This window comes from Chryseobacterium scophthalmum (assembly GCF_900143185.1).
In the GTDB taxonomy this organism is placed as follows: domain Bacteria; phylum Bacteroidota; class Bacteroidia; order Flavobacteriales; family Weeksellaceae; genus Chryseobacterium; species Chryseobacterium scophthalmum.
In genome coordinates this window covers 1,498,661-1,556,331 of record NZ_FSRQ01000001.1, presented here as the reverse complement: position 1 = coordinate 1,556,331, position 57,671 = coordinate 1,498,661, and the positions used below count along the sequence as shown (strand labels likewise).

At 33.1% G+C, this 57,671-nt stretch carries 54 protein-coding genes, 2 tRNA genes and 1 pseudogene (1 of these 57 cut by a window edge); 34 read left to right on the top strand and 23 right to left on the bottom strand.

What is annotated here, in order from left to right:
- Nucleotides 1–732 precede the first annotated feature (732 nt).
- The 3 genes and pseudogenes from BUR17_RS20750 to BUR17_RS20565 form a co-directional block, all read left to right on the top strand.
- Nucleotides 733–891, top strand: a complete 159-nt coding sequence (locus BUR17_RS20750) for a hypothetical protein (RefSeq protein WP_159437594.1) — start codon at nt 733–735, stop codon at nt 889–891.
- Nucleotides 888–2,360 carry a recombinase family protein gene (locus BUR17_RS06995; RefSeq protein WP_074229602.1) on the top strand — a complete coding sequence of 491 codons (1,473 nt, stop codon included), beginning with the start codon at nt 888–890 and terminating at the stop codon, nt 2,358–2,360. The genes BUR17_RS20750 and BUR17_RS06995 overlap by 4 nt, the downstream gene beginning before the upstream one ends.
- 325 nt (nt 2,361–2,685) lie before the next feature.
- Nucleotides 2,686–3,675, top strand: a pseudogene (locus BUR17_RS20565) (recombinase family protein); the annotation flags it as partial.
- A gap of 526 nt (nt 3,676–4,201) precedes the next feature.
- Here BUR17_RS20565 and BUR17_RS06975 read toward each other — a convergent pair.
- A tRNA-Pro gene (locus BUR17_RS06975) sits at nt 4,202–4,276 on the bottom strand.
- A gap of 13 nt (nt 4,277–4,289) precedes the next feature.
- Nucleotides 4,290–4,376 (bottom strand) — tRNA-Ser (locus BUR17_RS06970).
- A 136-nt stretch (nt 4,377–4,512) separates the two neighbouring features.
- On the opposite strand from BUR17_RS06970, the gene BUR17_RS06965 reads away from it, so the two are divergent.
- The 4 genes from BUR17_RS06965 (at nt 4,513) to BUR17_RS06950 (ending at nt 9,117) form a co-directional block, all read left to right on the top strand.
- Nucleotides 4,513–5,538, top strand: a complete 1,026-nt coding sequence (locus BUR17_RS06965) for an N-acetylmuramoyl-L-alanine amidase (RefSeq protein WP_074229601.1) — start codon at nt 4,513–4,515, stop codon at nt 5,536–5,538.
- Between the two features lie 68 nt (nt 5,539–5,606).
- A complete protein-coding gene (aspA, locus tag BUR17_RS06960) occupies nt 5,607–7,007 on the top strand; it encodes an aspartate ammonia-lyase (RefSeq protein ID WP_074229600.1) in 1,401 nt (466 codons plus the stop codon).
- An 88-nt stretch (nt 7,008–7,095) separates the two neighbouring features.
- Nucleotides 7,096–7,950 carry a glycosyltransferase gene (locus tag BUR17_RS06955; RefSeq protein ID WP_074229599.1) on the top strand — a complete coding sequence of 285 codons (855 nt, stop codon included), beginning with the start codon at nt 7,096–7,098 and terminating at the stop codon, nt 7,948–7,950.
- A 138-nt stretch (nt 7,951–8,088) separates the two neighbouring features.
- The gene (locus BUR17_RS06950) at nt 8,089–9,117 is read left to right on the top strand and encodes a glycosyltransferase family protein (RefSeq protein WP_074229598.1); all 1,029 of its coding nucleotides are present in this window, start codon (nt 8,089–8,091) and stop codon (nt 9,115–9,117) included.
- On the opposite strand, the gene BUR17_RS06945 is transcribed toward BUR17_RS06950, so the two are convergent.
- The 3 genes from BUR17_RS06945 to BUR17_RS06935 form a co-directional block, all read right to left on the bottom strand.
- Nucleotides 9,110–10,585: a lipopolysaccharide biosynthesis protein gene (locus BUR17_RS06945; protein ID WP_074229597.1), complete on the bottom strand. Its 1,476-nt coding sequence runs from the start codon at nt 10,583–10,585 to the stop codon at nt 9,110–9,112. The two genes, BUR17_RS06950 and BUR17_RS06945, sit on opposite strands and share 8 nt — an antisense overlap.
- A 9-nt stretch (nt 10,586–10,594) precedes the next feature.
- Entirely contained in the window at nt 10,595–11,389 is a 795-nt protein-coding gene (locus BUR17_RS06940; RefSeq protein WP_074229596.1) for an FkbM family methyltransferase, read from the bottom strand.
- Nucleotides 11,390–11,493: 104 nt separating this feature from the next.
- A complete protein-coding gene (locus BUR17_RS06935; protein WP_074229595.1) occupies nt 11,494–12,171 on the bottom strand; it encodes a DUF2461 domain-containing protein in 678 nt (225 codons plus the stop codon).
- Between the two features lie 273 nt (nt 12,172–12,444).
- Between BUR17_RS06935 and BUR17_RS06930 the strand changes: the two genes are divergently transcribed.
- The 8 genes from BUR17_RS06930 to BUR17_RS06895 all read left to right on the top strand — a co-directional run bounded on the left by BUR17_RS06930 (nt 12,445) and on the right by BUR17_RS06895 (nt 20,816).
- Nucleotides 12,445–14,166 (top strand): DEAD/DEAH box helicase, encoded by a 1,722-nt coding sequence (locus tag BUR17_RS06930; RefSeq protein WP_074229594.1) that lies wholly within the window; start codon nt 12,445–12,447, stop codon nt 14,164–14,166.
- Between the two features lie 233 nt (nt 14,167–14,399).
- Complete coding sequence (locus BUR17_RS06925) at nt 14,400–15,038, top strand: DUF47 domain-containing protein (protein WP_074229593.1); 639 nt, start codon at nt 14,400–14,402, stop codon at nt 15,036–15,038.
- Between the two features lie 15 nt (nt 15,039–15,053).
- On the top strand, nt 15,054–16,196 hold the full coding sequence (locus tag BUR17_RS06920; protein WP_074229592.1) for an inorganic phosphate transporter: 1,143 nt from the start codon (nt 15,054–15,056) through the stop codon (nt 16,194–16,196).
- A gap of 102 nt (nt 16,197–16,298) precedes the next feature.
- Nucleotides 16,299–17,270 carry a polyprenyl synthetase family protein gene (locus BUR17_RS06915; RefSeq protein ID WP_074230251.1) on the top strand — a complete coding sequence of 324 codons (972 nt, stop codon included), beginning with the start codon at nt 16,299–16,301 and terminating at the stop codon, nt 17,268–17,270.
- A gap of 87 nt (nt 17,271–17,357) precedes the next feature.
- The gene (locus BUR17_RS06910) at nt 17,358–18,314 is read left to right on the top strand and encodes a GSCFA domain-containing protein (protein WP_074229591.1); all 957 of its coding nucleotides are present in this window, start codon (nt 17,358–17,360) and stop codon (nt 18,312–18,314) included.
- A gap of 32 nt (nt 18,315–18,346) precedes the next feature.
- The gene (locus BUR17_RS06905) at nt 18,347–18,874 is read left to right on the top strand and encodes a DUF4269 domain-containing protein (protein WP_074229590.1); all 528 of its coding nucleotides are present in this window, start codon (nt 18,347–18,349) and stop codon (nt 18,872–18,874) included.
- 5 nt (nt 18,875–18,879) lie between these two features.
- Nucleotides 18,880–19,647 (top strand): TatD family hydrolase, encoded by a 768-nt coding sequence (locus tag BUR17_RS06900; RefSeq protein ID WP_074229589.1) that lies wholly within the window; start codon nt 18,880–18,882, stop codon nt 19,645–19,647.
- 11 nt (nt 19,648–19,658) lie between these two features.
- Nucleotides 19,659–20,816, top strand: coding sequence for a hypothetical protein (locus tag BUR17_RS06895; RefSeq protein WP_159437593.1), 1,158 nt, complete (start codon nt 19,659–19,661; stop codon nt 20,814–20,816).
- 38 nt (nt 20,817–20,854) lie between these two features.
- Here the strand turns inward: BUR17_RS06895 and BUR17_RS06890 are convergent, their stop codons facing one another.
- From BUR17_RS06890 to BUR17_RS06865, 6 genes are all read right to left on the bottom strand, one after another.
- On the bottom strand, nt 20,855–22,123 hold the full coding sequence (locus BUR17_RS06890) for a DEAD/DEAH box helicase (RefSeq protein ID WP_074229587.1): 1,269 nt from the start codon (nt 22,121–22,123) through the stop codon (nt 20,855–20,857).
- A gap of 166 nt (nt 22,124–22,289) precedes the next feature.
- Nucleotides 22,290–22,781, bottom strand: coding sequence for a DUF6438 domain-containing protein (locus tag BUR17_RS06885; RefSeq protein WP_074229586.1), 492 nt, complete (start codon nt 22,779–22,781; stop codon nt 22,290–22,292).
- Between the two features lie 77 nt (nt 22,782–22,858).
- Nucleotides 22,859–23,497: a porin family protein gene (locus tag BUR17_RS06880; protein WP_074229585.1), complete on the bottom strand. Its 639-nt coding sequence runs from the start codon at nt 23,495–23,497 to the stop codon at nt 22,859–22,861.
- An 85-nt stretch (nt 23,498–23,582) separates the two neighbouring features.
- Nucleotides 23,583–24,566, bottom strand: coding sequence for a GTPase ObgE (gene obgE, locus BUR17_RS06875; protein ID WP_074229584.1), 984 nt, complete (start codon nt 24,564–24,566; stop codon nt 23,583–23,585).
- Between the two features lie 81 nt (nt 24,567–24,647).
- On the bottom strand, nt 24,648–25,226 hold the full coding sequence (locus BUR17_RS06870; protein WP_074229583.1) for an adenylate kinase: 579 nt from the start codon (nt 25,224–25,226) through the stop codon (nt 24,648–24,650).
- Between the two features lie 140 nt (nt 25,227–25,366).
- Complete coding sequence (locus BUR17_RS06865) at nt 25,367–25,921, bottom strand: phosphoribosyltransferase (protein WP_074229582.1); 555 nt, start codon at nt 25,919–25,921, stop codon at nt 25,367–25,369.
- Nucleotides 25,922–26,093: 172 nt separating this feature from the next.
- Here BUR17_RS06865 and BUR17_RS06860 point away from each other — a divergent pair, with 172 nt between their 5' ends.
- The 7 genes from BUR17_RS06860 to BUR17_RS06835 all read left to right on the top strand — a co-directional run bounded on the left by BUR17_RS06860 (nt 26,094) and on the right by BUR17_RS06835 (nt 33,198).
- On the top strand, nt 26,094–26,771 hold the full coding sequence (locus BUR17_RS06860) for a response regulator transcription factor (RefSeq protein WP_074229581.1): 678 nt from the start codon (nt 26,094–26,096) through the stop codon (nt 26,769–26,771).
- 180 nt (nt 26,772–26,951) lie between these two features.
- Nucleotides 26,952–28,238, top strand: coding sequence for a sensor histidine kinase (locus BUR17_RS06855; protein ID WP_074229580.1), 1,287 nt, complete (start codon nt 26,952–26,954; stop codon nt 28,236–28,238).
- A gap of 54 nt (nt 28,239–28,292) precedes the next feature.
- Complete coding sequence (locus BUR17_RS06850; protein WP_074229579.1) at nt 28,293–30,275, top strand: LTA synthase family protein; 1,983 nt, start codon at nt 28,293–28,295, stop codon at nt 30,273–30,275.
- A 43-nt stretch (nt 30,276–30,318) separates the two neighbouring features.
- Nucleotides 30,319–30,528, top strand: coding sequence for a hypothetical protein (locus tag BUR17_RS20650; RefSeq protein WP_143747540.1), 210 nt, complete (start codon nt 30,319–30,321; stop codon nt 30,526–30,528).
- 110 nt (nt 30,529–30,638) lie between these two features.
- A complete protein-coding gene (locus tag BUR17_RS06845) occupies nt 30,639–31,337 on the top strand; it encodes a DUF1826 domain-containing protein (protein ID WP_074229578.1) in 699 nt (232 codons plus the stop codon).
- Between the two features lie 293 nt (nt 31,338–31,630).
- Entirely contained in the window at nt 31,631–32,503 is an 873-nt protein-coding gene (sucD, locus tag BUR17_RS06840; RefSeq protein ID WP_074229577.1) for a succinate--CoA ligase subunit alpha, read from the top strand.
- Nucleotides 32,504–32,520: 17 nt separating this feature from the next.
- A complete protein-coding gene (locus BUR17_RS06835) occupies nt 32,521–33,198 on the top strand; it encodes a porin family protein (protein WP_074229576.1) in 678 nt (225 codons plus the stop codon).
- Nucleotides 33,199–33,275: 77 nt separating this feature from the next.
- Here the strand turns inward: BUR17_RS06835 and BUR17_RS06830 are convergent, their stop codons facing one another.
- The 5 genes from BUR17_RS06830 to BUR17_RS06810 all read right to left on the bottom strand — a co-directional run bounded on the left by BUR17_RS06830 (nt 33,276) and on the right by BUR17_RS06810 (nt 37,485).
- The gene (locus tag BUR17_RS06830) at nt 33,276–34,175 is read right to left on the bottom strand and encodes a hypothetical protein (protein ID WP_074229575.1); all 900 of its coding nucleotides are present in this window, start codon (nt 34,173–34,175) and stop codon (nt 33,276–33,278) included.
- Between the two features lie 86 nt (nt 34,176–34,261).
- Nucleotides 34,262–34,798: a helix-turn-helix domain-containing protein gene (locus BUR17_RS06825; RefSeq protein WP_074229574.1), complete on the bottom strand. Its 537-nt coding sequence runs from the start codon at nt 34,796–34,798 to the stop codon at nt 34,262–34,264.
- Nucleotides 34,799–34,801: 3 nt separating this feature from the next.
- On the bottom strand, nt 34,802–36,112 hold the full coding sequence (locus BUR17_RS06820) for an ABC transporter permease (RefSeq protein ID WP_074229573.1): 1,311 nt from the start codon (nt 36,110–36,112) through the stop codon (nt 34,802–34,804).
- Nucleotides 36,113–36,116: 4 nt separating this feature from the next.
- The gene (locus BUR17_RS06815; RefSeq protein WP_074229572.1) at nt 36,117–37,028 is read right to left on the bottom strand and encodes an ABC transporter ATP-binding protein; all 912 of its coding nucleotides are present in this window, start codon (nt 37,026–37,028) and stop codon (nt 36,117–36,119) included.
- A gap of 106 nt (nt 37,029–37,134) precedes the next feature.
- Nucleotides 37,135–37,485, bottom strand: coding sequence for a T9SS type A sorting domain-containing protein (locus BUR17_RS06810; RefSeq protein WP_074229571.1), 351 nt, complete (start codon nt 37,483–37,485; stop codon nt 37,135–37,137).
- Between the two features lie 119 nt (nt 37,486–37,604).
- Between BUR17_RS06810 and hemB the strand changes: the two genes are divergently transcribed.
- Entirely contained in the window at nt 37,605–38,594 is a 990-nt protein-coding gene (gene hemB / locus BUR17_RS06805; protein WP_074229570.1) for a porphobilinogen synthase, read from the top strand.
- A gap of 101 nt (nt 38,595–38,695) precedes the next feature.
- On the opposite strand, the gene BUR17_RS06800 is transcribed toward hemB, so the two are convergent.
- Nucleotides 38,696–39,424: a hypothetical protein gene (locus BUR17_RS06800; RefSeq protein ID WP_074229569.1), complete on the bottom strand. Its 729-nt coding sequence runs from the start codon at nt 39,422–39,424 to the stop codon at nt 38,696–38,698.
- A gap of 238 nt (nt 39,425–39,662) precedes the next feature.
- Between BUR17_RS06800 and BUR17_RS06795 the strand changes: the two genes are divergently transcribed.
- The 5 genes from BUR17_RS06795 to BUR17_RS06775 all read left to right on the top strand — a co-directional run bounded on the left by BUR17_RS06795 (nt 39,663) and on the right by BUR17_RS06775 (nt 43,931).
- Nucleotides 39,663–40,232, top strand: a complete 570-nt coding sequence (locus BUR17_RS06795; protein WP_066680818.1) for a cob(I)yrinic acid a,c-diamide adenosyltransferase — start codon at nt 39,663–39,665, stop codon at nt 40,230–40,232.
- Between the two features lie 84 nt (nt 40,233–40,316).
- Complete coding sequence (locus BUR17_RS06790) at nt 40,317–40,829, top strand: hypothetical protein (RefSeq protein ID WP_074229568.1); 513 nt, start codon at nt 40,317–40,319, stop codon at nt 40,827–40,829.
- 82 nt (nt 40,830–40,911) lie between these two features.
- Nucleotides 40,912–41,556, top strand: a complete 645-nt coding sequence (locus BUR17_RS06785) for a thiamine diphosphokinase (RefSeq protein ID WP_074230250.1) — start codon at nt 40,912–40,914, stop codon at nt 41,554–41,556.
- Entirely contained in the window at nt 41,553–42,428 is an 876-nt protein-coding gene (locus BUR17_RS06780) for a tyrosine-protein phosphatase (RefSeq protein ID WP_074229567.1), read from the top strand. The genes BUR17_RS06785 and BUR17_RS06780 overlap by 4 nt, the downstream gene beginning before the upstream one ends.
- A gap of 108 nt (nt 42,429–42,536) precedes the next feature.
- Nucleotides 42,537–43,931, top strand: coding sequence for a type III PLP-dependent enzyme domain-containing protein (locus BUR17_RS06775; RefSeq protein ID WP_074229566.1), 1,395 nt, complete (start codon nt 42,537–42,539; stop codon nt 43,929–43,931).
- A gap of 154 nt (nt 43,932–44,085) precedes the next feature.
- Here BUR17_RS06775 and BUR17_RS06770 read toward each other — a convergent pair whose 3' ends face one another.
- Entirely contained in the window at nt 44,086–44,745 is a 660-nt protein-coding gene (locus BUR17_RS06770; RefSeq protein WP_074229565.1) for an HAD family hydrolase, read from the bottom strand.
- A 267-nt stretch (nt 44,746–45,012) separates the two neighbouring features.
- Here BUR17_RS06770 and speB point away from each other — a divergent pair, with 267 nt between their 5' ends.
- The 3 genes from speB to BUR17_RS06755 all read left to right on the top strand — a co-directional run bounded on the left by speB (nt 45,013) and on the right by BUR17_RS06755 (nt 47,551).
- Nucleotides 45,013–45,864, top strand: a complete 852-nt coding sequence (speB, locus tag BUR17_RS06765) for an agmatinase (protein ID WP_074229564.1) — start codon at nt 45,013–45,015, stop codon at nt 45,862–45,864.
- Nucleotides 45,865–45,932: 68 nt separating this feature from the next.
- Entirely contained in the window at nt 45,933–46,772 is an 840-nt protein-coding gene (locus BUR17_RS06760) for a bifunctional helix-turn-helix domain-containing protein/methylated-DNA--[protein]-cysteine S-methyltransferase (RefSeq protein WP_074229563.1), read from the top strand.
- Nucleotides 46,773–46,942: 170 nt separating this feature from the next.
- A complete protein-coding gene (locus tag BUR17_RS06755; protein WP_378085998.1) occupies nt 46,943–47,551 on the top strand; it encodes an alpha-ketoglutarate-dependent dioxygenase AlkB family protein in 609 nt (202 codons plus the stop codon).
- Nucleotides 47,552–47,715: 164 nt separating this feature from the next.
- Here the strand turns inward: BUR17_RS06755 and BUR17_RS06750 are convergent, their stop codons facing one another.
- From BUR17_RS06750 to BUR17_RS06735, 4 genes are all read right to left on the bottom strand, one after another.
- Nucleotides 47,716–49,575, bottom strand: coding sequence for a CocE/NonD family hydrolase (locus BUR17_RS06750; RefSeq protein WP_074229561.1), 1,860 nt, complete (start codon nt 49,573–49,575; stop codon nt 47,716–47,718).
- Between the two features lie 101 nt (nt 49,576–49,676).
- A complete protein-coding gene (locus BUR17_RS06745) occupies nt 49,677–52,448 on the bottom strand; it encodes a TonB-dependent receptor (protein WP_074229560.1) in 2,772 nt (923 codons plus the stop codon).
- Between the two features lie 84 nt (nt 52,449–52,532).
- Nucleotides 52,533–52,952, bottom strand: coding sequence for an SH3 domain-containing protein (locus tag BUR17_RS06740; protein ID WP_066679244.1), 420 nt, complete (start codon nt 52,950–52,952; stop codon nt 52,533–52,535).
- Nucleotides 52,953–52,958: 6 nt separating this feature from the next.
- Nucleotides 52,959–53,450 carry a BON domain-containing protein gene (locus BUR17_RS06735; RefSeq protein WP_074229559.1) on the bottom strand — a complete coding sequence of 164 codons (492 nt, stop codon included), beginning with the start codon at nt 53,448–53,450 and terminating at the stop codon, nt 52,959–52,961.
- Nucleotides 53,451–53,663: 213 nt separating this feature from the next.
- Here BUR17_RS06735 and BUR17_RS06730 point away from each other — a divergent pair, with 213 nt between their 5' ends.
- The 3 genes from BUR17_RS06730 (at nt 53,664) to BUR17_RS06715 (ending at nt 56,573) form a co-directional block, all read left to right on the top strand.
- Entirely contained in the window at nt 53,664–54,914 is a 1,251-nt protein-coding gene (locus BUR17_RS06730; protein ID WP_074229558.1) for a dicarboxylate/amino acid:cation symporter, read from the top strand.
- A gap of 469 nt (nt 54,915–55,383) precedes the next feature.
- A complete protein-coding gene (locus BUR17_RS06720) occupies nt 55,384–56,097 on the top strand; it encodes a phytanoyl-CoA dioxygenase family protein (protein ID WP_074229556.1) in 714 nt (237 codons plus the stop codon).
- An 11-nt stretch (nt 56,098–56,108) separates the two neighbouring features.
- Complete coding sequence (locus BUR17_RS06715; protein ID WP_143747538.1) at nt 56,109–56,573, top strand: hypothetical protein; 465 nt, start codon at nt 56,109–56,111, stop codon at nt 56,571–56,573.
- Between the two features lie 159 nt (nt 56,574–56,732).
- On the opposite strand, the gene BUR17_RS06710 is transcribed toward BUR17_RS06715, so the two are convergent.
- On the bottom strand, nt 56,733–57,671 hold the final stretch of the coding sequence (locus BUR17_RS06710) for a GH92 family glycosyl hydrolase (protein ID WP_074229554.1). 1,863 nt of this gene lie beyond the right edge of the window; only the last 939 of its 2,802 coding nucleotides appear in the window; its start codon lies off the right edge, out of view; it ends in the stop codon at nt 56,733–56,735.

The window sequence follows — 57,671 nt, the reverse complement described above, 5'->3', positions numbered from 1 at the left end:
ACATTTTTTTTATTCGTCTAAAGAGCCGGAGTATGCTTTGTTTCGTTTCACGAGCATAAAAAGGTTAGTGTTTAGCAGGAACAAGGTTTTGTCAAAAAAATACGACCTGAATAGGTGGAGATTTTTTTGCAAACCTGAAGGGCATGACCTTGTTCCTGCGTTAAGAACACGGAAATACCTTTGCTCTTGAAATGGAACAAAACCAGCATACCGGTTCTTGAATAAAAACCTATGTGGAAGCCAATGGAAAAGGCATTGAGGAAATGTTTGGTGTGATCAGAATACATGCACCTTCAGTGCAGAATTTTTAAAACCATCCTTCATTATGTAATGGGCTCCGATAGCCCGATAAAGGGTATAGAAAATAACTTAGACATGAAATTGATGGCATTTTCTGTACTCTTTGTAGTAAAAGTCGATTAAAGCTCTTTTATGATGGGGATGAAGCTTGGAAAATGTGTTTTAGAAGACAAGAATAGGTATTAAAAAAGCTAGGAAGTTGGGCCTGGCTTATATGAAAAATCATTAATTAATCTATTTATAAGAACTTAAAGATGTTTTCTGTAATAAGATGTTTGGTGATATTAAAGATAAAAAAATGACCATAATTGAAACCCTCACTAATTGCAATTACGCCAAGAACAACCTTTGAAAGCCAATAGAAGCAACTCAAAGAGTTGTCATGTAAATCTTCGATAGTTTAGCTTTCTATGATTATCAAATTTTTTGGAGATGAAAGAGAGCATTCAAAATACAAAATTGACTCCCGAAAAGCTTGCAAAAGTTTTAAAAAATGGTAAAAATGAATTGGAAAGAGATGAGGCAGCGCAGGTATTGTTTTTTCTAAGAAAGCTGGCTCGTGTTGTTGTTAGAAAATATCTGGAGATATGAATGGTAGTAGAGATCCATTAGCAGATTTATATGTTCGTGTGAGTACAGATGAGCAGGCGGATAAAGGTTACTCGCAACGCAACCAGGAGGAAATGCTGCGTAAATACTGTGATAACCATTCTATAGAAATACGAAATGTAATCTATGAAGATCATTCAGCTAAGTCATTTAATAGACCTGAATGGAAGAAACTGCTTCAAAATTTAAAAAAGAGTAAGAATCAAATTGACCTTATACTTTTTACAAAATGGGATCGATTCAGTAGAAATGCTGGGGATGCTTATCAAATGATAAATCAACTTCGTGATCTCAATGCAGAACCACAAGCAATTGAACAACCGTTAGATCTTTCCATTCCAGAAAATAAAATGATGCTTGCCTTTTATTTGGCCGCTCCAGAAGTTGAAAATGATCGAAGGGCATTGAATGTCTTTTATGGAATGAGACGAGCGAAAAAAGAAGGTCGATATATGGGATTGGCTCCTGTTGGATATTTAAATCGTGTAGATGAAAGTGGCAATAAATATATTGTCCCGAAAGAACCTGATGCGACGATAATTGCGTGGGCATTTGAACAACTAGCAAAAGGAGTATTTAATACAGAACAAATTTGGAAAAAATCAAGAGAAAGAGGATTAAAATGTAGTAAGAATGCATTTTGGCAAGTGATAAGAAACCCTATCTACTGCGGTAAAATCTTCATTCCGGCGTTTAAGGATGAAGAAAGCTGTTTTGTTGAAGGGCAACATGATGCTATTATCACGGACAATATTTTTGAACAGGTACAGGAAGTTTTAGATGGTCGTGGTAGAAAGTACAGACCAAAAATAGAAAGTCGAAATGATTTTCCATTAAGAGGTTTTGTAATCTGTCCTCAATGTGGAAAATTGCTTACCGGTAGCAAATCAAAAGGCAGGCATAAATATTATACTTACTACCATTGTTTTCAAGGATGCTCGTACCGAATTAATACAGAGAAGCTGATGCACTTTTTTGAGTTGGAACTACGCAAATATATCCCTAAAAAAGAAATAATAACCATTTACCATAGTATACTGGTGGAAACTTATTATGAATTGACCAAGGATATACAGATTTCTAAAAAGCAGACGCTAGTACAGATTAAAGAATTTGAAAATAGAATGTCGCATATAAGGGATTTATTGGCGACAGATAAAATAGACGCTTCTGACTATCATGATATAAAAGCGCAATACAAAGGATCAATAGAGCAATTGAATGAAAAATTAGTTATGCTTGGTGAAAAGGTTCCTGATATCAACAAGTTATTACACCAGAGTATAGAGGCTTTTTTACAATTAGACAAGGTATTAAAAGATGGCAATAGCGAAGATTTCAGAGCAATAGTTAATATGCTATTCCCTGAAAAAATTAAACCTTTTGAAAATGGAATAGAGTATTCTAAACTAAACAACATATTAAAATTAAGCTATTATTACAATGATTAAGACTGGTAACTATTTGTAGCTAAAAATAGGGTCAAAAAAGACTAAAAAACTAAATTTTTCTGACAGGATTGTCACAGATTAAACTCCTACAAGCTAGGAGTTTTTTTTGTTCTTTTTTTCTAAAAAACAAGCTAATATTACTGAATTATAAGATTTTATATTATCCAAAGCTGTAAATTAGTGCCATTAAAAGCCAAATACAGCCATCAAGAGACAAGTGGAATAATGGAGATACTTTTTCAAGATAAATCTCTATTACAAATTTAAATTTGAAGGTCACATTGGTTTTCTTCGATAATGTTTAAAGAGTTAATTTCTTGAAAAGATGGCATACATAGCAGACTTATATATTCGTGTAAGTACCGATGAACAAGCGGACAAAGGATATTCACAAAGAAATCAGGAAGAGATGTTGCGAAAATACTGCAACAATCAGTCTATACAGATTCGCAATGTTATTTATGAGGATCACTCAGCGAAATCTTTTAACAGACCGGCATGGAAAAATATTGTATTGACTTTAAAGAAGAAAAAAAACAATGTTAATCTCATACTTTTTACCAAATGGGATCGGTTTAGCCGGAATGCTGGTGATGCTTATCAAATGATTAACGTTCTTCGAGCTTTAGGGGTTGAGCCTCAAGCCATCGAACAGCCGTTGGATCTTTCAATTCCAGAAAACAAAATGATGCTGGCATTTTACCTGGCAGCTCCAGAGGTAGAGAACGATCGTCGTGCCCTAAATGTTTTTTATGGTATGAGACGAGCAAAAAAAGAAGGGCGATATATGGGATTAGCTCCTGTAGCCTACGAGAATAAATCAGAGGAGAACGGAAAAAAATATATTGCACCAAAAGAACCAGATGCAACCACTTTAAAATGGGCATTTCAGGAGATTTCAAAAGGAACATATAATACTGAGCAGGTTTGGAAAATGTCGAAAGAAAAAGGATTAAGATGCAGTAAAAATGCATTTTGGCAAGTAATTAGAAATCCATTGTATTGTGGAAAAATCTTTGTTCCACAATTTAAAGATGAAGAAAGTAAATTTGTAGAAGGCCAACACAAAGCAATAATATCGGAATCTCTTTACTATGAAGTTCAAGAAATATTGGATGGTAGAGGCAGAAACTATCGTCCAAAAATCACCACTCATGATGAGTTTCCGATGAGAGGATTTTTGATATGTCCAGAATGCGAAAAACTCCTTACAGGTAGTAAATCTAAAGGTCGTAATAAATATTACGCTTATTATCATTGTGTAGGTGGATGTACACATCGGGTTAATGCTGAAAAGGTAAATGATTTAATTTTAAAAGAATTAAAAAACTCCATACCAAAAATAGCTGACCCAGCATTTTATCAAGAGATTATTTCTAAGAATTATTTCGAACAGACAAACGAAGTTCATTCAGAAAAAAAACAAATCCTGTTAGAAATTAAGGACTATGAGGAAAGACTATCTCATACGAGAGACCTTTTAGCTACACGTCAAATTGATGCTGATGATTATAGAGTTATGAAATCACAGTATACGTCAAAAATTTCTGTTCTAGAAGCCCAATTGACAAGGATAAACTACGACACCGACGATATTCAGAACACTATAAAACAAGGAATTATAAAGATTAACGAAATAAATGAAGCTCTTAATAATGATTGTTTGGGTGAAGTAAGAAAAGAAATTGGTTCAATTTTTCCTGAAAATATCGTTTTTAGCGATGGACAAGTTCGAACCGCTAGACCTAACGAATTTATACAATACATCAATCTGATTAACAGAAAGTTGAGTGCAAAAAAAAACGGGACAAAAGCAGAAATTTCTGTTTTGTCCCGTGAAGTCGGGGCGGCAGGATTCGAACCTGCGACCTCCTGGTCCCAAACCAGGCGCGATGACCGGACTACGCTACGCCCCGAGAATAATAAGTGCGGAGAGTAAGGGATTCGAACCCTTGGTACCGTTTCCAGTACGCATGTTTAGCAAACATGTCCTTTCGGCCACTCAGGCAACTCTCCTAAATAACGTCTTTTTGAATGATCGCTGCTCCGTTATTGCGAGTGCAAATATAGAACAGATTTCTTTATTTACCAAATAAATTTCAGGAAAAAATTGTGTATTTTTACGCTTATAAATGATTAAAAATTTAAACTAATGCGTAAGACATTATATATCATAAGCTTAAGTACACTTGTTTTTTCATGTACGTCACAAAAAAATATTAAAAAAAATACGTACCGCTCAAAAACTCCAGTCTCACAGCCAAAAACTGTCATTAATTCTACTTCTCAGGAAAAAATTAAACCACAAATAACAAAAGAAAGTGGAGTAGAGTTTTTTACTACCAATATTGCAGATATCACTAAAAATGATAACACGGCAAGTTACGGTTCTATTGTTTCGGCAAAACCTGCAGGATATAAAGTGGTGAAGACCCATTTCCCTGCAATTGCCCAAAATTTCAGACAAAAATATCTGATTCTTCATTACACCGTTTTACCGGATGATAAATCGGTAACAGTTCTTACTCAGCAAGGCGTTAGTGCACATTATCTGGTAAATAATTTAGGTGACAATGAAATCTATCAATTGGTTGACGAAAACAAACGTTCTTATCATGCAGGAGTAAGTGCATGGCGTGCAGATAAAAATCTAAACGACACCTCAATTGGAATTGAGATCGTAAATATGGGATTTACAGCTGATGCAACTGGAGCAAGAACCTTTCAGCCTTTCAGTGACGACCAAATTAAAAAAGTGGCAGCTTTGGCTAAAGATATTGTAACCAGATATAATATTCCTGCAACCAATGTTTTGGCGCATTCAGATATTGCACCGTTAAGAAAACAAGATCCGGGACCACAGTTTCCTTGGAAAAAACTTTACGACCAATATCAGATAGGAATGTGGTATGACGAGGCTGCAAAACAAAATCTTTTGACTTTAGCACAGACTGATGTTTCAACGAGATATAATGATTCTCCGTTTATCTTTTTGGTTCAGACTGCATTACAGAAATTTGGTTACGAAATTTATCCTAACGGAAAGTGGGACGATGCAACGAAAAAAACAATTGAAGCATTGCAATATCACTTCAGACCTCAAAACTACGATGGGATTATGGATGCCGAAACATGGGCAATTCTTCAAGCTTTAAATCAAAAATATCCTACAAAATAAAACTTTAAAGCGCATCTTTACGGTGCGTTTTTTATTAATCAAATAATTAAACTATTAAATAATATTTAATGGAAAATTTCAGACAAGAAAGTGATTTGCTCGGTGAATTAAATGTGCCGTTAAATGCTTATTACGGAGTGCAAACCCAAAGAGCAATAGACAATTTCAAAATTTCAGGACAGCTTTTGTCATCATATCCGGAATTTATCAAAGGTTTGGCGTATGTGAAAAAAGCGGCAGCAAAAACCAATTATGAATTAGGTCTTTTAGATCAGGATTTATATTTTAAAATTGCAGAAACCTGTGACGAGTTAATCGGTGGATTATTTCACAGCGAATTTCCGGTAGATATGATTCAGGGTGGAGCAGGAACTTCTATTAACATGAATGCTAATGAAGTAATTGCGAACCGAGTTTTAGAAAAATTAGGTAAAAACAAAGGTGAGTACGAATTTTGCTCGCCAAACGATCATATCAATCTTTCGCAGTCTACCAATGATGCATATCCTACCGCAATCAAAATGGGATTGTTGCAGATGAACGAAAATTTAGTAAAAAAATTGGTAGGAATCGTGGAAGCTTTCCGTGAAAAAGGAAAAGAGTTTCATGATGTCATTAAAATGGGAAGAACGCAGCTTCAGGACGCTGTTCCGATGACGATGGGGCAGGAGTTTGAAGCATTTGCAGCAACTTTGGAAGAAGATATTTCTAAATTAAATAACAACGCCAATCTTTTTGTTGAAGTCAATATGGGTGCAACGGCAATTGGTACGGGAATCAACGCTCCAATCGGCTATGCAACGCTTTGTGCTAAAAATTTAGCGGAATTAACAGGATATCCGGTGATTTCTGCTCCAGATTTGGTTGAAGCAACTCCAGATACAGGTTCTTATGTGATTTATTCTTCAGCAATGAAGCGTCTTGCGGTGAAACTTTCTAAAATTTGTAATGATTTAAGATTGCTTTCTTCGGGACCTAGAGCCGGATTATCTGAAATTAATCTTCCGCCGATGCAACCTGGTTCATCGATTATGCCTGGAAAAGTAAATCCTGTAATTCCGGAAGTGGTTAATCAGGTTTGTTTTAAAGTAATCGGAAATGATTTAACTGTTACTTTTGCGGCTGAAGCCGGACAATTACAGTTAAACGTAATGGAACCGGTACTTTCGCACGCGATCATGGAAAATATTCACTTCCTGTGCAATGCTCTACAAACGCTTCGTGAAAAATGTGTGATCGGAATTACTGCCAATAAAGATGTTTGTCTGAATATGGTAAAACACAGCATCGGAATTGTTACGGCTTTAAATCCTTACATCGGATACAAACAATCTACAAAAATTGCAAAAGAAGCTTTAGAAACCGGAAAAAGTGTTTATAATTTAGTTCTGGAACAGAATCTACTTTCTCAGGAAAAATTAGATGAAATTCTAGACCCTAAAAACATGCTGAAACCGCACAATAAATAATATTAACGATAATTGATAAATGATAATTGATGCAAGCTAACTGTTGAATTTTATCATTTATCAATTTATTCATCATTGATCATTTACATTGAAATTTTTAATCATAATTCCTGCACACAACGAGGAAAACAATCTCCCGTTTACTTTAGATTCTTTACAACAGCAAAGTTTTAAGGATTTTAAAGTGGTGGTGGTGAATGATGGCTCGACTGATAAAACTTCAGAGGTCATTAAAAAATATACTGACCAGGATTCCAGATTTGAAACTATTAATTTGGAAAAATCGTTGCATCAACCCGGTTCAAAAGTGGTTGCGGCTTTTAAAAATGGTTTACAGACCCAGGATTTGAATCAATTTGATATTATTTGTAAGTTTGATTCAGATATTATTCTGTCTGAAAATTATTTACAAACTGTCGCAGATTCTTTTGTGAAAAACCCTGATTACGGTTTGGTTGGAGGATTATTATATGTTGAAAAAAATGGAGAATGGGTGTATGAAGGAAATTCCAACAAACATCATGTTCGCGGTCCGATGAAGGCGTATCGAAAGGAATGTTTTCTTCAAATGGGAGGTTTGCGTGAAACATTAGGTTGGGATAATATTGATGCAATTCTTCTGCAAAATTTAGGCTGGAAAGAGGTTGTTCTTCCTGATTTACATGTAAAATTAATTAAAGTAAAAGGTGCAGATTATACCATAAAACCAGCTGATTATTATGGACGATATTTTTATTTTTTAGGGCTTAATCGATTCCTGACTTATGTTGCGGCGGCAAAAGAAGCTGCAAAAATAAAATCACCTTCGTTTTTGTTTCAGATTATTGGTTCGTACGAAAAATGCAAATCTCAAAATCTTGAGTTGAAAATTTCAAAAGATGAACAGAAAGTAATTAATCAGCAACGCTGGAATCAGTTTAAAAAGAAATGGTTTAAATTATAAATTATTTAAATTATAAATTATTTTGAATCAATAGGAATGGGCGTTTCATCCTGAGCTTTTCGAAGGAAGCTCGTTAAAAAAAAGAATCATTTCATTGGCTTTAGCCTAAACTTAAAATCTAAATTTTATATTTTTACTTTGAAAAAAATAGCTTACATAGAAATCGATACTCACGCAGAAATTGCGGCCGATTTCATGAATTTGATGAACGATTCAGAAGAATTTTCTGTGGATTATTATTTTTCACAAAGAATTAAAAATCAGATTCAAACGAATGATGAAGCTGTTTTTTTATCGGATAATTCGATGATTTTAGACCAGCTTAAATCTAAGAAATATGACCTCGTTATTATTGGAACGGTTCATCGGTATTTCAATACTTTTTTGAATATCACCAATAAATATAAAACGGCTGTAATTGTTCATAATCTTAATTTTTCAAAGGCTTCCAAATTAGATTTAATCAAAAATGTTTTCAAAGAAGATGTTATTTACCGATTGAAATTATGGTGGAAGGAAGGCCTTTTTAATACATCAAAAGTTTACAAAAAATCAAAGAATCTTTTGGTTTTGGATAAAGAATTTTCTTTGCAGGAATATCAATTTTTACCACTTTTTTACACCAAAGAATTTCCTCAAAATAAGAATGAAAGATTCACTGTTGTAATTCCGGGTGGAGTTTCTCAAAAAAGACGCGATTATCAACATGTTTTAGAGGTAATTCAAAAAACTGAAAGAGCGAAAAACATTGAATTTGTTTTTTTAGGTAAAGCAAAAGGAGATGAGCTTGAAGCGATTGAGAGAATTTCTAATCAATTTAATATTACCTATTTCAAAGAAAGAGTTTCTCAGCAAGATTTTGAAATGTGGATGAAAAAAGCAGACGTTTTGTGGTGTCCGATTCAGCAGCAAACTGAATTTTTCAGCCAAAAAGAAGTGTACGGAAAAACAAAAATGACCGGGAATATTGGTGATGCAATAAAGTTTGGTAAAATCGCAGTTTTCCCCGCAAATTATACTTCAAATCTTGATTTTATTGTTCCTGAAAAAGAAAATGTTATTGAGCAGTTTTACGAATTGCAGAATACTCAATATGATTTTCAGAAAGCATACAGCAAGCAAACAGTTCTCGAAAATTTAGAAAATCTCCTTCACAAGCTTACTTAAATTTCAAAATACTTTTAAAGAATTTCATATTCAGATAATCTTCAATCGGGAATATTTTGGTGAAATGATTTCCAATAAATATAAGCACTAAAACAACTGCCGGTTTATAAATAAGATTGATGAAATTATTATCAAAAACAGGTAAAACAATTGCCACCGTAATCGCTAAAGTACAGATAATTGACACGAAAATCATTTCAATAGAAAAGGGTGAAACCTTAAACACGAAATAATTGAAAATAACTTTAATAAGATTGTAAAGAGTAACCGAAATTGCGGTTGAAAGCGCAATTCCAATCAATGAAAGATCGGTGTGGTTGATGAAATACCAGTTTAAGCTAATCGTTAAACCAGCCAATAAAAGCATTACGATAATATTGAATTTGTAATATCTTGAAAGTGAGATAATATTTCCGTTAAAACCTGTCGCTAAATCCATTAAAACTGCAGAGCCCCAAATCCAGATAACCGGTTCATACATTCTTAATAAATCTCCTTTATTCGGCATGAAATGCGTTAAATAAGGGAATCCTACCATAATACATCCAAATAATACGGCTCCTAAAAAATAAATAGTTAATGATGTTTTCTTATGAAATCTGTCGAGTTCTTTCATATCACCATCGGCTAAATTTTTTCGAATGATGGGCGCAGAAATATTAAATAATCCCAATTGTGGAATGGAAATCAATGAAATAAGTGCCAATAAAATGCTGTAAACCGCGATTTCTTCTTCACCAATAAATTCACCAATCATATAATTGTTAATCGCCATATGATTTCCGAAAGTTCCTAAAAAACCAAAGAAACTATATGCTGCAAACTCTTTATAGAAATTGTCTTTTTTAAAGTAATCTCTGCTGAAATCAAGGTGTATTTTATCAAGCTTGTTGGTGTAATAAATATATCCTGTAAGCATTAAAGCAAACATTCCGAAGAAAAAAGCCAATGCAATCTGCTCTGAAAACTGAAAATAAAAGAACAGACAGAATGATCCTAAGTTGGCTAATTTCGGCAAAAGATTGTCGAAGATATTAGAAACAACAATTCTTTTATAATTGGAAATATACCTGTTGAAAATCGCACATAAAGAAAGCGTTAAAACAAGCGGCAAAATGTATTTTTTGCTTTCCCAGATCTTCATTTTTGTAAATTCAGGGAAAAAGCTTGGGATAAGGAAAAAAACAACCAAAAAGATTAAAAAATTAATAGAAACCAATGCTAGAGAAAGAGACAACATATTTTGATGCTTATCGTCTTCATGAGCCTTTCCAAAAAACTTCACATTCGAATATGAAATTCCCAACACAACAAAAGGAACCAGCATTTCTGCAGCAGACATGATGTATCTTAGTTTCCCGTAAAAAAAGAGGTCGTTGGTAAAAATAAAGATGGAGAACATCCCGATCAACGTCGCGACGTATCCGATAATGGAATACTTAAAACCCTGCCTTGCTACTACACTCATATTTAGATTTTAAACGTTTTTGGATAGGAAAATAATATTGTTGATGTAGTCGGTTTTATTTTTTTCGTCGCTGATGTTTTTTAATAAAATTTCTTCAGTCAGTTTTTCGAGGGTAAATGTTTTTCGGTTTAGATAATGCGCTTCAAAACCCCAGTTTTCAACTTCGGAAATCTCGTTCCAAATGGGTTGATCGTGGTGTCTTTGTTCCATTTCAACCATCAAAGTCGGTTTGAATTTTTGTATGGTATCTTTTCCGCCAAAAAGAGTTTTCATTTCGTTTCCTTCCACATCGATTTTGATGAAATCTATTTTTTTGATGTTTTTAGATTTCGCCCAATCATCCAGTTTTACAACTTCTACGGTTTCTGTATAAGAGTTTTCTTCGTCTTTTTCTTTGTAAGAAGTATTTAAAGTACCTCTTGAGGCAACCATTTTTCCTTTAATGATCGGAACTTTAAATTGTGCCGTTGTATTTTCGTCAGAAAGTGCCACAGAAGAAATATGCATCGTCGGGAAAAGTCTTCTCAGTCTGATGTTGAGTTTTTTATTAGGCTCAAAAGCGTAAATATTTTTGTGATTTAGCTTGTTTTCAAACTGGTAAAGAAAAGTTCCTACATTGGCTCCAATATCGAAAATTACAGCATCGTTTTGTAAATATTCTTTAATCCAAACCAACTCTGGTTCTACATTACGGCCTGAAAAATTTTCTTTGGTGAGATTTTTTAAACTTTTAAAATACCTCTGTTTATAAAAACTTGGACTGATGTATTGTAGTTTTTCTGCGAGTTGCTGGTATAAAGACATTGTATGGAAATTTGACGACCAGCAAAGGTAATGAAAAATGTTAAATTGTTGTTAAAAATATTTAATTGTAATATATTGATTATCAGTGTTTATTTTGCTTTTGTTTAATTTTTAAGATTTGAAATTGAGGTATCTAGAAAATCATTCAAAGGTTTTGCTGCTTCAAATATTTTTGAAATGTTTTTTACGGCATTTTTATCAGAAAGATCTTTGTTGGTGATGTTGTGAACTCCAATGAAACTTTTTAATTTTAAAAATTCTCCCATCGGATCTTCTTTTTCAAAGCCTTGCGGAACGTTCTTGAGTTTGTGTTCCTGATCGAGTCCGCCGTAATATTTTTTGAAATCTTTATCATCGATTGCTTTCAGGAAATCATCTTTAAAAAGAGAGATTTCTTTTCTGATTTCTTTTAAAACAGGTGAGTCTGGTAAATAAATTCCGCTTCCTAAAAAAGATTTCCCGGGTTGTACATGAAGATAAAATCCTGCTTTTGTATTTATTTTTCCCATTCCAAGTGAGGCTCCGAAATAGTTTTTGTAAGGTGTTTTATCTTTTGAAAATCTGGTGTCTCGGTAGATTCTGAGCAAAGATTTTTTGGCATCGAGTTTTAAAATAGTTTCATCAAACTTTCCCATTTCGCTAATCAGCTCTTCAGTGAAATCCTGAAAATCTGATTGTGCTTCAAGAAAAAGATTTTTATTATCATTAAACCATTCTCGGTTGTTGTTTTTATCAATAAGTTTTAAAAAATCAAATACTTTGGATGAAATCTGAGATGCCATATTTTAAATTTTAATCAAATGTAAATAATAATATTCAAAATAAATACCCATAGAATTTTCATTAATTCATAATTATTACTCTACAAAATGTATTATTTGCTAATTGTGATTATTGTTGAAAAATTTTTAAATTAAAAATAAAAAAGATGTAGTTTTTTTGTCTAAATATAAAAATGATTGTGGTTTTCTAAAATAAAATTATCAATTCGTTAATATTGTATAATTCAATATCCAAATAAAAACCGTATCTTTGCAAAAATTTTATAATATTTAATGAATTTATTTACGGAGACCAATTTAAGTCCTGATATCCTTAAGGCCATTGGCGAACTGGGTTACGAAAGCCCGACAGAAATCCAAAAACAGACTATCCCTTTCATTCTTTCAGATATTCGCGATCTAATCGCACTTGCGCAGACAGGGACAGGCAAAACAGCAGCGTTTTCGCTTCCGATTTTGGATATGATTGACGATACGAGTCGCAAAATCCAATTTTTGGTGCTTTGTCCGACACGAGAATTATGTCTTCAGATTACAAAAGACATCAAAAATTATTCAAAGTACATGCAGAACATCAAAACTACAGCAGTTTACGGTGGAAGCAGTATTATGGATCAGATTCGTTCTTTAAAGGAAAAGCCACAAATTATTGTAGGAACTCCTGGAAGAGTAATCGATTTGATTAACAGAAAAGCATTAGACTTTTCAGCAATTCACTGGTTGGTTTTAGACGAAGCAGATGAAATGCTTTCAATGGGTTTCAAAGACGAGTTAGAAACCATTATGAAAGAAACTCCTGAAACAAAACAAACTTTCTTGTTTTCGGCAACAATGAGCAAAGAAGTGGAGCGTATTTCAAAAAATTATTTGACAAAACCTCACCGTATTTCTGTGGGTTCTATTAACGAAGTTAAAAAGAACATTAAGCACGAATATTATGTGGCTGGTTACCGTCAGAAAAAAGAGGCTTTGAAGAGATTGATCGATTCAAACCCAAACCAATACTCAATTATTTTCTGTAGAACAAGAATGGAAACTCAGGAAGTTGCCGATTTCTTGATGCAGAATGGATATGCAGCAGATGCTCTTCATGGTGATCTTTCTCAAGCGCAGAGAGATACGGTAATGAAGAAATTCAGACTGAAAAATATCGATATTTTGGTGGCGACTGATGTTGCAGCTAGAGGATTGGATGTAGATTCTTTAACTCACGTTGTACATTATTCTTTACCAGATGATCCTGAAGTATTCGTTCACAGAAGTGGTAGAACGGGTAGAGCAGGAAAAGACGGTATCTCTATTTCTTTAATTAAACCTGAAGAAAGCAGAAAACTGAAGCAGATTAAATCTGTTACAAAGATTGAGATCGTTGAAGCTAGAATTCCTACAGGTGAAGATATTGTAAAAGCTCAGGTTGCAGGTGTTTTCGAAAACTTATTAGAAGTACACGAAGATTTCTTTGAATTTGATGATTCATTGATTCCTGATCTTTCTGAATTTACAAAAGAACAATTGGTGCACAAATTACTTCAGTTCCAGTTAAAAGATCTTGCTTTGTACTACAAAGACAGACATGATCTTCTGGAGCAGAAAATGAGCAGCAGAGATGATGACAGAGGAGGAAGAGACCGCGATAGAGGAAGAGATCGTGACAGAGGAAGAGACCGTGATAGAGGCCCAAGAGGAGACCGTGACGGAAGAAGCGAGAGAGGAAGAGGTGATCGTGGTGGAAAACCTAGACAAAGAGACGAAAACATGACTAGATTTTTCTTCAATCTTGGTAAAAAAGATCAGTTGAAAAAATTAGATGTTTTAGAAATCATCAACAAGGCTACTTCAAGCAAAGGAAATAAGAGAGCTGAAATTGGTAATATCGAAATTCTTGAAAAATTCTCATTCTTTGAGATTGAAAAATCTTATAAAAATGAGCTTTTAGGAAATATCCAATCAATGAAGTTCAAAGGAAAAGATATGAGAGCTGAAGAAGCTAACTAATCTTATTCTTAACATATAAAAAAAGCCGACATTTTTTGTCGGCTTTTTTGTTTTTGATTTTATTTAAACAAGTGTTTAAAATATTGATTACAAAGCTTATACAAAGATGCTGGTTGATAGTGGTTTTTTATGTAAACAAATATTACTTCAATGTGAACAAAAATTAACGCTGGATGCTTTTTGGTGACATGGTTTTTTAGGAAATTTGCACACGAATTTATAAATACTATAAAATGGGCATTGGTAATATTTTCCACGCTTTTCAACCGAAAGATAAAATCTTCTTTGTACTTTTCGAAAAAGTTACAGATAACCTGGTTGCTATGTCTAACGATTTTAATCACGGAATCAAAGATTTTGATCTGAATGATGATTCTATGCTAAAATTGATGAGCGACTATGAGCACAAAAATGATGAGCTTACTCACGAAATCTTCGTTGAATTGGGGAAAAACTTCATTACACCTTTTGATCGTGAAGATATTCACACATTAGCTACAGGTTTAGATGATATCGCAGATTATATTTATGCTTCTGCTAAATATATCTTCCTTTACAAATCTCCTTTGATGAAGGCTTATGCAGATTTTTCATTATTGATTCACAAAGCTTGTCTTGAGATTCAGAATGCAATGAAAAACCTTAAAGGTTTCAAAAATATGGAGCAGGTGAAAGAAGCTTGTATTAAAGTAAACTCTATAGAAAATATTGCAGATGACCTTCTTTCAAATTCTATGGTAGAATTGTTTGAGACCAATGATGCAATTAATATTATTAAAATTTCATCAGTATTAAATTACCTTGAAGTAGTAACCGATAAAGCAGAAGATGTTGCCAATACAATTGAAAACATCATGATTAAATACGCATAAAACAATATAACAGAAATGGAATTTCCTATTTTACTTACGGTTATTATTGCTTTAGCTTTAATCTTCGATTACATCAACGGTTTTCATGATGCGGCAAACTCTATTGCAACGATTGTTTCTACTAAAGTTCTTACACCGTTTCAGGCGGTACTTTGGGCAGCATTATGGAACTTTGCAGCTTTCTTTTTAGCAGCCTATGTAATTGGTGAGTTTAGAATTGGTAATACGATTGCCAAAACCGTTAATGAAAACTTTATTACGCTCGAAGTAATATTTTCAGGTCTTATTGCAGCAATTGCTTGGAATCTTTTAACATGGTGGTTTGGTATTCCTTCATCATCATCACATACTTTGATTGGTGGGTTTTTGGGAGCGGCTTTAATGCACGCTTTTATGCTAGACTACAGAGAAGTAGTTGCAGCTCATCCAGATTTGGGAACTTTTACAACAGTAAAAGAAGCTTTAATTAAAGTAACCACACAAGATATTGTGAAATTTGATAAAGTAATCCCGATTTTCTTATTCATTTTCATGGCTCCGATATTGGGGATGATTATCTCTATTATCATTACTTTGATTATTGTTCATTTATACAAAAGATCAAATCCTTACAAAGCAGATAAAGCATTTAAGAAATTACAGCTTGTGTCTTCAGCTTTATTCAGTGTAGGTCATGGTTTGAATGATGCTCAGAAAGTAATGGGTATTATTGGTGCAGCATTAATTTATTATCATGTAAATATGCTTCAGGATCCTGTATATTTAAATATTCCTTCTGCGGGACGTTTCGATTATTTTGCACAGCATTATATTTGGGTTCCTTTGGTTTCATTTATCGCTATTGCATTGGGAACAATGAGTGGTGGATGGAAAATCATCAAAACAATGGGGACTAAAATTACAAAAGTAACTCCATTGGAAGGGGTAAGTGCTGAAACAGCAGGAGCAATCACGCTTTTCATCACAGATCAATTAAGTATCCCAGTTTCTACAACACATACAGTAACAGGTTCTATTATTGGGGTTGGACTTACAAAGAGGGTTTCTGCAGTACGTTGGGGAATCACGGTAAGCTTACTTTGGGCTTGGATTTTAACGATTCCTATTTCAGCAATTGTTGCAGGAATTACTTACTTAGCTGTAACGTTTTTAACTTAAGCGAAAAATTTTATCACAATATAAAACTTTGTCCGTTTGGGCAAAGTTTTTTGTTTTACAACCCCTCAGAAAATCGTATTTTTGTTCAAATTAAAATCTTTTATGGAATTCTTAGACACCTACCAACAGATTGTTGCTGATGCTATTACTAAATATACGTTTAAAGACAAACCTACAGAGCTGTATGAGCCGATGAATTATATCATCTCGCACGGTGGAAAACGTCTCCGTCCGATTATGGTTTTAATGGCTTGTGACTTGTTTGGTGGTGATCAGAAAGAAGCAATAAAGCCGGCTTTGGCGATTGAGTTTTTTCATAATTTCACGTTGATTCATGACGATATTATGGATGAAGCTCCGCTAAGAAGGAATAAGCCGACTATTCACACCATTCATGGTCTTAATACAGGAATTCTTTCAGGAGACGGTTTAATGCTTAAAGCCTATAAGTTTTTTGAAGATCTGGAACCTGAAATTTTTAAAGCTTGCGTAAGAATTTTCACGCATACGGGTTTGCTTCTTTGTGAAGGTCAACAATATGATATTAATTTTGAAACTCAGGAAAATGTAACGTTCGAAGATTATATCAGAATGATTACTTACAAGACCGGAGTTTTGAGCGCATCTTCTTTTGAGATTGGAGCAATGATCGCTAAAGCACAGTTTAAAGATGCCAAAGCAATTTTCAATTTCGGAAAACATATCGGTATCGCTTTCCAGATCATGGATGATTATTTGGATGTTTTCGGTGACCAGGCTCAGTTCGGTAAAAAACATGCCGGAGATATTTATGAAAACAAAAAAACAGTACTTTACCTTTTAGCAAGAGAGCACGGAACTGAAGAAGAACGTAAAGAATTAGATTACTGGTATTCTAAAAAGACCGATAACATCGATAAAGTTTACGGTGTTGAAAAGATTTTCAGAAGAACAAGAGTTGACGAAAAAGCATTGCGTTTAATCGAAAAACATAACGAAATCGGACAAAGCTATCTTGCAAAAATAGACGTTCCCGAAGAAAAGAAAAAACCATTCTCTGAATTGGCAAATTACCTGTTGAGAAGAGAGAGTTAAATTAGGTAATAGGTTTTAGGAATTAGGGTTTAGTTTCTGAACTGCCATTTTACTAATTCCTAAAACCTAATTCCTAATCCCTAAAATATGAAATTCCGTACAGAAGTTGACATACAACCATCGCAGCAAAAAATTGAATTTGAAGATAAAATATTTTCAATAGGCTCTTGCTTTGCCACGGAAATGTCAGATTTATTTCAGAAAGGTCAGCTTCAGACGGTTAATAATCCTTTCGGGACGATTTTTAATCCGTTTTCGATTAATAATTCAGTAAAAAGGCTTCACGATTCAGAGTTTTATCACGAAGACGATTTAATTGCGTATAATGACGAATATATTTCTTTGGATCATCACACCAATTTTGATACAAGATACGTTCACCAGACTTTAGATAAAATCAATTCGAAAATAGAAGAGGGAAACCGTTTTCTGCAGGAATCCAATTGGGTGATTATTACTTACGGAACTTCGTTTATTTATGAATTTGAACCTAAAAAAAAGCTGGTTGCGAATTGTCACAAAATCCCACAAAAATTCTTTGAAAAAAGACTTTTAACTTATCAGGAACTTACAGATTCTATTTACGATACAATCATTAATCTTCAGGATATTTGTCCTGAAAATGTCCAAATTTTGTTTAGTGTTTCACCTGTTCGTCATACAAAAGATGGAATGATTGAAAACCAATTAAGCAAATCTAAGTTGATAACGGCGATTCATGAAGTGTGTTCGCAATTTGAAAATAGCCATTATTTACCGATTTATGAAATCTTAATGGATGATTTGAGAGATTATAGGTTTTATAAGGATGATTTGATACATCCTAATTCACAAGCTGTTAATTATATTTTTGAGAAATTTGGTGAAGCTTATTTTTCGAATGAAACTAAAGATTTTATTAAAGAAAATTTTAAAATCAATAAAGCTTTAGAACATCGAACAGATGATGAAAAAGATCCGAAATTTATCGAGTTTAAAGAAAAACTGAATCTGAGAATTGAAGCTCAGAGACAAAAAGTAAAACACGATATATTCAAGGTTTAAAGTTCAATGTTTAATGTTAAAAACCTAATGTAATGATTGATTTTACGAAACTCGATTATCTGAAGATAGGAAATGAAAAGCAAAAAAGAGCTTATGAAGTTCTTACAAAATATAAAATCTTCCAAATCCTGAATTATTATTCGCCAATTTTAGCAGGAACAATTCCTATTGAAATTGATGTTGAAGGAAGCGATTTAGATATTATCTGTGAACTGGATTTTAAGTTTGAGGAAGATTTTTTAGATGATATTGCATTTAGTAAAATGATTCCTTTAGGAGCAGATGTAAAAGTAGAATATCCAGTTATTAATAATGAGAAATCTATTGTTATAAATTTCGTATTAGAAGAATTTCCAATCGAAATTTTTGCACAAAATAAACCGACAATTGAGCAAAATGCTTACCGCCATATGATTGCAGAATATAAAATCTTGCAGGAAAAAGGTGAAGAATTTAAAGAAAAAATAATAGATCTTAAGAAAAAAGGTATAAAAACAGAGCCGGCTTTCGGGATGCTTTTAGGTTTAGAAAATCCTTACGAAGATCTTTTAAAATTTTAAAAATAATGATTGATACACATACGCATTTATATGCCGAAGAATTTGATGAAGACAGAAAAGAAACGATTCAGAGAGCTTTAGATAAAGGAATTACAGAGTTTTATCTTCCGGCTATCGACTCAGAATCGCACGAAAAAATGCTTCAGTTGGAAAGCAAATATCCTGATCAGATTTTTTCGATGATGGGATTGCATCCTTGTTATGTAAAACCAGAGTCTTGGGAAAAAGAACTTGAAATCGTAAAGAATTATCTTGACCAAAGACATTTTCCTGCGATCGGAGAAATTGGTATTGATTTATATTGGGATAAATCGACTTTAGATATTCAGGTAAAAGCTTTTGAACAACAAATTGACTGGGCGATTGAAAAAGATTTGCCCATCGTTATCCACACCAGAGAAAGTTTTGACGATACTTTTGAAGCTTTAGAAAGAAAAAAACATCCAAAACTTCGGGGAATTTTCCATTGTTTTTCAGGGAATCTGGAACAGGCAAAACACGCTTTAGATTTAAACTTTATTTTAGGAATAGGTGGAGTAGTAACCTTTAAAAACGGAAAAATTGACCAGTTTTTAAATGAAATTCCATTAGAAAAAATCGTTCTGGAGACAGATTCCCCTTATCTTGCTCCTGTTCCTTTCAGAGGAAAAAGAAATGAAAGCTCTTATCTTGATCTGGTTGCCGGAAAATTGGTTGATATTTACCAAAAAGATTTTGCAGAGATCGATAGATTGACGAGTGAGAATGCGAAGAGAATGTTTCAAAGAAATTAATTAAACGATTAATGAAGAGTAGTTTGTTTAAATTTTTAGACGATTCAAGAATGATGAAAATAATTATTTTTATCATTTACTTCATTATCAATTTTTTATTTTTAGTAAAATACGGCTCTCGTCAGGAAAAAGTGCCCATTTTATTTTTGGCTGTAATTTTTATTCTTATTCATGGAATATTCTATTTTAGTTATCATTCTATTGTAAATAAATTAAAACTAAGCTCAAAAACTATTTATGTTTTAGTGATTGTTACAGGTATTATCTATCTGTTTTTATCACACCTCACCAAAGATCCTTATGCACTGAAGATTGATCGTTGGCAAACTGTCGAATATTCGCTTGATTACTGGCTTCATGGAAAATATATTTACAGCACCAGAAATTTTATGGGAAATGTTCCTTCTTATTTGCCTGGTCAGCTTTTATTTTTGGTGGGTTTTTATCTTATTGGCAATGTAGGATATTTGCAGGTTGTAAGTTTAGTGCTTTTTAGTTTTGCTGTCATAAAAGAATTTAAAACCAACAAGATCCGTTTATTAGGGATTTTGATGATGTTTTTTTCTCTTTCTTTTATTTATGAAGCGGTCTGTAAAAGCGATTTTATTTCGTCTTTTATCATAGTTTCTTTTTTTATTATTTATTGGAGTAAAAAATATAAAAATAATTATTTTCAGAAACCTTTACTTTTAGGTATTATTTTGGGAGTCTTATGCCTTACAAGAACTGTGGTGATTATTCCTTTAATTCTTTTTTTATGTAAACCATTTTTTATGGCTTCGTGGACAGATAAAATTAAGTTTACTTCAATGTATCTTATCACTATTGCCTTATTGCTCTTATCAATACTTTTGCCGGCTGAAAATCTTGATTACATTTTAGCTTATAATCCTTTAGGAATGCAAGGTCAGTCTAATATTTTTGTAATCTTAATTTTCCTTTTATTATCTGTTCTTTTATCATTTATTGTAAAAGAAATCCGACATATTTTTTATCTGTCAACAATTATTGTGTTTAGTTTAATGTGCAGTCACATTATCGAACAATTGTTAAGACAAACAACTTTTAATTATCTCAATATTACTTATCTCGCAGCAGCTTTACCTTTTTGTATCATAAGCTTTTGCTTTCTGTCACAGAAAGAAATTGCAGATAACAGTCAATTATAGATTCAACAAAAAAGCCTTCCAATCGGAAGGCTTTCATTTTATTTCTTTCTAGAAAAATTATTTTTATTGTTTGGCTTTTTAAACCCGACATCTTTTCTCTGCTGACCAGGATTTGCTGGTTTCGGTCTCGGAGTAAAAGGTTTATTGTTAGAATCTCTTTTCTCAACAACCAAATTATCGGTGTGATAAGGATGATCTTTTACGACAGGAATTTTCATTCCAATCAGTTTCTCAGTATCTTTTAAGTTTAATAAATCTAAACCATCAACAAAAGAAATTGAGCTTCCTTCAGCTCCTGCACGACCTGTTCTTCCGATTCGGTGAACGTAAGTTTCTGCAACGTCTGAAAGCTCGAAGTTGATCACATATTTCAGTTCATCAATATCAATCCCTCTTGCTGCAATGTCTGTAGCTACTAAAATACGTGTTTTTCCTGATTTAAAATTATTTAAAGCATTCTGTCTCGCATTTTGAGATTTATTACCGTGAATCGCTTCTGTCGGGATATTAGCGGCTTGTAGTTTTTTAGCAATTTTATCTGCTCCGTGTTTTGTTCTTGAGAAAACTAAAACAGATTCAGAAATTTTATTTTGTAAAATATGAGAAAGAAGATCCAGCTTTTTATCTTTATCTACAAAATAAATAGATTGTTTAATAGTTTCTGCAGTCGAAGAAATTGGTGTTACAGATACTTTTATAGGAGTATTCAGAATAGAGTCTGCCAATTTCTGAATTTCAGTTGGCATTGTTGCAGAGAAGAAAAGAGTCTGTCTTCTTTGAGGTAAAAGTTTAATAATTCTTTTTACATCGTGTACGAATCCCATATCAAGCATTCTGTCGGCCTCATCCAAAACAAAAATTTCAAGATTTTTAAGAGAAATAATTCCCTGTGCAATAAAATCTAGCAATCTTCCTGGAGTTGCTACCAAAATGTCAACACCTTTTCTTAAAGCTGCTACTTGATTTCCCTGTTTTACACCACCAAAAATTACCAATTGTTTTAATGGTAAATTTTTTCCGTATGCATTGAAGCTTTCTTCAATTTGTATAGCCAATTCTCTCGTTGGAGTAAGAATTAATGCCTTAATATGATTATTTTTCGGTCCTTTTCTTTCTGTAAGGTTTTGCAGAATAGGAATGGCGAAAGCTGCTGTTTTACCTGTTCCTGTCTGTGCTGTACCAAGTACATCTCTGTGTTCTAAAATTGATGGAATCGCTTGTTCCTGAATTGGAGTTGGTTTTTCGTAACCTTGGCTTTGAAGCGCATCTAAGATGGGCTTAATTAGTTTTAAGTCTGTAAATAACAAAATATATATTGCGTATTAAAATAATGCGGTCGAAGCAGTATACTTCATCATTTTTTAGCAGATCTGCCAAAAATTTTAACAGAATTTTTAAGTAATATCAATTACTATTTGGCTGAGAATGCCGCGAAATATGTTGCAAAGATAGTTTAAATAATTTTAAGTGTAATTATTGAACCTTTTTCCACTGTTGATTATGCATTAAATCCTCGAAAAATTGGTAAACTGTAATCAATTTTTCTGTTCCTCGTTTTCCGTAATCTTCGATGTTTTTAGATGATCCGTCATTAAATTTTACTCTAAGATAAGAAGTCGGCATATCTGTAATATTCCGTGAACCGTACTTTTCATTAAGACTTTTTATATCTAAATTATCAAGAAGTGTAACCAGTTTTTTGTAATCAGCCTCTTTAATAGTTGTTTTGAATGTTCCTTCTCTCGGTTTACTAAATTCTCCTTTTGAAAACTCTTTCGAAAAATTAAAGTGTTCTGCTTCCAAAACAGCTGTTCGGTCAGGATTGATGGTCATTTTAAAAATCGGGCAAGAACCAAAACAAGCTCCTGCTTCATATTCTATGGTTGAGTATTTTGACGAAGACATTTTCTGTGAAGAACATGAGAACAAAAAAATGATTGTCAATAAGCTTAATAAATATTTCATTGTTTTTTATTTAATATAAATCTTTCAATAAGTATTCCAAATAAAAAGAGAAACCTTTTGAGTTTCTCTTATGTGTTTTAATTAAATCTATATCCTACACCAGCTTGCAGAAAACCAATTCTTGTTTCAAAACCATTTTTGTGTGTGTCAAAAAAGTTGAAGTTGTATCGCGCGTCAACAAAAATTTTATCTGTTATTTTATATTCTGCACCAAGAAAAGGGAAGAGATTTAGCGTTTTATAGCCAACTAAATCCTGAGAATCTGTGCCATTTACAATTCCATCGGTTTTAACTTTTTCAGAAAGATTAAAACCGAAATTCATTCCTGCAGAAGCAGAAAATTTTGGGATAAAATAATATTTTACTGAAACCGGAACTTGAATCTGAGTAAATTGATAATTAAAATCAACATTTCCCATTTCTACAATTTCGCTGCCAATAAGCTGTACCAAAGGAAGAGAATCTGTACCGCCAATCTGAGTGTATAAAACTTCAGCCTGAATGCCCACCTTTGATGAAAGAGGCTTTTCTGCTACGAAACCTGCATAGAAATAAGATTTTGAATCTAATTTGTCATCAAAAAATTTCATGTTTGATAAGGAATAACCTGCTTTTACGCCAAATTTAAAATCTGCATCAGAGGTAGATTCTTGAGTTTGAGCACTTATAAGTCCCGAAATTGTGACTGAAAGGGCTAAAAAAAAATTCTTAGTCATAATTTTTTAAGTTTAATTTAAAAAAGAAACGGAGAATTGTAAAAGAAATTGTGCTGCAATCAACGATTACAGCACAATATTATTTTTATCCGTGAAGCCTTTTCCAAATAGCATCTTTCAGTTCCGTTAAACCTTCTCCGGTAACACCCGAGAAAAATAATGGTTTTTTGTTTTCCGGAAATTCTGCAGCGATTTCTTTTTTCAGTTCATCATCCAAAAGATCGGCTTTAGAAACAGAGATAATAAAATCTTTATCTAAAAGCTCAGGATTATATTCTTTTAATTCGTTTTCCAAAATTTTAAACTCCTGAAAATGGTGTTCAGAATCTGCAGGAATTAAGAACAATAAGATTGAATTTCTTTCAATATGTCTTAAGAATCTGTGACCAAGACCTTTTCCTTCTGCAGCACCTTCAATAATCCCCGGAATATCTGCCATTACAAAAGATTTGTAATTTCTGTAATCTACAATTCCTAAGTTGGGCGTTAAAGTCGTAAATGCGTAATTGGCAATTTTTGGTTTTGCAGCAGAAACTGAAGCTAACAGTGTAGATTTTCCTGCATTTGGGAAACCTACAAGACCTACATCAGCTAAGATTTTAAGTTCGAAAACGATGTACCCCTCTTGTCCGTCCATTCCTGGTTGAGCAAAACGTGGAGTTTGATTGGTTGATGATTTGAAAAACTCATTTCCTTTTCCACCTTTTCCACCTTCCATCAAGATGATTTCCTGGCCATCTTCCAGAATTTCACCTACAACTTCTCCTTCTTCATTTTTAGCAATAGTCCCGATTGGAACGTTGATGTAAACATCTTCTCCGTATGCTCCTGTTAACTGGTTTTTTGCTCCGTTTTGTCCGCGCTCAGCTTTTACGTGACGGGTGTATCGAAGGGGTAGTAAAGTCCATTCATGGGCATTTCCTTTCATGATGATGTGTCCTCCGCGACCTCCGTCACCTCCATCAGGACCACCTTTAGGAATATATTTTTCACGGCGAAGATGGGCAGAACCCGCACCTCCGTGACCGCTTTTACAATGAATCTTTACGTAATCTACAAAATTTGACATATATTTTTAACTTAGGATTTAGGGCTTAGAGCTTAGGATTTAGCGTAAATAACTATTACCTAACTCCTAAACCCTAATTCCTTATTTTACTTTTTCTACTTCAGCAAAAAGTTTTTCAGAAATCTCGTTGATTTCTCCTACACCGTTGATCTCTACATATTTACCTTGTTGTTTGTAAAGTTCGGCTACTTCTGCTGTTTTTGTGTAGTATTCTTTTATTCTGTTTTCGATAATTTCCACATTGCTGTCATCAGATCTTCCGCTGATTTCGCCTCTTTTCAGTAATCTTTCAACCAAAATAGAGTCTTCAACAACTAAAGAAAGACAAACATCGATATTATCATTCAGTTCTTCTTTTACAATTTTCTCCAAAGCTTCTGTCTGCACTGCAGTTCTAGGATATCCGTCGAAAATAAATCCTGCAGCATCGCTTGGTTTTCTGATTTCGTCAATCAGCATATCTGTTGTTACCTGATCCGGAACCAATTCTCCTTTATCGATATAAGATTTTGCCAGTTTTCCCAATTCGGTATCATTTTTCATGTTGAATCTGAAAAGATCACCTGTTGAGATTTGCTTTAAATTAAATTTCTCGATTAAGTTTTGCGCTTGAGTACCTTTTCCACTTCCTGGAGGGCCGAACAGAACAATGTTTATCATAATGTTGTTTTGCTTTTGGCAATGGGCAATTTGCTTTTGGCGGTTTGCAACTTTGCTTTCAGCTTTTTTAGTTATTATTAAATTTATTTCTTTATTTTACTTTTTTAAGCTAAAAGCTGTGAGCTCATAGCCAACAGCGTTTAATGGTTGATTTGTCCGTCTTCCAATTGGTATAGATTCGATAGGTTTCTTCCTAATTCATCATAATCCAATCCGTATCCTAAAACAAATTTATTTGGAATTTCTTTTCCAATATAATCCAGTTTGAAATCTTTTTTATAAACATCAGGTTTCAATAAGAATGAAGCAATTTTTACAGATTTCGGACGTTGTGTTTCATTAAAATATTTAAAAAGACTTTCAACAGTATTTCCTGTGTCTACGATGTCTTCTACAAGAATGATGTGACGGTCTTTTACATCTTTTGTCAGTTCCATTTTCTGATACACAATCCCAGTAGATTCTGTTCCTGCATAGGAACTCATCTGGATAAATGCGATCTCGCAAGGTCCTGGGTAATGTTTAAGAAGATCTGAAAAAAACATGATAACACCGTTTAAAACACCAATGAAAACAGGTACTTCGTCTTTGTAATCTTCATAGATTTTTAGAGCGGTTGCCTTTACAATTTCCTGAATTTCGGCATCCTTTAAATAGGGAACAAAAGTTTTGTCGTGAACTTGAATACTTTCCATAAAATTTTTCGTAGGGCGCAAAGTTACGGATTTTAGATTAAAATATTTTGTAGTTTTTGTTCATGTATTATTATTGATATTATTTTTATGAAGATTGATCTATTTTAAATCTTATCTTTAGTGTTATTTTAATTCAGAATTTCTTCTAAATTGAATCCATAAATTTGTTGCTGTGAAAATTTTAATCATAGAAGACGAAACAGAATTGTCTAAAAGTATTGCAGAATATCTTTCCGGGGAAAGTTATTTGTGCGAATTTGCCACTACTTTTGCGGAGGCAATGAATAAAATAGAAATGTTCCAGTACGATTGCATTGTTTTGGATATCATGCTTCCCGATGGAAACGGATTGACTATTTTGGAAGAATTAAAGAAACAAAATAAACAGGACGGTGTCATCATTGTTTCCGCAAAAAATGCTTTGGAAGATAAAATTGAAGGTTTAAAATTAGGAGCCGATGATTATTTGACCAAGCCTTTTCATCTTTCTGAACTCATGGCGAGAATTTATTCTATTATTAGAAGAAAACAGTTTAATAATTCTAATATTATTATTCAGAATGAACTACAGATCGATCTTTTAGCTAAAACGGTAACGATTAACAACCAAAATATTGATCTTACAAAAAAAGAATTTGACCTGCTTCTTTATTTTATAGGAAATAAAAATAAAGTCATCTCTAAAAGTACTTTGGCAGAACATCTTTCGGGTGATTTGGCAGATATGCTCGACAGTCATGATTTTGTTTACGCTCATGTGAAAAACCTCAAAAAGAAATTATACGATGCCGGTTGTGAACATTACCTTAAAACAGTTTACGGAACCGGCTACAAATGGGGCGATAATTAGTTATAAGTTATAAATGATGAGTTATGAATGATAAAAAGAATATTTTGAAAGATAAGAGTTTTATTTTTGTAATAAGAATTGTAAAACTCTATAAATGCATTGTTATACATTAAAAATAATTCGTAACGCCATTATAACAACAAAATCGAAAAACTTATAATTCATAACTTATAATTTTTAATGAAACCGCTTTTAAGTAAAACCACAAAACCATTTATTATCTATGTACTCGTTATTTTGTTAATGAGTATTCCTGTATATTATTTTATAGTAGATACAATTTGGCAGAGTGAACTCGATGAGCACAACAAAACGATTGCAGAAAAAACGGCGTATGAATTTAATCATCTGAAATTGTCTGATGAAGCTTTAGATGAAAGTATTAAGCTTTGGAATAACATTCAGCCGGAAACGAATATCGAAAAACTTAAATTCGACAATAGAAAAAGAGATCAATATTTTACTATTGAAAAAGCCGAAACTTTTTCTGCGGAACCTGAAATAGAACGTTATCGTTGTCTGGAAAAAGTAGTTTACATCAATAATAAACCTTTTCTTTTTACGGTACAGACCAATATTGAAGAATCTCGTGAAACTATTGCAGCAATTGCGCTCAACACCGCATTTTTCTTTGCGATTATTGTTGCAGGACTTTTAATTCTCAATAGGAGAATTTCGGCAGTGGTTTGGAATCCGTTTAGAAATACATTAGAAAAGCTGAAAAATTTTAATCTGAATCACCAAAGTAAAATAGAATTTGAAAAAACCGATATTTCAGAGTTTGAAGAACTTCACCAGTCTTTATCTAAATTGATAGAACACAGTATTTCTGTCTATAAAACCCAAAAAGAGTTTACCGAAAATGCGTCCCATGAATTGCAGACGCCTTTGGCAATTATTAAGCACAAATTAGATATTCTTCTTCAGGATAAGGATTTAACTTCAAAACAATACGAAATTGTAGAAGATATCAACAGAGCTTTGACGCGAAGTTCCAGGATCAATAAAAACCTTTTGTTGCTTGCTAAAATTGAAAACAGTCAGTTTGATACAACTGAGAATATTCTGCTGAATAATGTAGTTGAGCAAAGCATTGAACTATTGGAAGAACATTTTCAACAAAAAAATATTAAAGTACAATCTTCTCTTGTGGCGGACGTTTTTGTAAATGGAAACATGAGCTTAACAGAAGTTTTGCTCAATAATTTAATCGTCAATGCGATTCGACATACGACTCAGAATGGTTTTATCGATATAAAACTGATGAACTCTTCTTTTAAGATTGCCAATTCCGGAGCGGAAAAACTTAACGAAGATTTTTTGTTTAAAAGATTTTCTAGGCTTTCTACAGACAGTAACGGAAGCGGTTTGGGTCTCGCCATTATTTATGAAATCTGCAAATTTCAAAATTGGAAAATCAGTTACAAGTTTGAAAACAGTCAACACATTTTTACATTAGATTTTTAAAATTCTAAATTAATTCTAAATTGAGCAACACCTTTACACCTTAAAAAGTAAAGCATGTCCTCAAAAAAACTTTCAAATCTTACAGAAAAGGCTTTTAACAGTAGATTTTCTGCATTTTTCAGTATTCTAAGTTTATACATTTTATTGTCGTTTTTAATAAGAGTGGTATTTCTTATCTGGTCGTCAAAAGATGTAGATTTTAATTTTATTTATATCCTTAGAATATTTTTCACAGGTTTTCTTTATGATTTCGTTTCGGGATCATTATTCTTATTTCTTTACCTTTTTTATCTTTTAATTTTTCCAAAAAAATGGATAGGCTCTTTATTTGACAAAGCTTTCACTTATTTTTATTTGGCAGTTATTCTTTTGAGCCTTTATTTCAGTCTTTTGGCAGAAATTCCGTTTTGGGAGGAGTTTGGAGCAAGATTTAATTTTATTGCAGTTGATTATTTAATTTACACTTACGAAGTTGTAGAAAACATCAATCAGTCTTATCCGTTGCCGTTGCTTATCGCTGTTCTAATCGGTTTGGTTGCTTTGACGTTTTTTATGATGAGAAAATTTAAAGTTTTTAAAAAAATATTTTCAGATAAAGTAAACTTCAAAAAACGTTTATTTTTTGTGATTCCTGTAGCGATTTTCACTATTGTTTTGGGATTTTTAATGAAAAATAAATATGCCGATTTCAGCAATAATCTTGTAGATAATGAGCTTGGAAAAAATGGAGCATTTTCGTTTGTTGCAGCTTTCAAATCAAATGAACTGGATTATGAAGCCTTTTATCCTAAAATTTCAGATAAAAAAGCATATTCAATTTTAAAACAAAATCTTTTGCAGGAAAATCAAACTTATACTTCTGCAAAATTTGATGATATTTCGAGACTTACAAAAGGTAATGGAGAGCAAAAACCAAACATCGTTGTAGTTACTATCGAAAGCTTCAGTGCAGAGTTTTTAAGTGCATTCGGAAATAAAGATCATCTCACTCCCAATTATGACCAGTTGGCAAAAGAAAGCATCTTTTTTACCAATCTTTATGCAACTGGTACCAGAACTGTTCGTGGAATGGAAGCGCTTACTTTGTGCGTTCCGCCAACTCCGGGAAACAGTATTGTAAGACGACCGAATAATCAGGATTTATTTTCTGTGGCAACTATTTTAAAAGAGAAAAAATACCAACCTTATTTCATTTACGGTGGTGATGGTTATTTTGATAATATGAATAACTTTTTCGGCGGACAAGGATTTACGATTGTAGACAGAGACCGCGGAAATCCTTTATCAGAAAAGATAAAAACTGAACGTTTTCAAATAAAAGATGATGAAGTGAGTTTTGAAAATGCATGGGGAATCTGCGATGAAGATCTATACAAACAGGCAATAAAATATGCAGATAAAGAAAGTAATTCAAATAAACCTTTTTTTGAGTTTATTATGACGACTTCCAATCATAAACCTTATACATTTCCTAACGGAAAAATCGACCTTCCGCAAGGCGAAAGAGATGGTGCTGTAAAATATACAGATTATGCATTAGGAAAATTTATTAACGATGCAAAGAAAAAACCTTGGTTTAAAAATACTGTTTTTGTAGTGGTTGCAGATCATTGTGCAAGCAGCGCCGGAAAATGGGAAATCAATATTGCCAAACATCATATTCCTGCAATTATTTATAATCTTAAACAAAAACCTGAGGAAATCAACCGACTGACTTCTCAGATCGATCTTATGCCTTCACTTTTCGGGTATCTGAACTGGACCTACAATACAAGTTTGTACGGAAAAGATATTAATAAAACCAAAGTAGGAGAGGAGAGAGCTTTTATAGGCAATTACCGTACTTTGGGTTTGCTTAGAAATGATCTTTTCACCCAAATTGATGACCGAAAAAGAGTGAAGCAGTTTACCGTTGCTCCAACCGACAAATCTTTGCAGGAAGTTAACTTTAAAAATGAAGATCTTGTTTCTGAAACAATTTCTTATTATCAAACCGCAAGTGAAAGATTTAAAAATGGTAAAATGAAATCGAAATAACACGCATGGATACTTACAATTTCTAAATTTCTTCTAAATTGAGTTGCAACTTTGTATCACAATAGATTTTGAAGTTGAAAGACCTATAAAATCTAACGAATTGCCGGATCATATAAAACCAAAATACAATTCTTTACTCGGGCAATATGATAAAATTTATCTTGAAAAAGTGTACTCATTCGGTAAGAAACATGCGTACGAATTTTATTGTTATCAGGATAATAAGTTGGCTAAAAAGCTGGAGTATGAATAGAAATGAAAATTCTTAGAATGTATTATTTTTCAAAGATTTTGAACATTATCTTCTAATCTATTCTTTATTTTTGCAAAAGAATTAAACGACTAAATTGTTGATTCTAAAATATGAGCAATACATTTTCTGATAACAATCAAGTTGGAGTAGTTTCTTCTTTTTCTGAACTGATAAATACCAAATTCAAAGGAGTAATGAATGCAATCTGTTGGACTCGAAATTTATATGGAGATTTTGAAGAAATTGTTTCTAAGCTTCAATTAAAAGAGAACATTACAGAAATTTCTATTGAAGATCTTTTAGTTTTGGAACTATCAGAAAATGGGATTTTAGCAAGAGAAATTATTTTAAATGATTTACAGCTATTGACAGATTTCGGAGCATCGCCTTTGCTCAATTTGCTTAAAAACTACGAACGAGATGAAGATTTCGATTTCATTTCGACAGATGTATATTCTTTTCATGTAGATCGTTCACCAATTGGTACCGATACTTTTTTATGTACTTATCACGGCGCAGCAAGCGATATTATACCCAACGATCAGGTTGAACAAAAAATTCTGATACCAGAAATCCGAGAGAAACTTAAAGAGCTACACGGCGGACCAGAGGAAGAGTTAGAAGACTTTTTTAAAGAACACTTTTTCGATCTTCATTATGAAGCAAAATCTGCTGCAACTCCAACAAATTTAGGAATAGGAAATCTTTGGCGATTGGCGGTAGATCATCCTTCACAAGAAGTTTTGCCCTGTGTTCACAGAGCTCCTGTGGAAAACGATGGGGAATATCGATTGCTTTTGATTTGTTGATTTTTAGATCCAAGTTTATATCAGAACTAATATTATATTTTTAACTGATCTATAATTATTAAAATTTAAGTTTAAAATATTTGAATTTGATAATCAGTAATTTGTATCGAATTTGATGCGATTTTTAATACATGTTTTTTCTGGGTAAAGCTTTAATCTTTTAATTCTTTATTTTGCATACCTTATATATATCATAAAATGTGATTAAGATTCGCATTAAGGTTTTATTCAAATTCAAAGAAAAATAAGTAAATTTGTGAGCATTAAAATAAATAAATTTAAAAAACAATAAAATGTCAATTTTAGTAAACAAAGATTCTAAAGTAATTGTACAAGGATTTACAGGTAACGAAGGTACTTTCCACGCAGGTCAGATGATCGAATACGGAACCAACGTAGTAGGTGGTGTTACTCCAGGAAAAGGAGGAAGCGAGCACTTAGGTAAGCCGGTATTTAACACTGTTGCTGATGCTGTATCAAAAGCTGGAGCCAACGTAAGTATTATTTTCGTACCACCTGCATTTGCTGCAGATGCTATTATGGAAGCTGCTGAAGCGGGTATTAAAGTGATCGTTTGTATTACAGAAGGTATTCCTGTTGCAGATATGGTAAAAGTAAAATCTTATATCGCAGACAAAGAGTGCAGATTGATCGGACCAAACTGTCCAGGAATCATCACTTCAGATGAAGCTAAAATTGGTATTATGCCAGGTTTTGTTTTCAAAAAAGGTAAAGTAGGTATCGTTTCTAAGTCAGGAACTCTTACTTATGAAGCTGCTGATCAGGTTGTAAGAGCTGGTTACGGTATTTCTACTGCAATCGGAATCGGTGGTGACCCAATTATCGGAACTACTACTAAAGAAGCTTTAGAATTATTCATCAATGATCCAGAAACTGAAGCGGTTGTAATGATCGGAGAAATCGGTGGTGGTCTTGAAGCTGAAGCTGCAAGATGGTACAAAGCAAGTGGTTCTACAAAACCGGTAGTAGGTTTCATCGCAGGACAAACTGCTCCTAAAGGAAGAACAATGGGGCACGCTGGTGCAATCGTTGGAGGTGATGAAGATACGGCTCAGGCAAAAATGGAAATCATGAGAGAAAACGGGATCAACGTGGTAGATTCTCCAGCTGATATCGGAGCTACTGTAGCAAAAATCTTAGGATAAGCTAAAACAAATATGATATGAAAAAAATTTTATTAACATCTGCATTGGCCTTTTCTTTTTTATCGTTCGCACAAATCGATTTAAAAAGTACAAGATTCGGTCTTACAGCAGGTGCAAACTATTCCAGAGTTAAAAACGCACACAATCCTTCAGGAGCAAGATTTGCTTTTCAGGGCGGGCTTTTAGCTTTAATCCCAATGGGTGGAGCAAATCAGTTTTATTTGCAACCCGAGGTTACGTATTACGGAGCCGGAGAGTCAGGAAAGAATAAAGATTCGAAAGGAGCTGATGGTTATAACGCAGTGTATGCTAATAACTATTTAAGTGTTCCAATCTACTTTAAGGGGTATTTTTCTGAAGCAGAATCAGAATTTTTTGGATTAATTGGTCCGAGATTCAATTTCTTGATTAGTCAGAATGTGAAAAATGCTCCTACAGGGAGACCTTATTATGATCCTGATGTAACTGTTCCAGAGTATCCGAAGATTAATGGTAAAGCAAATAGCTTTAATTTTGCCATTGGTGCAGGAATAGGATATAGCTACAAAAGACAGTTAGAACTGGCTTTAAAATATGATTTAGGACTTTCAAATACGTATCCTAATCTTGTTGAGAGTTTTACGCAAGATCCCAATACAGCTAAAAAGAAATCTGAACAGGTTCTTAGTTTAAGCTTAAGCTATATTTTTCAATAAAATTTTTGAAATCAAAACATAAAAAAATCCCGGAGTATAACTTCGGGATTTTTGTTTATAAAGTTGCCTGTAAAGTTTTAATTGATTGAAATTTTTTCTTCTTTGCAATCAATATATAATGAATTTTTAAGGAAAATTTTATTTCCTAGCATTCCGGTCATTCCTGAAAATTTCATCAGCATATATTGAGATTGTGAAATTCCTTCAACGTAGGTAACTTCACTCAAAATAAGCTCTTTATTTTTAAACTTGATGGTTTGATTAGATTTTGCAGTATAGCTTGTAAGTATTCTTTCCCACGATTGTGCTTTTTCTACAACAGGTTTTGAATTTGGTAATTTTAATTTTCCCCAAACGTTTTTATTGGTCAAAAATTCATATGCACTTGTTCCCGAATCATATAAAAACTCCTCTTCTTTCCCATTTAAAATACCGGATATAATCATTTTTCTCTTTTTAAACTTAAAATCCAGCTTTGCGCTGCTGAAACTTTTGGGCTCTTTTAATATATTAAAAACGACATAATTTTCGCTAAAATTAATAATGGTTTTTTTCTGATCTAATAAATCACTTCCAATGGTTCCGATAATTTTAATAGAGTCTTTATCGTTGTTTTTGCTGATAGAAATTATTTTAAACCGATCAGAAGAAACTTCAGTATTCCCGATAGTAAATTGAGTTTTGATTTGGTTTTTATTTTTAAAAATTGCTAATGAATTTTGATAAAATATAGTATTGGGAGAACCTGTATCAAACTGCATAAAATAAGTGGTAAAATCATTTTGAAAATGAACAGGCAGAAGCATAACATTTTTATTTTCACCCAACCATTTTACGATCACTTTTCCGCTTTCATTTTTTACCGTTAAATAATTTTCTTCGGGACTGAATTTTTGGTCGAAATAACAATAAAATCCAAGACAAAGAAGAGTTAAGAAGAGTAAAAATGCTAAGACTGTTTTCTTTAAAATTTTCATAAATTATTTTTATGCAAGGTTCCGTTTTAAAACTGAATTTTGCGATAAAAACAATACGACAATTTTACGTCAATTCATTTTTTATTTTACAAGAAATTGAATTTCAGATTTGTATGTAAATCTTTGTTTTTGTTTAAAGCAATTCCATTGATGATGATAGCAATTAATTTTAGGAATAAAAAAGTAATCAATACAATCAAGAAAACAGGAAATTTAACTGATAATCCTTTTTGAAGAAACGGGCTTGCAATTAAAAACAAAGACATTGTTACAGAAAGAATGATTTGAAGAGCAACAATGTTTCTTCCAAGTTGTTTGTTGTAAACATCCTGTGTTTTATAAGTAAATATAAGCGGAAAAATTATTCCTCCAAACGGAATAATTAAACCAAAAAGGGCAGAACTGTTAATCAGTTTTGCCCTTTCTACATTATTATTTTCTTTTTCAATTAAATTTTCAGGTGTTGTATTTAAACTTTCAGCAAGTGCTTTCAGTGTAAAACCTTTAGGAATATTTCCTGCCTCAATTCTCTGGATGGTTCTTAACGAAAGACCAGCTTTTTCAGCAAGTTCCTTTTGAGTAAGTCTGTTTTCTTCCCTCAATAATTGAATTTTATTTTTCATCTTTTACCCTCTGATCCACTTCCAGATCTCCTTCAAAGTCGCCTTGTTTCCATACATCAAAATTCCTACTCGATAAATTTTTCCGGCAAGGAAAATCATAAAAATAGTTGTTCCTAAAAGCAAAGCAATCGACAAAGCAATCTGCCAAGCCGGAACTCCGAAAGGAATTCTTGCAACCATCGCAACAGGCGAAGTAAATGGAATAATCGACATCCAGAAACCAACCGGTCCGTCAGGATTATTAATCACAGAAATACTTCCATACATTCCTAATGTAAGAGGAAGAATGGCAAATAAAGTAAACTGTTGCGTTTCCGTTTCGTTGTCAACAGCTGAACCAATTGCAGCGTAAACAGAACTATAAAACATATATCCTAAAAGGAAAAATATAATGAATACAAAAATAATCAACGGGAAATTTAGCTCTAATAAGCTGTGAGAAACCTGAGTTGCGATTTGCGCGATATCAAGTTTGCTCATCAGTTCTTCATTTCCTCCCGGAATGTTTTTCTGAAGTGAAGAAAATCCTGTGTTTAAAACCAAAGCTCCAGCTACAGACATCATAATCCATACAATAAACTGCGTTAAAGCAACCATGGTAACTCCCAAAATCTTTCCCATCATCAATTCAAAAGGTTTAACAGAAGATATGATGATTTCTACAACACGGTTGTTTTTTTCCTCCAAAACACTTCGCATTACACGAACTCCATAAATGATGATAAACATAAATGTTACATACATCAAAACCATGCTTAAAGCGCTTTTTACGCCAAATGCCAAATCTGAATCTTCTTTATTATCTTCAGAAACGTTGATGGTTTTTAAAGTGAAACTTTTATCAAGGTCTGCAAGTTGAGCTTCCTGGATTCCAAGTTGTTTTATTTTCTCTTTTTTAATGACATTCGTAATGTCTGAAATAATTTGTTGCTTGGTATCAAAACCGATTTTGGTGTTTACAACCAATCGTGTGCTTTTCTCTAAATCATCAAAATTATTCTCTGATAAAGCCGGAAGAATTAAAATTCCGTCCAGAGTTTCATTACCCTTTAAGTTGTTAAGCTTAGATTGCTCTTCGGCAGAAGGAATAAATACATAATTGATTTTTTCATCAGACTTCAGTTGTCCTTTAAAAAGCCCGCTGTTATCAACCACTTCAATCACATTATGAGACTGATTGGCTTTAAACATCATTCCGACAACCGCTCCAAAAGCAATAATCATTAGCGGCGCCAGTAAAGTGAGTATAACGAAGGATTTTTTCTTAACCTGCGTAAGAAATTCCCTTTTTGTAATTAAAAAAATATTGTTCATAAAATTAAGAGTGATTGCTTACCGCATTGATAAATACTTCATTCATGCTCGGAATTCTTTCGTCGAAAGATCTTACTTTTCCTACATTAACCAGATCTAAAAGAATATTGTTCTGATCTGCTTCGTTTTTCAAATCAAAAGAAATTAGATTATTTTCATGGGTCATGTTGAAGATTCCATATTTGTTTTTAAACTGATCAAACTGGTCATCGTTGACTTCAGATAAAGTAACTCCAAAAATATTTTTCTTGAATTTTTCGCGAACATCAAAAACTCTTCCGTCGATTATTTTTTTAGAATTATTGATCAATGCAACATAATCACACATTTCTTCCACACTTTCCATTCTGTGAGTTGAAAGGATAATAGTCGTTCCATTATTTTTAAGCTCGATGATCTGATCTTTAATTAAATTGGCATTCACCGGATCAAAACCTGAAAACGGTTCATCCAAAATTAAAAGATGCGGTCTGTGAAGAACGGTTACAACGAACTGTATTTTCTGAGCCATTCCTTTTGAAAGTTCAGAGAGTTTTTTCTTCCACCATTGATCGATATTAAGTTTATCAAACCATTTTTTTGCTTCATTCAAAGCATCATTTTTTGTCATTCCTTTCAGTTCTCCGAAGTAAAGAATCTGATCTCCAACGCTCATGTTTTTATAAAGACCACGTTCTTCCGGCATATAACCGATGTCTTTAATATGATTCGGATTCAGTTTTTCTCCGTTGATGAAAACGTTTCCTGAATCGGCTTGTGTAATCTGGTTGATGATTCGGATGAAAGAAGTTTTTCCTGCTCCGTTTGGTCCTAGAAGACCGTAAATACTTCCTTTCGGAACGTGTATGCTAAAATCGTCTAATGCGGTCTTTTTTCCGGCATTGTAGGTTTTAGTAATTTGTTCAGCTTTTAGCATTAAAATTGTTTTTACAATTAGTTATGAAATATCCCGAAAGTTACGGAATAATTGAAAAAAAATGTGCTAAAAGAAAAAATCCTGATGATTATCAGGATTTTGAATATTATTGCTTTACTATTTGAGTAACTTTTTGTGTATTGTCGCTTAGAATATATCTGATAAGATATTTTCCGGGTTTCAGTTTCTGAATATTAATCTCAGCATTATTACTGTTGATATTGTAACTGGCAACCTGAGTTCCCAATATAGAATAAAAAGAAACATTTTTAATTTTCAATGAAGAATCTTTCGCTTTCACCATCAAAAAATCTTTCGCAGGATTCGGATATGCTGTAAGCACACCGTCATCAGATTTCTGATTAGTGGAAGTTGGCTCTTTTATTTGTGCTTTCAAATTATCAGAAAACCCAATAGTAGCGCCAATAAATATAAATAAAAGTAAAAGTTTTTTCATCAACGATATATTTGCTTAAATATTACTAACAAAAATAATAAATTCTATAATCATCTGCAATAGTTTTTTGTAGAACTTATATTAAATTTGCAATAAATTATTCAAAAAGTATTCCAAAGATGATATATTCTAGAAACAGAAGACTAAGAGTGAATGAATCGATGAGAGGTTTGGTAAGAGAATGCAGTCTTTCAGTGAACGATTTTGTAATGCCTATTTTCGTAATGGAGGGCGAGAATAAAGAAGAAGCAATCGCTTCAATGCCCGGAATTTTCAGGCGAAGCATCGATCTTACGGTAAAAGAATGTAAAGAATTATTTTCTTTAGGCGTAAAGGCGGTTAACCTTTATATGAAAGTTTCAGATCACTTAAAAGATAACACCGGAAAAGAAGCGTGGAACAAAGATGGTTTAATGCAAAACACCATCAAAGCAATTAAAGATGCGGTGCCTGAAATGGTGATTATGCCCGATGTAGCCTTAGATCCTTACTCTATTTACGGTCATGATGGAATTATAGAAAACGGAAAAATCATCAATGATGCAACCAATGATGCATTGGCAAAAATGGCTGTGTCACATGCTGAAGCTGGAGCTGACATTGTGGCACCGAGTGACATGATGGATGGCAGAGTTTTGGCAATTCGTGAAGCTTTAGAAGAAAGCGGTTTTCATGATGTTGGAATTCTAAGTTACGCTGCAAAATATGCTAGTTCTTTTTACGGGCCATTCAGAAGTGCTTTAGACAGTGCTCCAAAAGACAATATGGAAATTCCGAAAGATAAAAAAACGTATCAAATGGATTTTCACAACTCGCGTGAAGCATTAAATGAGGTTTTCAAAGATGTGGAAGAAGGTGCAGATATTATTATGATCAAACCAGGTCTCCCATATTTAGATATTGTAGCAAAAGTGCGTGAAGCAATTGATTTGCCGATTGCAGTTTATAATGTAAGCGGAGAATACGCAATGTTGAAAGCTGCTGCTCAAAACGGTTGGCTTGATAATGATAAAGCGATTATTGAAAGCTTAACATGCTTCAAAAGAGCTGGAGCAGACATGATTTTCACTTATGCTGCAAAAGAAGCTGCAATGATCTTAAACAAATAAAAGTTTAAAATGATGAGTTATGAATTATGAGTTGGTCTCAAAGAAATCTTCGGTTTCAATCAACTCATAATTCATAATTTTTAACTCATAACTAAAAAAGCTTATTCCACATCAAAGTTTTTTCCTTTTACAAACTTAGCGGCAAAAGGAGCCTGATTTCCGGAATATTTTAGAACAAAATGTTTTTTGGTATCGGTATCCACTTTTGCTTCTACATTCACATTGGTCGTCTGAAAACTGACATCCAAACCAACTCCAGATTCTTTTTCAAGAAAAATTTCTACACTTTCAGCATAAAATAAAGAGATACTCAGATAATTAAACTTAATATTCTTTCTATAAGTTTTAGATTTTGACTGTGTAAATTCTGAAAAGCTTTTCAAAATTTCAATTCCGGGCGAATCGATATTGGTGATCCTAGATTTTGTAACTCCGTTTACACGAATTGAGAAATTTTTTGCACTGTTGATGTTTCCGTTAATTCCAATATTAAATAAAGACGGTAACGACAAACCGTATTCGATCATACTGTCTTTGGTAAATTCAAAATCAGGGATTAATGCTGTATGCTTTGGAGTATTTAATAATTGATTTTTTACCGTATTCAATTGTTCACCCGAAAATAAATAACCAATAAGATTATTGTTCGTTGTGCGCCAGTTTCTACCGTTCCACTCGTAGATTTCACAAAGTAAAGTATCAGTTGACGAATGGGGGAGAAGTTCGATATCCTGCCATTTAAAAACTTCTTTTGCGTAAGGTCTTCTGTTGATCAGATTGATTCCTAAATCGAGCGCCATTAAGTCGCTTAATTGTTGATTGGTTTGCATAATTATTATTTGTAATTGGTGACTTAAAATTAAATAAAAAATATCGAACTTATTTTATTATCACAATTTAAATGGATTCACAAGATTTAATAATGGGTTTATATCCGTAAAAGCTTCCTGTAAACAACGTCGTTTTAAACTTACTCTAAAACATTTGTCAGCATAATTTTAAAAAAGTAATTTAGTCTTTTGAAATCACCATGATTACGCATGGTTTTAATAGCAACGAAAATTACTTATGAAAATATACACTAAAACGGGAGATAAAGGACAGACCGCTTTATATGGCGGAACGAGAGTTTCAAAAGCCAGCGCAAGAGTTGACAGTTATGGAAATATTGATGAACTGAATTCTTTTATTGGAATTTCAAAAAGTCATATCACTGATGAAGAAGTTTTGAAACAATTAAAAAAAATTCAGTTTGATCTGTTTACGGTAGGTTCAGAAGCAGCAACTCCGGTTGATAAACTGATGTTGGCTAACGGAAAATCTCGTCTTCCTTTGATTATTTCTGATACCGAAATTGAAGAACTCGAAAACTGGATGGATGGTTTTGAAGATAAATTAGAGCCTCTACAATATTTTATTCTTCCTGGCGGAGGAAAATCAGCTACTTTTTTACATGCAGCCCGTACAATTTGCCGTAGAGCGGAGCGTTCTTTGGTTTTCTTGAATGAATCTGAAGAAGTGCGTCCTGAATTGATTAAATATCTGAACCGTCTTTCTGATTATCTATTTGTTTTGGCAAGATATATCTCAAAAATCAACAACGAACCAGAAGAATACTGGAATCCGAATGAAAGATAATTTTTTAGTGAAATAATGTTTGTTAATAATTGTATAGTTTGTGAAAACATTTCCTATTTTAGCGAATAATAACAAATTTTAACCATGAAAAAACTTACTTTTACAGCCTTATTGGGCTTAATGATTTTATCTTGCTCTCCAAACGATGAATTGTATTCGCAGAATGAGACAAATCCTCAAACAGAATCTGCTGTTCAAAAAGGACCTCCTCTTAATATTACAGAATGGGTTGATTTAGAATTTACAGAACAGCCTTGCCGAACAACTAAAAAAAGATATCAAGCCAGAGCTATTTCTTCAGAGGTATACAGCAGAGATAGATATGTTTCTTATAAAATTACCGATAATACTTACGGGTTTGTATGGCATAGCGGTCAATATACAATTCCTGCAGGATCAAATATGTCGGCATTTGGTGATGTATTTTCAAATGAGAATTTTGCTGCAAACGTAAAATATGAAATTACAAATGTGGAAATAAATCCTTATTATTATGATTCAAATGGTAATTTAGTTTATCAGCCAGTTATAGGACTGTATCAATATAAATCTGGAGATAAAGACGTTAATAATTGTCAAGTGCCAATATTTAATTAATTTTACAGAATATTTAAAAATATAAAGCTGAATCATCACTGTGATTCAGCTTTTTTATTCAAGCAATTATAAAAATAAGTTAATGAGTAAATCTCTTCTCTTCATCAACGGTGACGCTCCGAAATCTTTCCCCAATCTAGAAAAATATAATCTGATTGCCTGTACTGATGGTGCTTTTCATTATTTGAAAGAACTCAATTTTCCTTTAGACAAACTAGATTTTATTTCCGGAGATTTTGATTCTCATATTGGGTCAGACGAAAATGTGTATCAGGATAAATTTATTCTTACACTGGATCAGGAGAAAACAGATTTTCATAAAGCTTTAGAAATTATTTTAGAAAAAGGGTTTCAAAATGTTGATGTTTTAGGTGGAAGTGGAGGAGAGCAGGATCATTTTTTAGGAAATCTTACAGTCGCTTATTCATTTAAGGATAATTTAAACATAAAGTTTTATGATGAGTTTTCTGAATATTATTTTATTCCGAAAAATTTCACTCTGAAAAATGTTAAAAACAAAATGATCTCTCTGTATCCGTTTCCTTCAGCTGAAAATATTACGACAAAAGGGCTGAACTGGCCATTAACAAATGATAGTTTAAGCATGATATCAAGAATCGGGACACGTAACTTTGCAGTTGATGATGAGATTTCTATTCAATATGAATCTGGAGATCTTTTATTTTTTGTTGGAATTAATGAAATAGAATATCCTGAAATATATTGAGACAATTAATAAAAATATCATTTCTAGTTATTATTAGTTCCTGTGTTTTTTCCTGTAAGACACAAACTTTTTCTGTACCAGAATACGGAATTTCAAAAACTGACAATCAATTTGAAATTAAGAAAGTAACCAATTTCAGAACGATTGGAAATATTAAAAATACTGATGGCAGAACTTTAAAAGAAGGAATGCTTTATCGAAGTGGACATCTTTTTCAACTCAAGAAAAAATCTCTCAAAACATTTCAGAATTTAGGAATTAAAGAGATTATTGATCTTAGAAATTCGAAAGAAATTTCGCAAAAACCTGATCAACTTTTAGATGCTTTTATTTATAAAAAATATTCTGCATTTGAAGATGAAGGCGATCAGTTGAATCAGGCAAAAAAGCTTGTTTTAAAAGGGAAAGTTAAAAGTTCGGATGCAGATCAAAGAATGCTGGATTTTTATAAAAATTATGTCACAGAAAATCCAGAAATTATTAAGAAGATTATTCATGAGATTTTAGATTCGGAAACTCCTGTTTTATATCATTGTACCGCCGGAAAAGACAGAACCGGAATAATAACAGCGTTGATATTAACCATTTTAAAATTTGACAGAGCTACGATTGAGAACGATTATCTTCTTTCGAACAATTACCGTAAACAATTAGTGCAAAAAAGGCTTCATCTTGCCAATAATTTACATTTTTTGTATCCAAAAATGGATTTGAATGTTATCGAAAAATTAAGTTGGGTTGAAAAGAATTATTTAGAGACTGCTTTTTTTGAAATTGATAAGAAATACGGCTCAATTGATATTTATATTCATCAAAATTTGGGAATCTCTGAAAATAAAAGAAACGAATATATTCTTAAGTTCACGTATTGATTAAAGACTAATTTTTTAGTCGAAAAACTGCAGAAATTTATAATAAATTTAACGCTAAAAAATCAAACTTTTTTAGCAATTTTGCATTCTTAATTTACTCATTAGAAAATGAAAATAAAATACTCGGAACTTATTGATCAGACATTGTATTTTCCAACCGAAGAATTCAATGTTTCTGAGAACAATTTGTCTTTTCACGATATTCCTTTGATGGATGTTGTTGAGAAGTTTGGAACGCCTCTTAAGGTAAGTTACCTCCCGAAGATTTCTCAAAATATTCAGAAAGCAAAAGGCTGGTTTAAGGAAGCTTTTGAGAAGATCGATTACAAAAAAAACTACAGATACTGTTACTGTACAAAATCAAGCCATTTCAAATTTGTGATCGAAGAAGCTTTGAAGAACGATATTTCTATCGAAACGTCTTCCGCTTACGACATGGATATTGTGAAGTCGCTTTATACAGAAGGTAAAGTTGATAAAAATATTGAGGTGATCTGTAATGGTTTCAAAACGGATGATTATCTGGCGAAAATTTCAGATATGATTAACAGTGGTTTTGAAAATATTACTCCTATTTTAGATAACTACAGAGAACTTGATAAGTTAACAGAAAGTATCGATACGACTTTCGATATCGGAATTAGAATTGCTTCTGAGGAAGAACCGAAATTCGAATTTTATACCTCAAGATTAGGAATCGGATACAAAGATATTATTCCTTACTACAGTCAAAAAATTGCAGAACATCCGAATGCAAGATTGAAAATGCTTCACTTTTTCATTAATACCGGGATCAAAGACACGGCTTATTATTGGAATGAATTGTACAAATGTCTTCGTGTTTATGCACGTTTGAAGAAAATTGCTCCGGAAGTAAATTCATTAAATATTGGTGGTGGTTTCCCGATCAAAACTTCATTAAATTTCGATTACGATTACCAATATATGGTAGAAGAGATCGTTTCGCAGATCAAAAAATTCTGTGAAGAAGAAGGTGTAGAAGAACCAAATATTTATACTGAATTCGGAAGTTTTACGGTAGGAGAAAGCGGTGCCAATTTGTATAAAATTATTTCTCAGAAACGTCAGAACGACAGAGAAAAGTGGAATATGATCGATTCATCTTTTATGACCACGCTTCCTGATACTTGGGCAATTTCTAGACACTTTATCATGCTTCCGTTAAACCGTTGGGAAGATTCTTACGAAAGAGTTTTCTTAGGTGGATTAACTTGTGATTCAGATGATTATTATAACTCTGAACAGCATACGAACGCAATCTATTTGCCTGTTTTCAGCGATACAAAACCTTTGTATATTGGTTTCTTCCACACTGGAGCATATCAGGAAACAATCGGTGGTTATGGTGGAGTTCATCACTGTTTGATGCCACAACCAAGACATATCTTGATCCAGAAAGATGAAAATGGAGAATTCCAGTATGAAATCTTTAGAGAAAGACAAGAACCTGAAGATATTTTGAAATTATTAGGATATCAATAGTCATTGCGAGGAGCAAATGCAGAGTTTATGCTGAGCTTGTCGAAGTAAAGCAATCTCAAAGTAATTATGAGATTCTTCACTCCACTTCGTTACATTCAGAATGACAAATGCGATACACAAAACAAAGCTCTCCAATTCGGAGAGCTTTTATATTTTAAAAATGTTTAGAAATTTTATCAACTTCGATTTCGGAATAATCTGTAATAACAACATTTGCTAAACTATAATCCTGATTGTGAGAATGGAAGCTTTTATAAGCCGCACAAAAAATATTGGCTCGGTGCGCTGCTAAAATTCCATTGGTGGAATCTTCAATGACCATGCAGTTTTCAATCGGTTCGTTGGCCATTTTTGCAGCAAGCTGGAAAATTTCAGGATGAGGTTTTGATTCTTTTAGATCGGCACCGCTGATCTTTCCACTGAAATATTTTTCCAAACCAAATTTCTCAAAAACCATGTTGATGGTGGTCATACTTGCTGAAGAAGCAACAATTAATTTTACGTTATTTTCGTAATAATGCTCAATCAGTTTTCTCACTCCGGGAATCAGATCAAAGTCGGCATCATTGTAAAAATAATCTTTAAAATGAGTTCTTTTTATATTGGTGATATCTTCGTGAGTGTGAGTTAGATTAAACTCAGAAATCAAAGTTTCGCAAACTCTTTTGGTAGAAGCGCCGGTGAAAGAAGTATACAAATCTTCAGAAACTTCAATTTCTAGCTGGTTGAATGTTTTAAAATAAGCTTTTCTGTGCAGCGGTTCTGTATCAACAATTACCCCATCCATATCGAAAAGCACAGCTTTTAAGGACATATTTTTGAATTTTTCACAAAGGTAAGGAATTTGTATGGAAGCCTGAAGCTGAATGCTGGAAGCTCACTACTGATGATTCAAAGATAATCTGCTTAATCTAAAAGATCTGCGAACGATTTAAATTTAATAAAATATCAATCACATATTCATTTTGCTTATAAAAACTTCCTGCTTCCATCATCCAACTTCCAGCTTTCTCCTAACTTCTTCTTATCTTTGCCGCAAATATTTTAATCTTTAAATCATTTAATTTTTTAATTATAAATTATGAAAACATACGCAGGAATTCCTGAAGAAAATGCTTCATTAGAAAATTCAAAAGTAGTTTTGGTAACGGTTCCTTACGATGGAACTTCAACTTGGGGAAAGGGTGCAGACAAAGGCCCGGAATTATTCCTTGATGCTTCTGAAAACATGGAGCTTTACGACATCGAAACAGGTACAGAACCTTATCTTGAAGGAGTTTATTTAGCTGGAGAAGTTTCTGAAAACTCTACACCTGAAGCTATGACAGAAGCGGTTTATCAAAAAACAAAAGAGCTTTTGGCAACAGATAAATTGTTTACCCTTTTTGGTGGAGAACATTCAGTTTCTATCGGTTCGATTCGTGCAGTTGGAGAGAAATTTGAAAATCTTACGGTTTTACAATTAGATGCTCACACAGATTTACGTCCGGAATTTCATGGTTCTACTTCTAATCATGCTTGTGCGGTTTTTGAAGCGAATCAAAAGCATAATTTGGTTCAGGTTGGAATCCGTTCTATGGATGTTGAGGAAGTTGAATATTTACCGGAAGGAAGAGTATTTTTTGCTCACGAAATTGCCAACAACGAAAACTGGGTAAATGATGTTTTAGAAAAAGTTTCAGGAAACGTTTATATTACGATCGATTTAGATGCTTTTGACCCGTCAATCGCACCTTCAACAGGAACTCCGGAACCAGGAGGCTTGCAATGGTATCCAACATTAGAATTATTAAGAAAAGTTTTCGAAAAATGTAACGTTGTTGCTTTTGATATCGTTGAATTAATGGATTCTGCCTATTCAAAACCAAGTGCATTCTTAGCAGCAAAACTGTATTATAAAATGTTGGCATATTATCACATCAACAAAGACTAAAATTCCGCACGAAACGGATTTTTTCTTTCAGTTTTTCTTTGGAAATTTGTGATACAAAACAAAATGAAATGTTCACACAAGACGAAATAGATTATCAGAGAATTGCCAAAGCGATAGAATTTATTCAGAGCAATTTTAAGCTTCAGCCTAATTTGGATGAGGTTGCTGAAAAAGTAAATCTGAGTCCGGCACATTTTCAGAGAATATTTACTGATTGGGCAGGAACAAGTCCGAAGAAATTTTTGCAGTTTATCAGTCTTGAGCATGCAAAAAGTTTACTGAAAGAAGAAAAAGCCACATTATTTGACGCAGCATTAGAGACCGGACTTTCAAGTACAAGCAGATTGCACGATCTGTTTGTGAAAATTGAAGGAATGTCGCCTGCAGAATATAAGAATGGCGGAAAGAATTTAAATATCAATTATAGCTTTTCTGAAAGCCCATTTGGAAAAATCATCACAGCTTCCACCGAAAAAGGGATCTGCTATATGGCTTTCGAAGAAGATAAAGAAAATGCATTGAGAGATCTACAAAGTAGATTTCCCAATGCATCTTTTTTTGAAAGACAGGACGATTTTCAGCAAAACGCATTGTCGATTTTCAATCAAGATTGGTCAAAGCTTAACACCATCAAGCTTCATTTAAAAGGAACAGATTTTCAGCTCAAAGTCTGGGAAAGTTTACTGACCATTCCAATGGGAAAATTATCAACCTATGGAAATTTAGCCGATAAAATTGGAAATCCTAAAGCTTCAAGAGCAGTTGGAACCGCGATTGGAAGTAATCCTGTAGCATTTTTAATTCCTTGTCACCGTGTGATACAATCTTCAGGGAAAATTGGCGGGTATATGTGGGGAAGCGATAGAAAACAATTGATAATTGGCTGGGAAAGTGCGAAAGTGTATTAAAATTAGTTTATTAAATTATTTTTGAACCATTAAGTTGCTTTAAGAAGTTAAGTGCAGTTAAGAAAATCAAATAGATTTTGTAAAAAAGTAGCTTAAAGCAAGGCTAAACTTAATATTCTTAATTACTTAATAAAACCTTAATGGTTCAAAATTAAAAGATAAATAACATGATTAGTTTGTTCGACGAAATCCAAGATTTTCCTATCAATATTCTACCCAAAGACGGTGTCACAGAATATTATGGAAAGATTTTTTCTGATGAAGAATGCGAAAAATATTATCAATATTTATTCAACCAAATCCCTTGGGAAAATGACGAGGCGGTCATCTTTGGAAAACTAATCTATACCAAGAGAAAAGTTGCCTGGTTTGGTGAAAAAGCATTTGAATATACTTACTCAAACCGAACAAAATATGCAAAACTCTGGACTCCTGAATTATTACAATTAAGACAAAAATGTGAAGAGGCTTCAGGCGAAACATATAATTCATGTCTTCTCAATTTATATCACGATGGAAGCGAAGGAATGGCATATCACAGCGACGGCGAAAAAGATCTGAAAAAACATGGAGCAATTGCTTCTTTAACTTTCGGAGCAGAAAGAAAGTTTTCTTTTAAACATAAGATTTCCAAAGAAAGAATTGATATTTCATTGGAAAACGGAAGTTTATTGGTGATGAAAGGAATAACGCAGGAAAACTGGCTTCATCGGCTTCCGCCAACGACAAAAGTAAAAACTCCAAGAGTAAATTTGACTTTTAGAACTATTGAGGAATGAACTTTTTTTAACGCAAGTTTATAATGTAAATGTGATGTAGAATTTTTCTCTCGCTGATTTAGCAAATTTTGCAGATGATTGTATTAAAAAATCTGCGTTATCTGCAAGATCTGCGAGAGAATTAAAACAAAAAAAGCTGTTCAAACCGAACAGCTTTTTATCGTTTATTTCAAAATCTCAACTTCAATCGAAGAATCTTCAAAAACTTTAATAAACGCTTTCGTATAATCTTCTTTCGTCGAGAAATTCGGATTGTCTAAGAATTTCTGAGGATTAATAGCAAATAATGGAAACCATGTCGAGCTGATTTGTATCTGGATTTTATGTCCTTTCTTAAAAGTATGAACAACATCCTGCAATCTGAAATTCACGGCAGTTTTTTGATTGGCAACCAAAGCTTCTCCTTTTTCTCTGGAGTTTCTGAATCTTGCAGGCATAATTTCACTTCTTACCATTTGATGATAATTTCCATAGATCACACCGTCTTTCTTTTCAGTGGGTTTAAAATCTTCAGGGTAAACATCGATCAATTTCACTGCAAAATCAGCATCTGTTGAAGTTGAAGCGATATTTAATTTAGCCAAAATTTCTCCTGCAAAAGTTATGTCTTCTGTTAAAATATCGGTGGTGAAAGTCAAAACATCGGGTCTTCCGACAGCGAATCTTTGATCTTCCGACATGTAATTTCTTGGAGTAAATCCGTTAAAATCTTTCAGATTATCTGAACTTACAACTGGGTTATTTGGGTCGCTGTAATATTCAGAAAATCCTTGTTGTGCATTGTTCTTTAAAGTTCCGTTGGCTAAGTAAAAGTTAACTTTTTTTGCTTCTTTTGGAGGATACGTTGTAAATTCTCGCCATTGTTTTGCTCCGGTATCGTACATTAAAGCTTCAGGTAAATCTGCGTCCTGTTTTGCATTTCCTTTTAGATAATGATTGAAAAATTTCGTTTCAACATTTTTCTGATAATACGTTGCGATGCTGTCACCGAAGTAAATTTGATTATGAAAATGTTTTCCTTCTTCTCGTCCCCAACCTCCGTGAGAAAATGGTCCCATCACGATGGTGTTTTTAGCTTTCGGGCTTGTTTTTTCAATGGTTTTGTAAATATTTAAAGGTCCTGAAAGATCTTCTGCATCAAACCATCCACCAACTGTCATTACTGCATGATTGATGTTTTTAAGATGTGGCAAAAGATTTCTTTTCTGCCAAAATTCATCAAAATTGGAGTGATTCATTATTTCAGTCATGAAGAAATTATTTTTGTAGTATTTTTCATAACCATCTTTCAATGTTCCCATGTCTCTGTAGAATTTTAAACCGTCTTCAGAAGTGGCTTTGATCATAGAATCGGTGTACCAAGCTTTGTTTTCAGGTTTGGTTTTCTGAACTCCAAAAACCGGAAATGTTTTAAAATAACCCAACATAAATCTTCCGTTGTGCATAAAATCGTCGTTCCAGAAATCTGAAATCGGAGCTTGTGGAGAAGATGCTACCAAAGCCGGATGTTGCGCCAAAGTACCTACCGCAGTATAAAATCCGGGATATGAAGTTCCGAACTGACCCACTTTTCCGTTGTTGTGTTTGATGTTTTTAACCAAATATTCTACCGTGTCGTAGGTATCTGTACTTTCGTCAACATCTTTCTTGGTTTTTCTCTCAACCTGTGGAGTCATATTCGTGAAGATCCCTTCACTCATATATCTTCCGCGAACATCCTGATACACAAAAATATATTTGTCTTTCATTAAAAACTGATTTGGGCCAATTCTCTGTTTGTATTCATTTTCACCATAAGGCGCAATATTATAGCAGGTTCTCTGCATCAAAAAAGGATATTTATTCTTATTTGAAATATCTTTCGGAATGTAAACTGCTGTAAATAATTTTGTACCATCACGCATTGGAATATAAAATTCCTGCTTGGTGTAATTGTCTTTTACATACGTGTCTTTTGGTGGCGTATTTTGTGCAGTTCCCACAAAAAACAAAAACATCAACAACATTGAAAAGTAGTTCTTCATTGATAAAAATTTTGACGCTAATTTATTAATAAAATAATTAGTTAATATTACAAAAAAAGACCAGAATTTCTTCTGATCATTTCAATATATAAACGTTGGTTTTATTTTACTTCAGCTTTCTTTCCAGCAAATTTGTTTAGTTTCATGGTTAAAGAAAACATGACATAACGTTTTAGAATTAAATCTTCTCTGTCTTCAAAATAAGTGTTGGTAATAGTACGTCTTACACTTTGGTTTTGATTAAGAACATCATATACTTTCACTTTTGCGGTCAACTGTTTGTTGAAAAATGAATATCCCAAACTTGTATTCCAAAAGTAGAAGTCTCTTTTGAAACCAGGCGCGATGTTTGAGGTCGTGTTGTATTCAAAATCATTTCCGAAGACAAGTTTAGTTTTAAAAATATAATTGGTCAACTCCATTTTAAGGATTTGATTGCTTGTTTTCACATTTCCAACACTGTAATTGCTGTATTCGGAGAAATTATAGCCTAATGAATAAGACGGTTTGATGGTGAATTTTTCTTTCAATTCATACGTAAGATTAAAACCAGGGTTGATGCTGTATGTTTCACTGGTAAACTGCTGTGTGTTGATAAAACCTCTGTTGTAGCCATAATTCATATTAAATCTAGGGTTTAAAATAAGTTTATTCTGTTTCCATTTGAATGTTTTAGAAAAGCCACCACCAAGGTTTACATATTTGTTTCCACTTATATTGACGTAGGTAGAAAACTGCTTTCCAGAATCGTCATAGTAAGAATAGTTGGTCACATCATTATTGTAGTAGTTGAAACTTAAGCTCATATAATAGTTCATGTTTTTCAAGATATTATAATTGCTGTAATAGATATAAGATGAGTTTTGCCACCTGTTTTTCAAATCTGGATTTCCTTTGTAAGTAATCAAAGGATTCATATTATCTGTAAACGGCGTAAGCTGTTCTGCAGTAGGAATCGAAAAATCTGCGCTATTGTAAATACTCAGACTTTTATTGTCTGAAAACTGATATTGAAGATTTAAACTATAGCCGGGCAAAGCAAAGTTATTTTGAAAGTTGTATCGCTGACTGTTGAAAAACGAATTCACATTCATATCTGTAATATCCAAATTGGCCGATGCCCAAAAATTGATTTTCTTTTTATTGAGCTCATAAGATATTTCAGGTTTAAATTGGCTGTTTTTTTGGCTCATCGTATTCGATAAAGCATCATTATAGTCAGAATATTGTCCATTACTCAAATCAAAATCATTTACATCTCTTAAATTTCTGGTTAATTTATTTTCGTAAGTTAAGTTCACAGTTACATTTGATGAATCGGATAAAGGCTCAGAATAGGCTGTTGTAAAACGGTATCTGTTGGTTTGATTTTTTGTCTTGGAAACTTGATTTCTTATATCATTTGGATCTGCGGTTTGGTAGAAAATAGTTTGGGAATTATTGGTGTTTTCCCTTTTAGATTCTGAGATCGTAGTGTTTATATTGGCTGACCAAACACGGCCTTTCTTTTTAAATTTTCTTGAAAAATAAAGATTGGGCGAGAAATTATTGTTCTCTGTTTTAGAACTTGTAAACGATTCGCTTTCATTCAGAAGTAAATTATCTTTTAGAGTAGATGATTTTGAATTGCTGAAATTAAAACCTTCTGTTCGTGAAAAGTTAGGTGAAAAATAAATATTGGTAAGAGAATCTATTTTTATTCTTGCTGAAGCAGCAAAACTATACTGTTGGCTATCATTTTCTCCGTTGCTTTCAGAGTTTGTTTTTAACGTAAATTCCGGTAATAAAGTGGTTCTGGAAACTCTTGATCTTGTTTCGAGATTATTATCGATGTGCATTACACTCAAAGATTCCAAATCTGTTTTTTTGTCGAATTTATCACTGTAATTAAATCCTACGGTCGTACTGCGCTGAATTCCTTTGGTATTGTTCCCACCTTGTGTGTAATACGTATTTCCGCCGTCACTAATGACAGATCCACCCTGCATAAGCCATGAATTTCTTCCGTGTCCCATACTGTCGAAAACCTCATCATTAGAAAAACCCTGAGAATTGATATTATTAGAAGATGCCAAAAGACTGATCTTTGAATCTTTTTTAAAATAACTTAAAAGTAAGCTGCCTTCATAGCGCTCATCAGAGCCGTAACCAACTGTTAAACGCGATAGTAAACCTTTGTTTTTCTTTTCGTCTATAGTAAAATTGATGGTGGTATTCTTCGATTTCGGAGCTTTACCACTCAATTCTTCTTCTTTGGTTTTTGTAGTGGTAAACTGAATATTTTTAATAATATCTGCCGGAAGATTTTGTAATGCAATTTTTCCGTCTTTGTCGAAAAAAGGTTTTCCGTTGATCATGATCTGGTCGACTTCTTTCCCGTTAACGGTAATTTTTCCGTCGTTGCTGACTTCAACACCCGGAATCTGTTTTAAAAGTTCTTCAATTTTACTGTCTGGTCTTACTTTTATTGCAGAAGCATTAAACTCGATCGTATCTTTTTTAATTTTAACAGGCGAAGCTGAAATTGTTACTTCTTCAATATTTTGAACAGAGTTTTTCTCCAGTTCAATTTCTCCAAGCGAAACCGATTGTTTAATAACATCAAAACTTTTTGAGTACGTAATATATTTTTCAGCATCAATTTTTAGAATAGTTGATTCTGAGAACTCATCAGTTTTTAGAGAGAATTTTCCTTCGCTGTTGGTTGGTGTATAATTAACAATAGAGGAATCTTTTTGTTTCAATAAATAAACGGTGACATTTTCAATTGGTTTTTTTTCAAAGTTTAAAACTTTTCCGTCTATGCTTAATTTTTGAGCATTTAATAATAAACTGCTGATTACAAAGAGCAGTAACCAAAACTTTTTCTCCATTTATTGATTTTTATGGCGCAAAAGTAATAAAAAAAACATCCCTTTAATGGGATGTTTATAGTTAAAGTGAGTTAATTCGTAAAATTAAGCTTTCAAATATCTTGAATAAGCGTAACCTTCCTGTCCATCGGCAGTTTTTACTTTCCACCAATCGTCTGAAGTTTGCTCTACTAAAGTTACAGAAGCTCCTTTAGCTGCTTTTCCTACAACTGCAGCTTCAGTTGAAGGCTCTTGTCTGATGTTCAGATTAGATTCTTCGGTAGCAACCGTAAGATTTGCACCTGCAGCAAGACCTGCAACCTGCACGTCGATATTAATATCTGAAGCAGAATACGTAGAATCAATTGCTCCTAAAGCATTCCAAACTGCGTCTTTTGCAGCGGTGTTTGATGCATTTCCGGAAACATAAAGAATTCCGTCCTGCTCCTGAACCTGTAAGTTTGAAACTCCTGCAGACTGAGCAGCAGAAACTACACTTGAATATTTATCTTGTAATGTGCTCATCTCTAATTATTTTACCACTAAGTTATTGTTATATTTTCCAACTTTTAAAGCATCTACAGATTCTTTAATTTTTCTAGCCTGAACAGAAGATACGTTTCCTGTAAGTGTTAATTCTCCGTTTACAACTTCTACTTTTACAGAAGGAAAATCTTTCACAGCATCCTGTACTTTTTGCTGAACCATAGGATCTACAGCTGAAGCAGTTTCTACAGGCGGTGGTGGAGGTGGAACTGATTCTACAGTTGCCATATCATGTACATCTTTTACCCCTTTTATTTCTTTCAGAGATTTTATAGCCGCATCTTTTTCAGCCTGAGTTGCAAAGGTTCCGCCAAGATGCGCAACTCCTTCTTTTACTTCAATAGTTGCAGTAGGACTTGCTGCTACAACAGTTGTTGCCTGAGTCTGAAGCTCAGCGTCAGAAACTTTCTTTTTACACGAAATAGCTCCAAATGATACTGCCAAAGCTAGAGCAGACATTGTGATTGTTTTTTTCATAATTAAGATAATTTAATGTTTTCGTTAGACTCAAATGTAATAATAAAATCTATACCAATTATCTAAAAAAATAATAATTCTCAAAAATATTTTGTTTTAAGTTTTTCATAATCTGAGGTTTAATTTTTTTTGAATGATGAAATTATAACGCTTCTTAACAAACTTTTAACCACAATTTTAAAACTATTATATTTGTGGCAATTGATAATAGATATGAAAGGACAAAACAAACTATTTATTGCCATCATTGTTTCACTTATTTTGGGTGTAGCAATTGGAGGCTTGGTTCATTTACAATATCCTGAAAGCGCAGAACCGTTTTCGAAAAATATAAAACTCCTCGGAACTATTTTCATCAGACTGGTTCAGATGATTATTGCACCGTTGGTTTTCACAACTTTGGTGGTGGGAATTGCCAAAATGAGCGATATTAAAATGATTGGTAGAGTAGGATCTAAAGCGATGCTTTGGTTTATTTCTGCATCTCTTGTTTCTCTTTTCATAGGTTTGATTCTGGTAAACTGGCTTGAACCGGGACATGTAACCAAACTTCCGATACAGGATGCTGCTTCTGCAGAAGAGCTTTTAAAATCGAGCAAAGGGTTTTCTATGGAAGATTTTGTAAAGCATGTTGTTCCTAAAAGTATTTTTGAAGCTTTTGCAACAAACGAAGTACTTCAGATTGTAGTTTTCTCAATTATGTTTGGAGTTGCTTTAGCTAATTTGGGAGACGAATATGCACAACCGGTTATTAAATTATTTGATGTGGTTGCTCATGCGATTCTAAAAATGGTAGGTTACATCATGTGGTTTGCACCACTTGGAGTTTTAGGTGCCATTGCGGCCGTTGTCGCGACCAATGGTTTTGAAATATTTAAGGTATATGCCATTTATCTGAGAGACTTTTTCTTTGCTATTGCCGTTCTTTGGCTTGTTTTATTGATTGTAGGATATTTAATTTTAGGAAACCGTCTTTTTGATTTATTAAAAAGAATTAAATCGCCTTTGTTGATTGCTTTTTCTACAACAAGTTCGGAAGCTGTTTTCCCTAAATTGGTTGAAGAATTAGAAAGATTTGGCTGTAATAACAGAGTAGTATCGTTTATCTTGCCTTTAGGATATTCGTTTAATTTAGATGGAAGTATGATGTACATGACTTTTGCATCAATCTTTATTGCTCAGATTTACGGAATTGAAATGTCTATCGGGCAACAAATAACAATGCTTTTGGTGTTGATGTTAACGTCAAAAGGAATTGCAGGAGTTCCGAGAGCATCTTTGGTAATTATCGTTGCGACTTGTTCGATGTTTGGAATTCCACCGGAAGGAATTGCTTTGATTCTTCCTATCGATCACTTCTGCGATATGGCGAGAAGTATGACCAATGTGTTAGGAAATGCTTTAGCAACTTCTGCCGTTTCAAAATGGGAAGGGCAGCTCGAAAATCACGGGGGAGATATGTAATTAATCGTGAAATGTCAATTTAACTTCGTTAGTGAAATGTGAATTATTAATATGAAAATTCACAAGCCAAGCGAATTCACCATTGACAATTCATATTCTATAAATTTATTTAGCTTAGGCTAATAAATGGTCAATAGTGAATTTTTAATCTTCATTATTGACCATTTTTTTATTGAAGCTTTATCCCGCTTTCCATTATATCTTTTTGGTTACGGATTCCGCTTCGCTCCACCCCACCCGCAACCAAAAAGGATGTCATTCCAATCGTGGCTAGGGTTGCAGTCGTTATTTTCAGTATAGAAATAACCACAAAATTTGTCTTCCTTTGCTGAGTGGAACGCCTTTGCGAACGAAAAATATTTTCAAACATTTAAAAAAAATCTTTGCCATCTTTGCATTTAAAATAGATTCTTCAATCCGCTATGCTTCTTTCAGAATGACAAACATATGGAAGTAAAAACTTATAATAATGAATTTACAAAATCATAAAAATCTAATTCAGGAAAACGGCTTCACAGTCATCAACAATATTTTTTCAGAAGATGAAATTGAAAAAATAACCAAAGTCATTCAAAATATTGATACTTCAAAAGAAACGTTCAGAAAATCGGAAGATCTTTTTGCAATCAGACAGTTTTTAAAGGAAGTTCCCGATGTGAAAGAGTTCATTTTTAATGATAGTGTAAAAGAGATCATTAAAGAAATTTTCGGTGAAAAGTATTTTGCTGTAAAAAGTATTTATTTCGACAAACCTGAAAAATCAAACTGGTATGTTGCCTATCATCAGGATTTAACCATTTCAGTGGATAAAAAGGTTGAACTGGAAAATTTCGGACCGTGGACAACCAAACAGAATCAGTTTGCAGTGCAACCACCTTTAGAAATTCTTGAAAATATCTTTACCATCAGAATTCATCTTGATGATACCGATCAAAATAATGGAGCTTTAAAAGTAGTTCCTAAATCCCACTCAAAAGGAATCTACAGACCCGAAACCATCGATTGGAATGTAGAAACAGAAACGATCTGCAACGTAGAAAAAGGCGGATTGATGATCATGAAACCTTTGCTTCTTCATGGTTCCAACCGAACAACAAACGGCAAGAAAAGAAGAGTTATTCACATTGAATTTTCAAATAAAGTATTGCCGGAAGTGTTGAATTGGTCGGAGAGAACAGATTAATGAAAAAACGAATGAAAAAACTAATTTTAATCGGAATAGTTTTATTTTTTTATTCATGCAGGCAAAAAAATAATCAGTTTTTTGTGTCTGAAGAAATATACAATATCGTATTACAGAATGTTAAGGATGAGAATTTAAGGGATGAAAGGTTGAAATTCTTTTATGTTTTTAGTAGGCAAGATACATTGATTGTTCTTGCTACCTCAACAGAAAATGAAATTTTCCCAATAGATAGGATTAATAAACTGGGTGCATTTAATTATCAAAATAATAAAGTTATCGTTGCGGAATCCTACAATCCAAAATATGATATTGTCAAAGTAAAAAATGCTCTTAATAATGATTTTATAAATGATAAAAAAACAAAAGGATCATTTGATGAGGATATTCAATATGGTTCTATTTATAAAATGACAACTCCCAAAACCATCAATTTAATAAAGAAAGGGAATCTTAAAGAATTTTTTGCTAAATAATATTACACCCATATTTATTGATAAGTCCTCATTTAATAGAGTGCCTTTTGCTAATTATTCAGATTCAAAAAAAAAAATAGAAAAATCTGCGAGATATTAAAAAACAAAAAAACCTCTTCCAAATCGGAAGAGGTTTCATTATTTATAAATTGTGAATTTCTATTTCACAGAAATTTCATCCACAAAAACATAAGCTTCTCCACCTGCCCCTTGATGCCATTCCGGAAGCTTTCCGAAGTGATACGCTTTTACTTTTACATATCTTGCTTCAGTAGGAAGAACCGTTGTTCTGAAATCTTTTACCTGAACATTGGTGTCTTTAGGATCAATATTATTTTCTAAAGTTTTCAGAAGAATGAAGGTTTTGCCGTCCATTGAAGCGTAATATTCTACTTTTTTAGGCATTAAGATCCACGCTCTGCTGTCCTGTAAATACGTTGAAGAAATTTCATTGATCTGCTGAGGAGATTTAAAATCGATAATCGCTTCCACAGTTTGACCTTGATAACCTTGCCATTCACCTTTTCTCCAGTTGACATCACCATTGATCCCGTCGATAATTGCCAATTTTCCACCGGCTGTATATTGCGGATTTACGGTTGCATTAATGGTTACATCCCAATGATTAGGTCTTCTGTTGAAGTTGGCTGTGGTAATTCCGCTTTTCTCACCATTTCTTTCAGCATATGTAGAAACCTGAGTTGTTTTGTTGATGGTGAAAGGTTCTTTATACACTTTAAAAGTTTTTCTTACGTTGGCATCACTTTCATCCAAAGTCATATAATATACTTTATCTTTTTCATTCAGCGGAGTGATTTTTACCTGAGTGGTAAACTCAAAAAGACGGTCTGCATTGATAACTGGCGAAGCAGTCTGCTCTGCATATTTTAGGTCTTTAATGGGCTTTATGTTTTCAAAACCTAGTTTTTTAAGCTCACTTTTCGGAGTGTTTTTAGTGATGATCCTTGTTGTTCCATCTTCTAAATGTAATTTAACCTCATCAAAATATGGCGTTACCGTTTCCCATTCAGCTTTCCCCGGAGTTACAGAATAAATTCCCATTGAGCTTAAAATAAACCATGCGCTCATTTGTCCGCA

Coding starts and splice junctions, on each gene's coding strand:
- BUR17_RS20750 (WP_159437594.1), top strand. CDS start 733: ATGAAAGAGAGCATTCAAAATACAAAATTGACTCCCGAAAAGCTTGCA.
- BUR17_RS06995 (WP_074229602.1), top strand. CDS start 888: ATGAATGGTAGTAGAGATCCATTAGCAGATTTATATGTTCGTGTGAGT.
- BUR17_RS06965 (WP_074229601.1), top strand. CDS start 4,513: ATGCGTAAGACATTATATATCATAAGCTTAAGTACACTTGTTTTTTCA.
- aspA (WP_074229600.1), top strand. CDS start 5,607: ATGGAAAATTTCAGACAAGAAAGTGATTTGCTCGGTGAATTAAATGTG.
- BUR17_RS06945 (WP_074229597.1), bottom strand. CDS start 10,585: ATGAGTGTAGTAGCAAGGCAGGGTTTTAAGTATTCCATTATCGGATAC.
- BUR17_RS06940 (WP_074229596.1), bottom strand. CDS start 11,389: ATGTCTTTATACCAGCAACTCGCAGAAAAACTACAATACATCAGTCCA.
- BUR17_RS06935 (WP_074229595.1), bottom strand. CDS start 12,171: ATGGCATCTCAGATTTCATCCAAAGTATTTGATTTTTTAAAACTTATT.
- BUR17_RS06930 (WP_074229594.1), top strand. CDS start 12,445: ATGAATTTATTTACGGAGACCAATTTAAGTCCTGATATCCTTAAGGCC.
- BUR17_RS06925 (WP_074229593.1), top strand. CDS start 14,400: ATGGGCATTGGTAATATTTTCCACGCTTTTCAACCGAAAGATAAAATC.
- BUR17_RS06920 (WP_074229592.1), top strand. CDS start 15,054: ATGGAATTTCCTATTTTACTTACGGTTATTATTGCTTTAGCTTTAATC.
- BUR17_RS06915 (WP_074230251.1), top strand. CDS start 16,299: ATGGAATTCTTAGACACCTACCAACAGATTGTTGCTGATGCTATTACT.
- BUR17_RS06910 (WP_074229591.1), top strand. CDS start 17,358: ATGAAATTCCGTACAGAAGTTGACATACAACCATCGCAGCAAAAAATT.
- BUR17_RS06905 (WP_074229590.1), top strand. CDS start 18,347: ATGATTGATTTTACGAAACTCGATTATCTGAAGATAGGAAATGAAAAG.
- BUR17_RS06900 (WP_074229589.1), top strand. CDS start 18,880: ATGATTGATACACATACGCATTTATATGCCGAAGAATTTGATGAAGAC.
- BUR17_RS06895 (WP_159437593.1), top strand. CDS start 19,659: ATGAAGAGTAGTTTGTTTAAATTTTTAGACGATTCAAGAATGATGAAA.
- BUR17_RS06885 (WP_074229586.1), bottom strand. CDS start 22,781: ATGAAATATTTATTAAGCTTATTGACAATCATTTTTTTGTTCTCATGT.
- BUR17_RS06880 (WP_074229585.1), bottom strand. CDS start 23,497: ATGACTAAGAATTTTTTTTTAGCCCTTTCAGTCACAATTTCGGGACTT.
- obgE (WP_074229584.1), bottom strand. CDS start 24,566: ATGTCAAATTTTGTAGATTACGTAAAGATTCATTGTAAAAGCGGTCAC.
- BUR17_RS06870 (WP_074229583.1), bottom strand. CDS start 25,226: ATGATAAACATTGTTCTGTTCGGCCCTCCAGGAAGTGGAAAAGGTACT.
- BUR17_RS06865 (WP_074229582.1), bottom strand. CDS start 25,921: ATGGAAAGTATTCAAGTTCACGACAAAACTTTTGTTCCCTATTTAAAG.
- BUR17_RS06855 (WP_074229580.1), top strand. CDS start 26,952: ATGAAACCGCTTTTAAGTAAAACCACAAAACCATTTATTATCTATGTA.
- BUR17_RS06850 (WP_074229579.1), top strand. CDS start 28,293: ATGTCCTCAAAAAAACTTTCAAATCTTACAGAAAAGGCTTTTAACAGT.
- BUR17_RS06845 (WP_074229578.1), top strand. CDS start 30,639: ATGAGCAATACATTTTCTGATAACAATCAAGTTGGAGTAGTTTCTTCT.
- sucD (WP_074229577.1), top strand. CDS start 31,631: ATGTCAATTTTAGTAAACAAAGATTCTAAAGTAATTGTACAAGGATTT.
- BUR17_RS06835 (WP_074229576.1), top strand. CDS start 32,521: ATGAAAAAAATTTTATTAACATCTGCATTGGCCTTTTCTTTTTTATCG.
- BUR17_RS06830 (WP_074229575.1), bottom strand. CDS start 34,175: ATGAAAATTTTAAAGAAAACAGTCTTAGCATTTTTACTCTTCTTAACT.
- BUR17_RS06825 (WP_074229574.1), bottom strand. CDS start 34,798: ATGAAAAATAAAATTCAATTATTGAGGGAAGAAAACAGACTTACTCAA.
- BUR17_RS06820 (WP_074229573.1), bottom strand. CDS start 36,112: ATGAACAATATTTTTTTAATTACAAAAAGGGAATTTCTTACGCAGGTT.
- BUR17_RS06815 (WP_074229572.1), bottom strand. CDS start 37,028: ATGCTAAAAGCTGAACAAATTACTAAAACCTACAATGCCGGAAAAAAG.
- BUR17_RS06810 (WP_074229571.1), bottom strand. CDS start 37,485: ATGAAAAAACTTTTACTTTTATTTATATTTATTGGCGCTACTATTGGG.
- hemB (WP_074229570.1), top strand. CDS start 37,605: ATGATATATTCTAGAAACAGAAGACTAAGAGTGAATGAATCGATGAGA.
- BUR17_RS06800 (WP_074229569.1), bottom strand. CDS start 39,424: ATGCAAACCAATCAACAATTAAGCGACTTAATGGCGCTCGATTTAGGA.
- BUR17_RS06795 (WP_066680818.1), top strand. CDS start 39,663: ATGAAAATATACACTAAAACGGGAGATAAAGGACAGACCGCTTTATAT.
- BUR17_RS06790 (WP_074229568.1), top strand. CDS start 40,317: ATGAAAAAACTTACTTTTACAGCCTTATTGGGCTTAATGATTTTATCT.
- BUR17_RS06785 (WP_074230250.1), top strand. CDS start 40,912: ATGAGTAAATCTCTTCTCTTCATCAACGGTGACGCTCCGAAATCTTTC.
- BUR17_RS06775 (WP_074229566.1), top strand. CDS start 42,537: ATGAAAATAAAATACTCGGAACTTATTGATCAGACATTGTATTTTCCA.
- BUR17_RS06770 (WP_074229565.1), bottom strand. CDS start 44,745: ATGTCCTTAAAAGCTGTGCTTTTCGATATGGATGGGGTAATTGTTGAT.
- speB (WP_074229564.1), top strand. CDS start 45,013: ATGAAAACATACGCAGGAATTCCTGAAGAAAATGCTTCATTAGAAAAT.
- BUR17_RS06760 (WP_074229563.1), top strand. CDS start 45,933: ATGTTCACACAAGACGAAATAGATTATCAGAGAATTGCCAAAGCGATA.
- BUR17_RS06750 (WP_074229561.1), bottom strand. CDS start 49,575: ATGAAGAACTACTTTTCAATGTTGTTGATGTTTTTGTTTTTTGTGGGA.
- BUR17_RS06745 (WP_074229560.1), bottom strand. CDS start 52,448: ATGGAGAAAAAGTTTTGGTTACTGCTCTTTGTAATCAGCAGTTTATTA.
- BUR17_RS06740 (WP_066679244.1), bottom strand. CDS start 52,952: ATGAGCACATTACAAGATAAATATTCAAGTGTAGTTTCTGCTGCTCAG.
- BUR17_RS06735 (WP_074229559.1), bottom strand. CDS start 53,450: ATGAAAAAAACAATCACAATGTCTGCTCTAGCTTTGGCAGTATCATTT.
- BUR17_RS06730 (WP_074229558.1), top strand. CDS start 53,664: ATGAAAGGACAAAACAAACTATTTATTGCCATCATTGTTTCACTTATT.
- BUR17_RS06720 (WP_074229556.1), top strand. CDS start 55,384: ATGAATTTACAAAATCATAAAAATCTAATTCAGGAAAACGGCTTCACA.
- BUR17_RS06715 (WP_143747538.1), top strand. CDS start 56,109: ATGAAAAAACTAATTTTAATCGGAATAGTTTTATTTTTTTATTCATGC.